Origin of the sequence: Flavobacterium soyangense (assembly GCF_015277675.1) — a bacterium.
GTDB classification, from domain to species: domain Bacteria; phylum Bacteroidota; class Bacteroidia; order Flavobacteriales; family Flavobacteriaceae; genus Flavobacterium; species Flavobacterium soyangense.
This window is the reverse complement of record NZ_JADHEC010000007.1, coordinates 1-57,671: the sequence shown is the minus strand read 5'-3', so window position 1 is coordinate 57,671 and position 57,671 is coordinate 1. Positions and strand designations below refer to the sequence as shown.

The following is a 57,671-nucleotide window of genomic DNA, read 5'->3' as shown; positions in this document are numbered from 1 at the left end:
CTTCTACATCGACCACCTTGTGTTCAAGATCTTTATAAACCTGAAAGAAATGTTCGATTTCTTTTAATAAATGCGGATTAACATCTGATAAATTTTCTAAAGAATTCCAGATTGGATCTGATACTGGTACACAAATTATTTTTTCGTCTGGTCCTTTATCGTCAGCCATGTGAAAAACACCAATTGGTTTTACTTCCATTACACATCCTGGAAAAGTGGGTTCATTAATTAAAACTAAAACGTCCAATGGGTCACCGTCTAGAGCCAATGTTTCTGGTATAAATCCGTAATCAGCAGGATACATCATTGACGAGAATAACATTCTGTCAAAACGCATCCTTTTTATTTTGAAATCATATTCGTATTTATTTCTACTTCCTCTTGGTATTTCGATTAAAACATCGAAAGTTTTTTTTCTGTCTGCAGTCATTACTTTTTATATATTTTTTAATTACGCTTGCAAAAGTAAGCAAAGCATACATTTTTACAATAAAAATCAGGTATTATCTATTGGTTAAATGTTAATAATACAACACATTAATAAGTAATGGTTCTATTTCTTTTTTGCAAATAGTAATGCCACAAAAGAAAAGTGGCAACAGAGCGATACGGACTCCATTTTGAAACATAAATTTCCATTTCTTGCTTGTCATGAATATCAAGTAACTCTTTTATTGTATTTACTACCGCAATATCGCCAAGCGGAATTATATCTGGTGCCTGAAGTGAAAACATTAAATAAACATCTATGGTCCAATTGCCAATTCCCTTAATTTTGATTAATTCTTCGCGAACTTGTTGAGCAGATTTAGTTGCAAAACTTTCTATATCAATTTGATTATTGATTATCGAATGGGACAATGCTTTTATATAAGAAGTTTTTTGACAACTTACGCCAATATTCCTATACTCTTCATCTGAAAAAGCAAACAATGATTCCGGTTGAAAGTTTATTTCTTTGGCTTTTAGTTTTAAAAAAGTTGCTTTGGCAGAATCTATTGAAACCTGTTGTTCGAGAATTAATAACACCAAGGTTTCTAAACCCTGGGGTCTTTTTGGAATCATCGGCAAACCATATTTATCAATAATATGATTGAAAATATTGTCTTTTTCTAAAAGATATTTGACAGCTTCTTGCACGTATTAAAAATAAAAACCATAGGAGATTTTAGTGGCAAATTTATTGGCATTGGGGATATTTAAATAATTGCCTCTCCACGAAAAATCAACACGGAAAAATTTGAAGATATTTCCAATTCCTGTGCTATATTCCCAATACACTTTATCAGGAGCATTGTAAACTAATCCCGAAGCATTTATCGTTCTGTTTTCATTCGAAACTGTTCCGTAAACTGATTTTATACCAATGTTTTCACGCCAATTTAGTTTTCGCATAAAAGGAATTCTGGCAAAAAATCGTCCTTGAAAGTCGTGATTCCACTTTAAAGTCACATATTGGTCTGAAACAAATTCGTAATATTGAAGATTGCTAAAAGTATTTGAAATGTCAAAAAGAGATTGATTTCCAGGCACAACACTTATTAATCCTAACGGAACATATCCAAATGTTTTCCCCATTTCAACTGTAATATCTGAGCGTCCCAATGGTCCAATAATGATGGGTTGCTTATAATAAAGCTGTAGTTTTTTATACTCAAAATCACTTGAAAGCAATCCTTTGAATCCTTGACTGTAGGTCAGAAAAAGACTGGTAAAAGGACTGTCTGTATTATATCTTTCGACTGAGAAACCAATAGGTTTTCTGTTTGGAGTATATTCAACCTTGAGATTAAATTCAGATTGTTTTACTTGACTTTTTATGGTTGTCTGTGATAAATCTGTATAATAATCCAAGCTAAATTCAGGACTAGCCGATATTAAAGTTCTGTAAGTGACACCAGCTCCAAATGTTAGATTTTTTAATGGTTCAATTTCAACCTGAACATTACTCAAATTGACATTTGTCAGTTTATTGTTGCTGCCAAAAGTCAATAATCCTGAGGAAGCGTTACTGCGTCCCAATATATCATTTGTAGTGGTGAGAGACGCCCCAATTTGTTCAATATCCCTTCGATTTCCGGCTGCAATAATAACTCTATTTTTAGGCTCAACAATCCATTTTCCGGTTACTCCATATTTGACCTTATCATCTACTAATCCATAAGCAATATAAGTTTGTAATCGCCAAGGATCATTGGGGCCAAAATAAGTTCTTACTCCAGTTTTCAATCTCAATCCTTCGACTGAATTTTGTCCAATCAAAGAATAAATTGGTCCATAATCTAAATTACCGTGATGAATGTAACCACTGTCAAAAATCTGGACTAAATTATAGATGTTTTGGAATTTCTTAACGGTTTGAAGGGTGTCGAGCATTTTATAAATCCCTTTTTCGTCTTTGGTTAAATTTTCGAATCGGTTTTCCTGCCAATAATCTTCTGATTTATTATAGACTTCTTTGTCATAATAATTCACATCCTCTTTGTAAAATTTCTCTGGCTTTTCGTTGTTGAATTTATGGTCTCTAAAGAAAGTGGTTCTTTTTCCATAAACTCCTTTAGAATTTTCTTTTTTGTTTAGAGCAAAATCCGCCATCATATAATCTTTGGACAAAAGAAAGATAGAATCATTCAAAACTTCAAATTCCTGTTCGATATAGATATCTTTTACCCAGTTAATATTGGCACTTTTAGTAGCTGCCATATTAATGTTCTTAAGAGCAAATGTGGTATCGCTTACCCAAAAATCGCCTTTAAAAGTCAATTCGTTTTGACGCCTTGGATAAAAAACAATGTTATAACACCATTTTTTATCAATATAGGCACTATCCCTTAAAACATAATTATAGACATCAATTCCGGTAGTAGAAATAGGACTGGTGAAACTTTTATCAAAAAAGGTAATATGATTATTATACACATCAAAGTCAGTATATAAATCATTTACAAAAGCCAAAATTTGTTGGTTTCCGTTGAATCCAGAAGTTTTGTTAGCTTTTACTTTTTCTTTTACTTTCTTTAATTTATTGTCTCCATAAACATCTGACAAAGCTTCGTTTATAAAAATAGGTAAATAGGTTTTACCCGTTATTTTTGATGTATCTACGTGCTTGAAAATAAATTCCATCCCTTTGAAAAGCTTTTTTTTCATGTAAGCACTATCAATAGTGTTCATATCAAACTCAATCTTTTCATACTTCTCCATTTGGTATTGGGCGAATAAATGCAACCCGTTTTTTCGTCTATGCTCCCAAATTTTTCTAAGAATATCTAAAGCCGGATTGTTCTTTTTTGAAGTTTTACCTCTATAAATCACCACTTCTTTTAAAGATTCAATTTCTTTTAATAGAATTTTAAAATTATAGTTGACTGATTTTTCCAATTCAATTTCCTTATCTGAATATCCCACCGAAGTAATTACGAGTGTTGTGTAGGCTTTTGGAGATTCTAAATAAAAAACCCCATCTTCATTACATACAACACCTTCGCTTGAGTTTTTGAAAGCCACATTGGCAAAAGGTACAGGATGATTTAATTTATCCACAACTACGCCGCTAACTTTCGTTTGGGCAAAAATAGCGCTTGCAGAAGCAAATAAAAAGAATATATAAAAAAACGCTTTTTTTTTCATAATAAAAAAATTCATCAAATATTAAGATTCTGATGAAGTTTCAAATATAATTAATTGCTGATATTAGATTTTATAATGTCTCTAATATAAGGAAAAGTTTAACACCTATTTATACATGACTTTTTTTACTGCTTTGATAACATCGTCAGCATTTGGCAACCATTCTTTCAGTAAAACTGGTGAATATGGCGCAGGAGTATCTGCTGTTGTAATACGTTGAATCGGAGCATCAAGAAAATCGAAAGCACGTTCTTGAACAATATAAGCAATCTCCGATGAAACACTTGCAAAAGGCCAGGCTTCCTCAAGAATTACTAATCTATTCGTTTTTCGCACTGAAGTTAGAATCGTTTCGTGATCCATAGGACGGACTGTTCTTAAATCGACAATTTCACAAGAAATTCCTTCTTTTTCTAATTCTTCGGCAGCGATAAAAGCTTCTTTTATAATTTTTCCAAAAGATACTATCGTAACATCAGTTCCTGCTCTTTTTACATCCGCAAGACCAATAGGAATAGTATATTCTCCTTCTGGAACTTCGCCTTTATCACCATACATTTGTTCTGATTCCATAAAAATTACTGGATCATTATCACGAATAGCAGATTTTAGCAACCCTTTAGCATCATAAACTGTTGATGGAACCACCACTTTTAGACCCGGAGTATTAGCAAACCAATTCTCTAAAGCTTGTGAGTGTGTTGCTCCAAGTTGTCCCGCTGAAGCCGTTGGTCCACGAAAAACAATAGGAACATTAAATTGCCCACCGGTCATTTGACGCATTTTGGCAGCATTATTTATAATTTGGTCAATACCAACCAGACAAAAATTGAAAGTCATATATTCAACGATTGGTCTGCAACCATTCATTGCCGAACCTACTGCAATTCCGGTAAAACCAAGCTCAGCAATTGGCGTGTCGATAACTCTTTTTTCTCCAAATTCAGCAAGCATTCCTTTTGATGCTTTGTAAGCACCATTGTATTCAGCTACTTCCTCGCCCATCAAATATATAGACTCATCGCGACGCATTTCTTCACTCATTGCTTCGCAAATGGCTTCTCTAAATTGTATTGTTCTCATTTTTTTCATTATGTGTGTAATTTTCGAAAGGCAAAAATAAATATTTAATATCACTTTACACCTAATTTATGTTTAAAATAACAGGGGGGCATTCTTGCTATTCACTATATCCAAGCACAAAGCATCGAATGTCTTTTTAATAAGGATTACGAAATCGATATAACGTCTAAAATATTATGCACGCATAGTATATTATCCGAATTAATATTATAATTTTGTGCAGGAAATTTTGAAAATAAAATCTATAATTATGAAAATATTAGTTTGCATCAGTCACGTTCCTGATACTACTTCAAAAATTAATTTTACTAATAATGACTCACAATTTGATGCTAACGGAGTTCAGTTTGTGATTAATCCCAACGATGAATATGGCTTAACTCGTGCTGTTTGGTTTCAGGAGCAGCAAGGCGCAACGATAACTGTTGCCACTGTTGGCGGACCAGAAACAGAGCCTACTTTAAGAAAAGCATTGGCCATTGGCGCAAACGATGCGATTCGGGTAAACGCAACTCCAACTGACAGTTTTTTTGTTGCCAAACAGCTTGCCGAAGTGATAAAAAATGGCGCATACGACATCATAATTGCCGGAAAAGAATCATTGGATTATAACGGCGGCATGGTTCCCGGAATGATTGCAGGTATTCTTGGATATAATTTCCTGAATTCCTGTACCGATATAATTGTGGATGGCAATACTGTAAAAGCAATTCGCGAAATTGATGGCGGAAGAGAAACCGTTTCAACAACGTTGCCTTTAATCATTGGCGGACAAAAAGGATTGGTCGAAGAAAAAGATTTACGTATCCCGAATATGAGAGGAATTATGACCGCCAGAACAAAAACTTTGACTCTTGTTGAACCTGTAGATGCTTCTGTAAATACTAAAGCCGTGAAATTTGAAAAACCTGCACCAAAATCAACTGTGAAATTAGTATCTGCTGATAATTTGGACGAATTAATCAACTTATTACACAACGAAGCTAAAGTTATTTAATTACGAATTAAAAATTACGAATTACGAATTTTTGAAATCTTTAAATTTTTCAATAATTTAATCTTTAAATCACAGAATTATGTCAATATTAATATATGCAGAATCCGCAGAAGGAAAATTCAGAAAAGTAGCTTTCGAATTGGCTTCTTATGCAAAAAAAGTAGCTGAATCATTAGGAACAACTGTTACAGCAGTAACAATAAATACTACAGACGTTTCAGAATTATCAAAGTACGGAGTCGACAAAGTTTTGAAAGTAACTAACGACAAATTAGCTGGTTTTTCTGCCAAAGCGTATGCCGATGTTATCAAACAAGCAGCGCAAAAAGAAGGTGCAAAATTAATCCTGCTTTCGTCAACTACTGACAGTATTTATCTTTCGCCATTGGTTGCCGTTTCGCTGGAAGCCGGTTTCGCTTCAAATGTAGTGGGATTGCCGGTGAGTACTTCGCCTTTTCATGTTCGAAGAAATGCCTTTTCATCCAAAGCTTTTAATATCACCGAAATTTTGACCGATGTAAAAATTCTTGGTCTAGCCAAAAACTCATACGGCATTTTTGAAAATGCATCGGCTTTAACAACCGAAGATTTTAATCCTCCTATTGGAGAAAATGATTTTGGAATAAAAGTAGAATCTGTAGAAAAAGTTTCAGGAAAAGTTTCCATTGCTGATGCCGATATTGTAGTTTCAGGAGGTCGTGGACTAAAAGGTCCTGAAAACTGGGGAATACTTGAAAATTTAGCCGAAGTTCTTGGCGCTGCAACTGCTTGTTCAAAACCAGTTTCCGATTTAGATTGGAGACCTCATTCAGAACACGTTGGGCAAACCGGAAAACCTGTTGCGGCTAATTTATATATTGCCATTGGAATTTCGGGAGCGATTCAACACATTGCCGGAATTAACGCTTCAAAAGTAAAAGTGGTCATAAATTCAGATCCTGAAGCACCATTTTTTAAAGTTGCCGACTATGGAATTATTGGAGACGCTTTTGATATTGTTCCAAGATTAACTGAAAAACTGAAAGCTTTTAAAGCACAACATTAATAATTTTTTAATTCTAGTCCCAAAACTAGCTACCTACAATTAAGATATTCGTATCTTTGTTTTAGGTAGCTTTTTTGTTCAAATTTTTTTGATTAGAATTGCATTTTATTTTTCACTGAAAAAATTAATTAATAAAGCACCAGATGCTTTTCATATAAAGAAAATGAGCTTAGTCAAATTATCCATAAAAGGAATTTCATACAGTCAAACCCAAAATGGCGCTTATGCCCTGATTTTGAATGAGGTTGACGGGGAGAGAAAGTTACCTATTGTTATTGGTGCTTTCGAAGCTCAATCCATAGCAATTGCTTTGGAAAAAGAAATAAAACCACCTCGTCCTTTGACACATGATTTATTCAAAAATTTTGCCGATCGCTTTGACATTGTTGTAAAACAGGTGATTATTCACAAACTGGTTGATGGCGTTTTTTACTCCAGCATCATTTGCGAAAGAGATAAAATCGAAGAAATTATAGACGCCAGAACTTCTGATGCCATTGCATTAGCCTTGCGATTCAATGCACCTATTTTCACTTACAAAAACATTTTGGACAAAGCCGGAATCTTCCTGAAATCAAACCCATTGGATCCCAATAAAGATTCTCAGGAAATAGACGATGTCCTTTCTAATCCTGAAACTTTCAGACAAGGAGAAGAAAGTAATCAATCTGGCGAAACCTATTCAAAACATAGTTTGCAGGAATTAAACGAATTACTGGATCAGGCTGTAGAACACGAAGATTATGAAAAAGCCGCCAAAATTAGAGACGAAATTTCTAAAAGGGAATCGTAAAAATCGTTTAACTACTAATCGAACAAACAATGAAGCAGTACCTAGATTTAGTAAAACACGTTTTAGAAAGCGGAAATCAAAAAGGAGATCGAACAGGAACGGGAACAAAAAGTGTTTTTGGTTACCAAATGCGTTTCGATTTAAACGAAGGTTTTCCGATGGTGACAACCAAAAAATTACACCTAAAATCCATCATTTATGAATTGCTTTGGTTCCTGAAAGGCGACACTAATATTGAATATCTTCAGGAAAACGGAGTGAAAATCTGGGATGCCTGGGCTGATGAAAATGGTAATTTAGGGCCAGTTTACGGTCACCAATGGCGCAACTGGAATAGAGAAGAAATAGACCAAATCTCGGAACTTATCAAAGAACTAAAAACCAACCCAAACAGCAGAAGAATGCTAGTTTCGGCTTGGAACCCAAGTGTTTTGCCGGATAATTCAAAATCATTTTCGGAGAATGTGGCCAATAATAAAGCGGCTTTGCCTCCTTGTCATGCTTTTTTTCAATTTTATGTTTCTGACGGAAAATTATCTTGCCAATTATACCAGCGAAGCGCCGATGTTTTTCTTGGCGTTCCTTTTAATATAGCTTCTTACGCCTTGCTGACAATGATGATTGCACAAGTTTGCGGGTTTGAAGCAGGCGAATTTATTCACACTTTTGGCGATGCGCACATATACAACAACCATTTTGAGCAAGTCGAATTGCAATTGTCACGTGAACCAAAATCATTACCAAAAATGATTTTGAATCCAGCTATAAAAAACATTTTCGATTTTACTTTTGAAGATTTCACTCTCGAAGGTTACGAACCACATCCTTTGATAAAAGGAAGTGTGGCGGTGTAAAGTTTCTTAAAAAATAATAACTACATTTATCATCCCAATCCGGCTAAATTATTAGATGGATTGTGATGATTTTGTTAGATCAATACAAGTTAACAGCAAGTCGGCACACACGAACTCAAAATCAACTTTAGATGAATTCCGAGCAAATACGAAAAAGAATTTGGGCGATTGCAGATGGTGTTCACTATAAATAGAAAACTTAACAATCAAAACAGACAGAGCTGGTAAATTGCTAGTAATCGGTCTGACAAATACTTATTACTTAGAGAATGTTACCAAAGAAAAAACGCTGCTAGAATTACAAAATCTAAAAGAATATTTTATGTGCTTGAGGTCACAGTTTGAAGAGTTTCAAAACTTAATTTCTCTAAATAATTTAACGATAAAATATCATATAACAATTGCCGACGGAAAAAATGCAATTGAAATTTGTTCTGAAATTAATGGCGAATTGAATTGGTATCTGTAATTAATATCCTGATAGGCAGATTTACTTCGTCAGTTCACAATCGCTCGATCGCAATCTGTGATTGCTCCGCAAAGTCTCCGACTTTGAGAATGTGTTTATCAGTCTTTGACTGAAAAAAAATCAAATAACACAAAACTAAATCGGTTAAAAACCGAAAACTACCACCTCAAAGTCGAAGACTTTGCGGAGCGATAGAAACAACTACTAGTAACAAAAAATCCGTGCCGAAATAAATCGGAACGGATTTTAATTTTTAAGAAAAGAAGATTAAACAGTTAAAACACCGTTTTCTGCTCCTGCAAATTCATTCCATTTGAAAGAATCCGCTTCGCTTTCGTTTACGTAAGCACCATCAATTAGGTACTTGAATTCGTAAGATGAGTCTTTTGCTAAATCAAAAACACCTTTGAAAGTTCCGTTTTTTAATTTTGACAATTCGCCTTCTGCTGGATTCCAATTATTGAAATCTCCTACAACTGAAGCTGTATTTGCTTCTTTTGCTTCTACCGAAAATGTAACTTTACAAACCGGTTTTGTTTTTATAACTTGTTTCTTTATTGACATAACTATTTCATTTTTAGAATTATGGAGCAAAGAAAACAAATTCTAATGAACATTCAAAAACTGAAGTAAAGTTTTGGGAGATTAGCAAAAACCCTCTTAAATTTTAAACGTATTCTTATATTTCAATGGTAAAAAAATTTATATTCTAAACCAGCAAACGTTTTCTCTTTAAATAATCTTAGATAAAAAATAATAAAATTTCAAAATATATTTTATCTTTATAATCAAAATCTTGTTATATGGAAAAAGAACAACACGAACTATATGAATACGCCAGAAAAAGATTAAACCAAAAAAAAGCGCTTTATTTTCATTTTGTCTTGTTAATTTTAGGCAGCATATTTATGAGTATAGCAAATTATTTTTTAGTTTTTGGATATACTTCTAATTGGTCAATTTGGATAATAACATTTTGGCTTTTTTTGTTTCTTCTGCATTTTATAAAAGTATATATTACAGATCGTTTTATGAATAAAAATTGGGAAAGAGAACAAGTTGATCGCCTTGTTGGGCAACAACAAAGAAAAATTGACCAGTTGCAAACACATATAGAGGAAGAATCTTCTAAAAAACCACAATAAAAAATGATTATTATGATTGCGGCTGTTGCCGAAAACAGTGCCTTAGGGAAAGACAACAATTTACTTTGGCATTTGCCTAGCGATTTCAAAAGATTCAAGGAAATCACTTCTGGACATCACATTATTATGGGAAGAAAAACATTTGAAAGTTTCCCCAAACCGTTACCAAACAGAACTCATATTGTTATTTCACGTCAAAAAGACTACCTTCCGGAAGGCTGTATTGTCGTTGAGAATTTAGAAAAAGCCATTGCTATTTGTCCAAAAAACGAAGATTCATTTATTATAGGTGGTGGCCAAATTTACTTAGAATCCATTCCTTTAGCAGATGAGCTTGATATTACACGCGTGCATCACTCGTTTGAAGCTGATGTTTATTTCCCTGAGATAGATTCCGAAATATGGGAATTAACTTCCGAAATCTTTAATCCAAAAGATGACAAACATCTTTATGAATATACTTTTCAAAAATACACTCGAAAAAAATAAAATTTTTTATCCAATAATCTAGTTTACCTTTGCTTCAAATTTTAAAAAATGTCAAAAAACATAACACCTTATAAAGATTCTACTTTAAGTAAAAAAGAGCAGGTTGCTTCAATGTTTGATACCATTTCTGGGAATTATGATAACCTTAATCGGGTTATTTCGTTCGGAATTGATGTAAAATGGCGCAAAAAAGTCTTGCAAATTATAGCTAAATCTAATCCAAAAACAATTTTGGATATCGCAACCGGAACTGGTGATTTGGCAATTTTGATGGCACAAACTAATGCTGAAAAAATTATTGGATTGGATATTTCATCAGGAATGCTGGAAGTGGGGCAGCAAAAAATTCTGGATAAAAACTTGTCTAAAAGAATAGAAATGGTTTTGGCCGATTCAGAAAACATGCCTTTTGAAGACAACTATTTTGATGCTATCACAGTAGCTTTTGGAGTTAGAAATTTCGAAAATTTGGAAAAAGGATTGGCAGAAATTTTAAGGGTTTTGAAACCAAATGGCGTGTTTGTCATCCTTGAAACCTCGATTCCGGAAAAAACACCATACAAACAAGGCTATACTTTTTACAGCGAGAACATCTTGCCAATTATTGGAAAATTGTTTTCAAAAGACAATGTTGCCTATGGTTATCTATCAGAATCAGCGGCGGCTTTTCCTTATGGCGAGGCTTTGAACAATATTTTGAAAAAAATTGGGTTTATAGATGTAGTTGCTTTGCCACAAACATTTGGTGTGGCTACAATTTATTCAGCTTCCAAGAAATAATATGAGAAAAATTGTTGTTTTAATTTTATTAGTCATAGCCATAAAAGGTCATGCGCAAAATCCTAATAAATTATTTGGAAAAGATCCCCTTATTAATCTGGAAAATTTTCAAAAGCAACGATTGTATTTCGGCTTTTTTCTTGGTTTTAATTCCTATGATTTCAAAATAGATTATAAAACCGTTAGCCAAGACATTCAAGTTGACAAAACAACCGGTTTCAATGTAGGGCTTATCGCTGATTTGAAACTTCAAGAATACATTCGCTTACGATTTGAGCCTGGATTATATTACACGCAGAGGAATTTACACTATCCCGCAAGCTATTTCCAGACAACACCCACGCCTTCAGACATGTTCAGGGAAGTAAACAGCACTAACCTTCATTTTCCGATATTACTTAAGTTTTTATCACTAAGAACCGGAAATATTAGGCCTTATTTATTGGGTGGAGTTTCGGCAACATTAAATTTGTCAAGCAATTCGAAATCTATTGATGATAACTACGAACAGCGCTTCAGAGTGCACCCTTGGACTACGAATTATGAGATTGGTTTTGGCATTGATATTTTTTCGGAATATTTTATATTTTCTCCCTCCATAAGAGGTGTTTTTGGATTTAATGACGAATTAATTCGCGATAATGACCCTAATAGTCCTTGGACTGGCAATATTGAATCGATAAAAACCAGGGCTGTTTTTATCAATTTTGCTTTCCATTAATAAGCGGCTAATTGTTTCTACTAAACTCACTCAAAATAATTGCTGCAGCTGTAGCCACATTTAAACTTTCGGCTTTTTGAATAGTACCAAAACGTGGAATTGTAAGTCTGTTTTTAATTAATTTTTCAAGTTCTGATGAAATTCCATTGGCTTCATTTCCCATAATAATAATTCCTTCTTGGGGCAGCTCCGTCTTATAAATATTGTTTCCATCCATAAAAGTACCAAAAACAGGCAATTTGGTTTGGCTGACAAAAGTTTCCAAATCGATATAATTCACGTTGACTCTGGCAATGGAACCCATTGTAGCCTGAACCACTTTTGGATTGTAAATATCCACCGTTTCTTTGGAACAAATTAATTGTCCAATGCCAAACCAATCACACAATCGCAAAATTGTTCCTAAATTTCCCGGATCTCGAATGGAATCAAGCGCAAGAATTAACCCGTATTCAATGATTTTTTTTTCAACTGGAATCTTAAATACTGCTAAACAAGTGTTTGGTGTTGACAATGCGCTGATTTTTTTTAAATCACTTTCATCGACAAGCACTTTTTTGTCATTCGAAACTTGTTCAAAATCATTTTGGATCGTGTACAAATTAACCAACTCAAAATTGGATTCCAGTAATTCCTGAATTACTTTTATGCCTTCGGCAAAAAACATTTGATGGGCAAATCGCTGTTTTTTTTGCTGTAAACTCGTTATAAGTTTTATTTGGTTTTTACTAAGCATAAAATAATGTACTTTTGAATTAAATATTTAAGAACACTTGAAAAAGATTAGCACAAAAATAGCAACATTTATTCTAATTGGAATAATTATCTCAGCTTGTGATGCTGTGAAAAGAGTTCCAGAAGGCAAACGACTCCTTACTAAAAATGAAATTTTAGTAAATAATAAAACCACAAAGGACGATGAAGTTATTAATCAGTTGTATCAAAAACCCAACTCCACGCTCTTGGGTTATCGATTGCGATTGAATTTATTTAATCTTGCTAATCCAAATCCTGACTCTTCTTATCAGGCCAAATTTACGAATCATCCCGGAAAATATGAGCGAATGTCAAAATTGCTTTCTGCAAAACAAGTGGATCGATTGGGACAATCTTTCTGGTATCACGGAATTCACGATTTTTTGAAGAAAACTGGTGAACCTCCTGTAATTGTTGACACTGCGAGAACTCATAAATCAGTTTTGAGATTAAAATACTATTATTTCAATAATGGCTTTTTTAATGTGAAAGCAAATTACAAATTAGATAGTTTAAGTAAAAAAAAGGCCAGAATAAAATATACGATTACTACTGGGAATCCTTATTTATTAGACTCCTTAACAACTACAATTCATACTCCCGTTTTGGACTCAATGTATAAAACAAGAATATCGAATACCTTTATAAAATCCGGGAAGCAGTATCAAACTAAAGATTTCGACAGTGAAAAGGACCGAATTAATACTTATTTCAGAAACAATGGTGTGTATAATTTTCAGCCTAATTATGTGACTTTTGATTTAGACACCCTTAACAGCAATAAAAAAGTAAATGTAAATTTAATTATAAACGATTATTCCTATCAGGATAATGATACCACTAGAACAAAGCCTTTTAAAATATTTAAAATTAGCGATGTAAACATTTATACTGATTATTCAGCAGCCAATAATAGTTTAAAAATTACTGACAGCACATCGTATAATAATTTCAATTTATACAGCCATTCCAAATTAAAATACAAACCAAAGGCAATAACTGATGCGGTTTTTATCACAAAAGGAAATTTGTTTGCTGATTCAAAAACGGTATTGACAACACGATATTTGAATAATCTTAAAATATTCAATTACCCCACTATTTTATATGAATTAGATAAAAGAGATACCACAGCTCAATCGTTAATTGCAAAAGTCTATTTATCCCCTCGAAAAAAATACAGCTTGGGAACTACACTTGATGTAACCCATTCGAATATTCAAAACATCGGAATTGCGGGAAGTATTTCACAAACAATCAGAAATGTATTTAATGGAGCGGAAACATTAGAAATTGCAGGACGCGGAAATATTGGTTCATCAAAAGATTTGGCAAATCCTCAAAGTAAATTTTTTAATGTCTCTGAATATGGTGTAGATGTGAAACTGAATATTCCCAGAATATGGTTTCCTTTGGCTACTGAAAAAATCATTCCTAAAAGCATGATACCTTCGACACTCTTATCAAGCGGTTTAGCGACACAAAAAAATATTGGTTTGGATAAAAAGAATCTAACTGGTTCTTTAGCATATAATTGGACCCCAAAAAGAAATAATACAGCTCGTTTTGATCTTCTTAATGTTCAATACGTTAGAAATTTAAATCCTGAAAATTATTTCAACATATATCGATCCTCCTATACCGCTTTAAATGATATAGGCAAAGCATATAACACCGATCATCCCGAGTATGCAAATAATCACCCTGATTATGTTGATCGAGATACTGACAATTTGATAATAGAAAAAGGAACGGCAGGGTTTACAAACGATGTTTTGTCAGGAACCACTACTCTCACACCAGCAGATGCTGAGTATAAAACCGTGAGCAGCGTTGAAGAACGAAGGGTTCGACTTACAGAAAATGACTTTATTCTTGCCACAAGTTATTCGTTTACAAGAACAACTAAAACAGACTTACAAGACAACACTTTTTATCTTTTCAGAACAAAAATAGAATCGGCAGGATCTATTTTATCATTAGTGTCAAATGCCGCAAGTCTGCCCAAAAACCATAATGGTAATTATGAAATTTTCAATTTAGAATATTCTGAATACATAAAAACAGAATTCGATTACATTAAACATTGGGATTTAACCAAAGAAAAAGTCTTAGCATTCAGAAGCTTTTTTGGAATTGCCATTCCTTACGGAAATTCAAATAACATTCCTTTTTCAAGGAGTTATTTTGCCGGAGGTTCAAATGACAACAGAGCCTGGCAACCCTATCGTTTAGGACCAGGAAGTACTGGAGCGGTGAATGATTATAACGAGGCAAATTTGAAAATTGCATTAAGTGCCGAATTCAGATTTAAAATTTTGGGAAGCATGAAAGGTGCTTTATTTGCTGACGCAGGCAATATCTGGAACGTATTTGATAATATTACGGATGAAAGAGCGACTTTTAACGGTTTAAAAGATTTAAAAGAAATAGCTTTAGGCACTGGATTTGGGTTAAGATATGACCTGAGTTTTTTCGTGGTTCGATTTGATTTGGGTTTTAAAACCTTCAATCCCGCCAATGAAATCAACAAACGATGGTTTAATGAATACAATTTTGCTAACTCGGTTTTTAATTTTGGAATAAATTATCCATTCTAATGCTAATTAATTCTTATTTTTGCAATCTGAAAAACAACTTTTAACAACAACTAAAAAAATTACGATGGCACACAATATCAAACCGGGCGTAGCTACAGGAGACCAAGTACAAGAAATTTTCAACTATGCAAAAGAAAAAGGATTTGCAATTCCTGCAGTAAATGTAATTGGTTCAAACACAATAAATGGAGTTCTTGAAACTGCAGCAAAACTAAATGCGCCAGTTATTATACAATTTTCGAATGGTGGAGCACAGTTTAATGCTGGAAAAGGACTTTCTAATGCAGGTGAAAAATCAGCTATTGCTGGAGCTATTGCTGGAGCAAAACACATTCATACATTAGCTGAAGCTTATGGAGCAACAGTAATTTTACATACTGATCACTGTGCAAAAAAATTGTTGCCTTGGATTGACGGTTTATTGGATGCTTCTGAAAAACATTTTTCTGAAACAGGAAAACCATTGTTCTCTTCTCATATGATTGATTTGTCTGAAGAACCAATCGAAGAAAATATCAAAATTTGTAGCGGTTATTTAGCTAGAATGAGCAAAATGGGAATGACATTGGAAATCGAACTTGGAATTACGGGTGGTGAAGAAGATGGCGTTGACAACTCTGACGTTGATAGCTCAAAATTATATACACAACCTTCTGAAGTATCTTATGCTTACGAAGAATTATTAAAAGTAAGTCCACGTTTTACAATTGCGGCTTCTTTTGGAAATGTACATGGTGTTTACAAACCAGGAAACGTAAAATTGACTCCAAAAATTTTGAAAAATTCTCAAGATTACGTTCAAGACAAATTCAAAACAGGACACAATCCAGTTGATTTCGTTTTCCACGGAGGTTCAGGTTCTACATTAGAAGAAATCAGAGAAGGAATTAGTTACGGTGTTGTAAAAATGAATATTGACACAGACTTGCAATTTGCATTTACTGAAGGTATTCGTGACTTTATGGTAAACAATATTGATTATTTAAAAACTCAAATTGGAAATCCAACTGGTGCTGATGCTCCTAACAAAAAATATTACGATCCAAGAAAATGGTTGCGTGAAGGTGAAGTTACATTCAACACAAGACTAGAGCAAGCATTTGCTGACTTGAATAACGTGAATACTCTATAAATTATGAATTATGAGTTATGAATTATGAGTTTTTCTTGTAATTCACGACTCATAACTTTTAACTCATAACTCTACTAATATGGCTTGGTTTAAAAGAACAACAAAAGGGATTACTACCGCTACCGAAGACAAAATGGATATTCCAAAAGGACTTTGGTACAAATCGCCTACTGGAAAAGTTATTGATGCCGATGAATTAGCTCGCAACTTATATGTAAGTCCGGAAGATGATTTTCACGTAAGAATTGGAAGCAAAGAATATTTCGAAATATTGTTTGACAACAATGAATTTACAGAATTAGATGCAAAAATGACTTCAAAAGACAGCTTGCATTTTGTGGATACCAAAAAATATTCAGATCGTTTGAAAGACACTATTGCCAAAACCAAATTGAACGATGCGGTTAGAACAGGAGTTGGAAAATCAAAAGGAAAAGATTTAGTGGTTTGCTGTATGGATTTTGCCTTTATTGGTGGTTCCATAGGTGGTGTTGTGGGCGAAAAAGTTGTACGCGGAATAGACTATTCTATCAAAAACAATATTCCATTTGTAATGATTTCGAAATCAGGCGGCGCCAGAATGATGGAAGCAGCTTATTCGTTGATGCAATTAGCAAAAACCTCTGCAAAACTAGCACAATTAGCCGATGCAAAAATTCCTTATATTTCTTTATGTACGGATCCAACTACTGGCGGAACAACAGCTTCTTATGCAATGCTTGGTGACATCAACATATCTGAACCTGGAGCATTAATAGGTTTTGCCGGACCAAGAGTTGTAAAAGACACGACTGGAAAAGATTTGCCAGAAGGTTTTCAAACTGCCGAATTTGTTCTTGAACACGGTTTTCTAGATTTTATAACCCCAAGAAAAGATTTAAAAGATTCTATCAATTTGTATATCGATTTGATACAGAATATCAATATTAGATAAATGAAAATCCCGAGCAATCGGGATTTTTTTTGCTTAATCCAGAAAATATTAACTCTAAAAACTGTAATTCCCGCTAAATTACATTCCCGTTCTAATTGCTTCCACAGGATCTAGTTTTGATGCAGCAATTGCGGGTAGAATTCCCGAAATTAAACCAATTATCGCGGCAAGCCCAGTTCCTAAAAGAATATTGCCCATCCCCAAAACGAATTCAAAATCCAATGCTTTAGTCAAAACCATAGTAATAATCCAAACCATAAACAAACCTATAATTCCACCTATCACAGATAGAATAATGGCTTCAAATAGGAATTGGAATAATATAAATCTATTTTTCGCTCCTAATGATTTTTGAATTCCTATGAGATTTGTTCTTTCTTTTACTGAAACAAACATAATATTCGCAATCCCAAAACCTCCCACCAGTAAGGAGAATCCACTTATTACCCAGCCTACCAGATTCATTTTTGAAATAATTCCATCAATTAAATCGGTGAATCCTGAGAAAACATTTATAAAAAAATTATCGATTTCACCTGCTTTCAAACCTCTAAGAGCTCTCAACTTTTGAGTAATTTCAGCTTTATAAGCTTCCATATCAACTCCTTTCTGAGGTTTAAAAATAATCACATTTACCAGTGATTTATTATTGTCGCCATACCTTTGTCTGACAAAATTTACAGGAAGGAAAGCTGAAGTATCATTGTTGTTTCCAAAAGACAATCCGCCACCTTTCTTTTTTAAAACCCCAATAACAGTAAAACGTTGACCGTATAAACGTAACTTTTTTCCAATAGGTTCAGAATCTTCAAAGAGTGATTTTGCAATTTCATATCCAATAACCACAACCGGAGCAGCAGAATTAGCTTCGGATTCATTGTAAAATCTTCCTTCATCAAATTCTAATCCCTGTATTTCTATAAACTCGTGAGAAACCGGAACGATATTTACATCTGTAACCGTATTTGATTCGTATTTAATGGATTCTCTTTTGGTAAATATTTGGTACCCTAATTGATCAGTATTGGTCATTGCTCCTTTCAAATAGAGGTATTCATCATATTTTACATTTGGGAATTGTTCCCTTTTCCATTCCGGAATTTCCGATGGTCCAAAAGACATTTTCATTAAATAAATGGTGTTTTTATCTAAAGAGCTTAAGTCTTTTGTGATTTTCCTATCCAATGAATCAACAGCGGCAAGCACTGCAATAATAGAAAATATCCCAATGGTAACACCAAGTAAAGATAAAAGTGTTCGCAATTTATTGTTTCTCAAAGCATTCATTGCAAAACGGAAACTCTCAGATAATAGTCGGAAATAAACTAGCATAAACGGTGTTTTGTGTTATTGTAAAATTCCAAAAATTTTATTCATAAACCTAATGAAAATTCACTACTCCATTTGTAGTTACTTTTAAAATATTGTTACACAAATACATTTGAATTTTAACATCAAAAAAACTACTTTTGCACGACAAAATTCTAACTACACAATGAACACAACAAAAACAATCAAATCTGCATTAATTTCTGTCTTTTCAAAAGAGGGTCTGGAACCAATAATACGAAAATTACACGAGCAAAATGTAATCTTTTACTCTACTGGCGGCACCGAGGAATTTATCAAAAACCTTGGCATTCCTGTGATTCCGGTTGAGGATGTTACTTCATATCCATCTATCCTTGGCGGAAGAGTGAAAACCTTGCATCCAAAAGTTTTTGGAGGCATCTTAAATCGTCAGGACAATGAAACTGATGTTCAGCAAATGCAGGAATACGACATTCCGCAAATTGATTTGGTTATTGTCGACTTGTATCCTTTTGAAAAAACGGTTGCTTCCGGGGCTAGCGAAGAAGATATTATCGAAAAAATTGACATTGGAGGTATTTCGTTGATTCGTGCTGCCGCAAAAAACTTCAAAGACACCGTAATTGTTCCTTCTGTTGCCGAATATAGTTTGCTTTTGGATTTGATAACCACTCAAAATGGCACAACAACATTAGAAAACAGAAAATTGTTTGCTACAAAAGCATTCCACGTTTCTTCTCATTACGATACGGCAATTTTTAATTATTTCAATACGGACGAAACTATTTTCAAAGTAAGTATCGACCACGGTCAAATCTTGAGATATGGAGAAAATCCACACCAAAAAGGATTTTTCTTTGGCGATTTTGATGGAATGTTCAAAAAAGTTCACGGAAAAGAATTGTCATATAATAATTTATTAGATGTTGATGCAGCCGTAAATTTAATTAATGAGTTTAAAAATGACGGGCCGACATTTGCAATTTTAAAACACAATAATGCGTGTGGACTAGCAACAAGAACAACTATTAGTGAAGCCTATAATGCAGCATTAGCTTGCGACCCAACCTCCGCATTTGGTGGAGTTTTGATTGCAAACACAAAAATTGATGTAGCCACTGCAACTGAAATCAACAAATTATTTTGTGAAGTGGTTATCGCTCCAAGCTATGATGAAGCAGCCATCATCATCTTACAAGAAAAGAAAAACAGAATAATATTGGTTCAAAATGAAGTTGAATTACCTCAAAAACAAGTGCGAACTTGCCTAAATGGGATTTTGGTACAAGAAAGAAACAACATCACAGATACTAAAGCAGACTTAAAGACCGTTACAATTACAGCTCCTACAGAACAGGAAATAAATGATCTAATTTTTGCGTCTAAAGTGTGTAAAAACACAAAATCAAACACAATTGTATTTGCGAAAAACGGGACTTTGATTGCCTCAGGAACCGGTCAAACATCAAGAGTTGATGCTTTGCTACAAGCTATTGAAAAAGCAAAAACTTTTGGGTTCAGCCTAAAAGGAGCCTCTATGGCGAGTGATGCTTTTTTCCCTTTTCCGGATTGTGTTGAAATTGCGAAGAACGCTGGAATAACAGCGGTAATTCAACCTGGAGGATCGATAAAAGACGAATTAAGCATTAAATATTGCAATGAAAATAAAGTTGCAATGGTATTTACAGGAACACGTCATTTCAAACATTAATTTGTTTAGCTTTGTACATTATTTTTTTATAAATTTTTATACCCTATTAAACTTATGGGATTTTTTGATTTCATGACCGAGGATATTGCGATAGACCTTGGTACCGCAAACACTTTAATCATTCACAATGATAAAGTCGTAATTGACAGCCCTTCGATAGTTGCTCGCGACAGAGTATCTGGAAAAATCATTGCTGTTGGCAAAGAGGCCAGCATGATGCAAGGTAAAACCCATGAAAACATTAAAACGATAAGACCTTTGAAAGATGGTGTAATTGCAGATTTTGATGCTTCCGAAAAAATGATAAGCATGCTTATAAAAAGCATTCCAGCTTTGAAAAAAAGAATGTTTACGCCAGCCTTAAGAATGGTCGTTTGTATTCCTTCCGGAATTACTGAAGTGGAAATGAGAGCGGTTAAAGAATCTTGTGAAAGAGTAAACGGTAAAGAAGTTTATTTAATACATGAACCTATGGCAGCAGCTATTGGTATAGGTATTGACATTATGCAACCAAAAGGGAACATGATTGTAGATATAGGTGGTGGAACAACAGAAATTGCAGTTATCGCTTTGGGCGGAATTGTTTGTGATAAATCGGTTAAAATAGCCGGTGACGTTTTTACCAATGATATTGTGTATTATATGCGTACGCAACACAACCTTTTTGTTGGAGAAAGTACTGCTGAAAAAATAAAAATTCAAGTTGGAGCGGCAATCGAAGATTTAGAAACTCCTCCAGAAGATATGTCAGTTCAAGGTAGAGATTTACTGACCGGAAAACCAAAACAAGTATCGGTTTCTTACCGAGAAATTGCAAAAGCATTAGACAAATCAATTCAACGAGTTGAAGATGCCGTAATGGAAACCTTATCTCAAACACCACCAGAATTAGCTGCGGATATTTACAATACAGGAATTTATCTTGCCGGTGGAGGATCAATGTTGAGAGGGCTTGACAAAAGAATTTCACAAAAAACAGATTTACCAGTTTATATTGCTGAAGATCCTTTAAGAGCAGTTGTTAGAGGAACAGGAATGGCACTTAAAAATCTTAGCCGATTCAAAAGTGTTTTGATTAAATAAAATGTTTGGTTTAGAGTGATTCGTTTAAATTTACAACATACATTATACAGGTAGAAAATGCAGCAAATATTTAATTTTATTTATAAAAACAGTAATAGATTGCTGTTTTTGCTGCTTTTGGGTATTTCGTTATTCCTATCAATTCAATCCCATTCCTATCATCGAAGTAAAATCATAAGTTCTGCCAATTTTTTGAGTGGCGGAGTTTATGAAAGAATAAATAATGTTAGTGAATATTTAAATTTGAGAACCCAAAACGATGCTCTTGCACAAGAAAATGCTAAGTTAAGAAGTCTGCTTTTCAATGCAAAAGACACTACTGCTACTCCAAAATTAGATAGTATAAAAGGACTAAAACCTGATGATATTATAGTTTCAAAAGTAATTCACAATACATTTAACACTCACGAAAATTATATAACCTTAAATACTGGAAGTCTTCAAGGTGTAAAACCAGATATGGGAGTAATTAATAGTTTGGGAATTGTAGGGATTATTGACAACACTTCGAGCAATTATTCGACGGTAATCAGTATTTTAAATGTCAAATCTCAAATAAATGCAAAACTAAAAAAATCAAATCATTTTGGTTCTTTGACTTGGAATGGAAAGAGCACAGGTTTTGTACAATTGACAGATGTTCCTAGATTAGCCTCAATCAGAAAAGGAGATACAATAGTGACTGGAGGACAATCGGTTATATTTCCAGAAAACATCAATATTGGAACCATTGACAAAATAGAAATAGACAATCAAACGCATTACTATACTATACAAGTAAAATTATTTAATGATATGACTAATTTAGGTCACGTTTATATCATCAAAAGTAAAAATCGGGAAGAAATTATCAATTTAGAAAAAAAGGAAAAAAAAGATGAATAACGCTTTATTCGTAAATATTTTTCGTTTCATTCTGCTATTGGCAGTTCAAATTATTATTTTCAATAACATGAACTTTTTGGGCTATATCAGTCCATATCCCTATATTCTTTTTATAATATTATATCCCGTAAACGGCAATAAATCAGGTTTATTAGTAGCCAGTTTTTTCCTTGGACTTATTATGGATATGTTCAGTAATTCTGGCGGAATTCATACTACAGCCTGTGTCATTTTAGCGTATTACAGACCTTATTTATTTAAATTTTCTTTTGGTCTTAGCTATGAATACCAAACCGTTAAATTGAATGATGAAGTGACTCCCGAAAGGTTTTCGTTTATATTATTATCTGTATTAATTCATCATTTTATTTTGTTTACTTTAGAAGCCTTTAAATTCAGCTTTATCTTAGACATTTTAATTCGAACCATATTAAGCACCGTTTTTACCATTATTATCTGCATCATTATAATTTATCTTATTAAGCCGAATAGACGATGAGAAAAGTGTTGCTTCCTACCTTAATAATTATTGCAGCGTCTTTACTGGTAATACGCCTTTTTTATTTGCAAATTATTGATGATTCTTTCAAATTAAAATCAGATAATAACGCCATAAAAATAAAATATGACTATCCAGAAAGAGGTTATATTTATGACAGAAACGGAAAATTATTGGTCGCAAACCAGCCTTCATATGATATTATGGTAATTCCAAGGGACATAAAAGATTTGGACACCTTGGAGTTTTGCCAATTATTGGATATTACAAAAGATGATTTTTTAAAAAAAATAGCCAAAGCCAAAGTTTATAGTCCACGATTGCCTTCGGTTTTTTTAGCGCAATTGAATAAAAGCGAGTTTGCGGCATTTCAGGAAAAAATTCGAAAATTCGAAGGCTTCTATTTTCAGAAACGTTCCCTTCGGGATTATCAGGTTAATTTTGGAGCCAATGTTTTTGGTTTTATTACTCAAGCCAGCGAAAAATTAGTTGCAAAAAATCCCTATTATAACAGTGGTGATTTAATCGGAAAACAAGGTGTTGAAGAAAGTTATGAAGAGATTTTGCGCGGAATAAAAGGCGTGAAATATTTTCAAAAAGACAAATACAACCGTGAAATTGGCTCGTTCAAAGAAGGAAAATACGACACTATCGCCGTTCAGGGGGAAGACATCAATTTGACTATTGATGCAGAACTTCAAAAATATGGTGAGGAATTAATGATCAATAAAAGAGGCGGAATTGTTGCTATTGAACCAAAAACTGGTGAGATATTGGCTCTTGTAACTGCCCCTTCTTATGACCCATCAATTTTAGTAGGGCGTCAACGTTCTAAAAATTATACATTATTATACCGAGATTCCATTGCAAACCCACTCTATGACAGAGCATTATTGGCAGAATATCCTCCAGGTTCCCCATTTAAAATTCTAACCGGTTTAATTGGTCTCCAAGAAGGAGTAATTAATGAACAGACTACTTATGTTTGTAATCATGGATTTAGTTATGCTCCTGGACGATTTATGAAATGCCATGATTCTGGTCCTCGTCAATTACACACTGGAATATATAATTCTTGTAATACTTATTTTGGTAATGTCTATTTACGAATTATAGGAAAATATTCAAATACACCATATGCAGTAGATGTTTGGAGTGATCACGTCAAAAGTTTTGGACTGGGACAATTTATGGGCTACGATTTGCCTACGGGGAAAAAGGGAAAGATACCCAATTCAAAAACCTACAAAAAAATGTATCCAGGTTGGGGTTATAGCGGTAAAACTATTATTTCAAATGCTATAGGTCAAGGTGAAATTGTAATGACTCCTATTCAGCTGGCTAACATGATGGCAACTGTTGCTAACCAGGGATATTATTACACGCCTCATATCATTAAGAAAATTAAAGGTGAAACCATTGATAAAAAATTTACAACAAAACACGTAACCACAATTGATAAAAAGTATTTTGCGCCAATGATTAGTGGTTTGTTTGATGTTTACAATCTTGGAACTGCCAGTGCACTTCGAGTAGAAGGAATTGATATTTGTGGAAAAACAGGAACGGCTGAAAATTATGCAAAAATTGGCGGAGTGAGAACAAAACTCGAGGATCACTCAATTTTTGTTGCATTTGCCCCAAAAGACAACCCGAAAATTGCCATAGCCATTATGGTTGAAAACGGAGGTTTTGGAGCAACAATTGCAGGTCCAATAGCCAGTTTGATGATCGAAAAATATCTTAGAGGAAAAATAACGAGAACTGACTTAGAAAAAAGAACATTAGAAAGAAGTCTACAAGACAGATATGCAAAGTTAGGTGGACAATCAGAAGCCGTTAAGCTAGAAATGAGAATGAGAGATTCTATTTTGAAAAGCAAAACGATAGTTCCAAAAATAAAAACAGATACAACTAAATAACAATAAGCGATTCATTTCAAATGAAAAATCAAAGTTTAACCAACAACATCGACTGGATATGTATCGCTATCTATATAGTTTTAGTGCTAATGGGTTGGTTGAACATATATTCCTCATCTTTATCATCAATGGAAGGAACCGCTGACAAACAGCTCATATTCATAATCTTAACCATTCCGTTAATTTTCATAGTCCTATATGTTGAAGGAAAATTTTATGAAAAATATGCCAGTATAATTTTCGGAATTTCCTTATTATCATTGGTTGGTTTATTCGCTTTTGGCAAAACCATAGCCGGTCAACGCTGCTGGTATGGCATTGGAAGTTTTACGCTTCAACCGTCAGAATTTGCTAAAGCTGCAACAGCATTGGCATTAGCCAAATATTTAAGTGATTCCCAAATCAATTTAAAAGATGTCAATCGACAAATTCAGGCATTAGCTATTGTTTTTTTACCTGTAATGTTAATTTTACCTCAGCCCGATCCGGGAAGTGCATTGATTTACAGTATTTTTATCATTGTTTTATACCGTGAAGGATTACCTGCATGGTATGTTTGGACTGGATTTATCACTATACTTTTATTTGTATTAACGCTTTTGCTACAACCCCAATATGTGATACTTCTTGCCTTGGCTGTAATCGTATTTATTCATATCAAGTCGAGATTAGGCGATAGAAATTTGGTTTTAAGCAGTATTCTTTTTGTTTTGATTTCTGGATTTGTCTTGTCTGTAAATTATGTTTTTACACACATATTTAAACAACATCACCGAGATCGTTTTAATATTTTACTAGGCAAATCAGTCGATATGAAAGGCATTGGATACAATACCAATCAATCCGAAATTGCTATTGGTTCTGGAGGCTGGTTTGGAAAGGGATTTCTTGAAGGTACACAAACTAAAGGAGGATTTGTACCGGAGCAACACACCGATTATATTTTTACAACCGTGGGAGAAGAATGGGGTTTCCTAGGTTCACTAGTTGTAATTGCTTTGTTTGTGGGCTTATTTCTAAGAGTAATATATCTAGCCGAAAGACAAAAAACAAAGTTCAGCCGAGTATATGGTTACTGTGTAGCAGGCATTTTATTCATCCATTTCTTTGTGAATATTGCTATGGTTTTAGGGATTTTCCCTACGATCGGTGTACCATTACCTTTCTTTTCTTATGGAGGTTCCGGACTTTGGGGCTTCACCATTTTGCTTTTTATTTTTATAAAAATGGATGCCAATAAAGTAAATGAGTGGTAGGCAATTTTTAAACTTTTCCGCCCACCCTGTTTGTGGTTACAACCTCGCTATCCTTGTTGGACATTTACCGGAAATCCCAACCATCGGAATTCAACTTAAGTTTCTGTATTCAATTGGTGTCTGTCCTGTTTTTTGTTTAAAGAGTTTACTGAAATATTGAGGGTAATCAAAACCCAATGAATAAGCAACTTCGCTTACTGAATTGTCAGAGTTGAGCAATATGTTTTTAGCTTCTTCAATTAGATAATAATGAATATGATCTTGTGCATTCATTCCAGTTTCTTTTTTGAGTAAGTCACTTAAATAACTGGCTGATAAATGTACCTTTTCTGCCAAATACTTTACTGTGGGTAAACCTGTCTTTTTTAATTTATCTAACTTGAAATAATTTTTTAATAAATTCTCAACTTGTGAAACTGTATTTGAGTTACTGTTTCTACGAGTAATAAATTGTCGCCCGTAATAGCGTGAACAATAGTTTAATAAAAGTTCAATGTTCGTTACAATTAAGTTCTGGCTGTGATTGTCAATGTTTTCTTGTAATTCGGTTTCGATTTTTTGCACACAGTCGTACAAGGTTTGTTTTTCCTTGTCGGACAAATGTAGGGCTTCGGAATTTTCATAAGAAAAATAAGTGTATTCATTCATTTTGTTGCCTAACGAAGTGCCGCGAAGTAGGTCAGGATGAAAGAACAACCCCCAACCCATCATATTTTCCTTCTTTTCGATTTCGTTATCCATTGTCAGTACCTGCTTTGGTGCTATACAAATTAAGTTGCCTTCTTGAAAATCGTATGATTGTCGACCATAACGCAATTTATTAACACAATAATTTTTAAACATTATTGAGTAGAAGTCTGTACTTATCCGTGTGCCCTCTTCTATATATTCATCCGTTTCACTAAAATCTAATACCGTAACCAAGGGATGATTGGTTTTACTTTTTACAAAGTTGTTTATATCGGAGATGTTATGTAATTGAATAATTGGTTTCATATTAAATTTGGCTCATTACAATTTTATCAAATAGTTTATCCCCTAGGTATATTCTCATCCACACCATTGGTTTTGCCCATAAACCAACCCTATATCTTGTTTTAGGTTTTCTTTCATTTACAATTTTGGAAATCGTTTTAGAAATCACTTTTGTTTTTGAACCTTGTCCTTTGTCATACAATTTTTTTGTAGCAGTAACAAGTTTGTTCGTAAGTGAAGAATAAGCTCCCTTAGATGAAAATTTATTAATGTTTTTTAGCATAACATCACCAAACTCAGTCACAATTATTCCAGGCTCTAAAACAACTACATTGATATTAAAAGGTTGAAGTTCTAATCTTAAACAATCGCTAAATCCTTCTACTGCGTGTTTACTGGCATGATACCAAGCACCCATAGGAGTGTACATTTTTCCACCCATCGAAGAAGTGTTAATGATTGTACCAGCATTTGCTTTACGCATATATGGAACAACTTTTTGTGTGATGGCAGCTAATCCGAACACATTCACTTCAAATTGTTGTCTGGCTTCATCAACAGGTACGTCTTCAACAGCACCAAACAGTCCATAACCTGCATTATTCCACAGTACATCAATTTTTCCTTCTTGCTTAATGATTGTGTCCACCACATTTTGAATGTCGCTTTCTTTGGTAACATCCATTTGAATTGGATGCCCACCTGTTTTTATTAGGTCTTGCATCTGATCAATGCGTCTTGCAACAGTATAAACCGTATGTCCTTGCTCAATAAGTGCTTTTGCAGTTTCTTTACCCATTCCTGAACTTGCACCTGTTATCAAAATTACTTTTTTGCTCATTTTTTTGTGATATTTAAATTATGGTGCAAATGTCGATCTAATGAGTAGTTGTTTGTTAATATTAATTCAAGGTTGTTGTATACTTTTTACGGTTTGTTGGTTTTTTTACAGCCTGACGTTTTGCCTCTTGGCGAGGTTGCAAACTTCGTAACCGTTAATTTTCCACTAAGATAATATTTCTTGCGAAACGCAAACGTGAACTTACCACAAAATTCGCAATCTTGCCAAACGGCTCTTATAGGTTGCACTTATTTTATTTTATTAAACATGTAGCGGCTGATTTTCCATGTGCTGTTTTCTTTTTCAAAAACAAATAATTCTCTGTTTTCTTCCGGGATAGTTTCTCCATTGGCATGAATTAATGTAGTGCCTTTTGAGCTTGTTACTGCAAAGACCATATTTCCTTCTACTTGAATTTCTTCAATGAAGAATTCAATATTCAGTTGAATTTGAGAAAATACGAAGTCGTATGCTTTTTTTATTTGCTCTGTGCCAATTGCAGAAGGTGCACCAGTTGGCATAAAAACTCCATCTTTTGCATAGAGAGATGTTGCTTTTTCTGCGTTAGAAGTGTTTAATGTTCCTTTGTAGTTTATCAATAAACTTTCGATTTCCTGTTTTGCCAATTTTTCCATTGTTTGTGTATTTGTGTTATTAATTGTTTCTATTTTTTTGTTTTGAGTGAATGATATCATTGCTGCATTGATTAATGCTAAAAAGATTATTTTTTTCATGTCTTAATTAGTTTGATTTAATAAGCGTTAATGATTGTGCCCTTATATTCTTGCAGTGCCTGTAGTGGGGTTAGTGGCAATTGCTTTACCAATATTGCCTAAACCAATGATGGCTACTTTTGTCTTTGTTAATACTGTGTTCATCGTTTTATGTTTTAAAATTGTTTGTCGATATTGACAAAACAAAGGTGCGATGAACAAACTACCTATATCTATAATGTAGTTTAAGAAATACTCTTAATGTAGATTAAGATTTTGCTATTTTTTTTCGAATAGTACTAAGGAACTCAGGGGTTACGCCAAGATAAGAGGCTATTTGCACATTAGAGATGCGATTAAATAAATTAGGATGTTTTTCAAGAAAATCTATATACCGCTCTTCGGCTGTTGCACTAATATTTTGTAAAACTCTTCTCTGAAGACCTACCATGGAATTTTCTGTGAGTACTCTAAAAATTTGATAGAATTTAGGATAATTTGTGAAAAGCTTCAGTTGATCTTCTTTCTTGACTTGAAGAATAATTGAGTTTTCAATAGCTTCAATATTTAGTTTACTTGGGGTATTACTGTGAAAGCTTCCAATATCACCTATCCACCAATTTTCGATTGCAAATTGTAGGTTGTGTTCTTTCCCGTTAGGGTCAACCAAATACATTCTGAAACAACCTTCAAGAACATAGGTGTTCTGTTTACAAATTTCTCCTTGCTGAAGTATAAATTGTCTTTTTTTTACTTTTCTTTCTTTAAAGATTTCTTCAACAAAAGCAATTTCCTTTTCATCCAAAGGAAGAATGCGATTAAAATATTCTATTAGAGCTAGTGTCTTCATTTTAATTTTCTGTCAACCTATTTTAGGACAGCGCATTAATTAGGGTTGCCTATGACGAGTGACCGCTAAGCGAGGTGCGGATTGCAGTCCAAATATAGCGAAAAAACCATACAACTAGGAACAGGCTTCATCCTTGGGTTTCTAATCCCCAGACGACGGACAAGAACCGCACTCCCCCAAAAGATTTTTTGTATTGCGATGCCTCCGTGGGGAGGTCAGAGAACCAAAAATCACCTCTAAAATAGGTTTTGTACCATTCCCCTTAGCCGCTGTGGCTCTCCGAAGCCTCATTGTAGCCTCATTGTAGCCTCCAATTTGGGATTTAGGTTTGCTTATGTTGAAACAAAGTGAGATGAATTAATATCTTACCCTGTTTTTTTACTAAACAATAACACCAGTTATGAATAGGCAATGTTATTTTGTTTGCTAACTGGCAGAATCCGGAACTCATGAAAAAAGAAATCGATTTGTTTTTCATTATCGGAAAGAAAGAGGAGCCGACAACAATACAAAAAACTAAAGCCAACCCAAAACAAAAACGCTCCCGCAAATTCAAGAAGAATTTTCGGGAGCGTAATGGTATTATTGAAGAGAAAAGTGTTTTTCCTTACGACTTAACTAATTTCTCTTTTTTAATGATCACAGGATTCGGCTTTTTCACAACCAGTTTAGATTGCAAATCGTCCAGGACATTTAAAGCTTCCTCTACATAAATATCTTTGGTTAAACTTTCGTGCCATCTTTCTCTTTTTTCTTTAAGAGAAGCATCTGTTTTCATAGCTTCAACTTCTTGAGGCAATGAAGTAAACTTTACGTGGTAATCATAATCCGCAATTGGCTTGAATTTTTTATTAGTTTCCTCAATTGCTTTTTGACTCTTTTTAAAATCCTCTATTTTTAAACTATATAAATTTTCTTTGCTCCTTTCATCAATCCACTTTGCATTTTCTTCGATTAATTTAAATTGCGGATTTTGTGAAATTCTATTTTTACTGTCAACAATTGCTTTATTAAATTTAGAATTGTTCGTCCAAACATTATATTGTGCAGGATCTATTTTATCCCAAGGCATAGCGTTATCTACATCACGTTCACCCATTTTCAAATAGGCATATCTGTCTGGCATAATGACATCACTACTTACTCCTTCAAGTTGGGTTGAACCTCCATTTATTCTATAAAATTTTTGGGTGGTTGTTTTTAAAGCTCCAAAATCCCCTTCAGTGCTGCTTCTAACAAATGAATTCAAATCAATCACATTTTGAACAGTTCCTTTACCATAAGTTTGTTTACTGCCAATGATAATTCCTCTTTTATAATCCTGAATGGCAGCCGCCAAAATCTCAGAAGCCGAAGCAGAGAAACTATTCACCATAATCACTAATGGACCGTCCCATTCTATTTTTTTATCACGATCATACAAAACTTCTTTTTTTCTTCCTGCTGATTTTATTTGTACGATTGGACCTTGCTCAATAAACAATCCGGCAATATCCACCACTGTCGAAAGTGAACCTCCACCATCATCACGAACATCAAGAACAATTCCGTTTACCCCTGCTTTTTTCAAAGATTCCACTTCAGCTGCAACATCTTTTCCTGCATCTCTTCCGTCTTTGTTTTCGAAATCAATGTAAAATTTAGGCAAATATATTACTCCATATTTTACCCCATTTCTTTCAACAACACTTGATTTTACATACGTTTCCTCAATTTCAACAATATCTCGTATGATTGAAATTGTTTTAATTGAGCCATCCACTTTCTTAACTGTCAGGCGTACTTCAGACCCTTTTGGGCCTTTAATTTTTTTGACAACATCATCGAGACGCATCCCAACAATATCAACAGGCTCATCACTTCCTTGAGCAACTTTCATCACTATATCGCCTGCTTCAAGTTTTTTTCCTCTCCAAGCCGGACCACCAGAAATAAGATCTGTGATTTCGGTGAGGTCATTTTTCTTTTGAAGACGTGCGCCAATTCCCTCGAATTTCCCACTAATGCTCACATCAAAACGCTCTTTTTCTTCAGGTGGGAAATAATTAGTATGTGGGTCAAAACGGGATGTAATGGAATTAACATATACAGAAAACCAATCGTCTCGGGTTAAATCCTTCATGAAACCAAAGTATTCGTCCAATGATTTCATAGAACTTTCACGAGTGATTTTTTCTAATTCTTCAAAAGTTTTTGGCTTGCCGTCCGAAGATTTATCTGTTTTGTCTTTTTCTGAATCATTAGAATTATCAATAATTCCGTCAGGATTTAAAACATCCGAAGTGCTTTTATTGTCTTTATCAACTATTCCTTTTTCTTTATTTTCTTGAATTTTCTGACGATCTGTAAGCGACGAAAGCGTAGATAACTTGATTTGTTTGCGCCATCTTTCCTTTAATTCGGCTACAGTTTTGGCATAAGGAGCTTTTTCATAATCGGTATTGAAAGTTTCATTAACCGAATAATCAAATGGAGCACTCAATATATCTTTATACAAATTTTTACCTTCATCCATCCTTTTCATCAAACGATTGTAGGTAAGTTCAAAGAAAGTCAAATCTTTATTCAGCAATTCATCATCGAGTAGTGTTTCGTATTTTGAAAACTCATCAATATCTGATTGCAGAAAAAACCTTTTGGATGGATCCAATGCTTCAATATAGTCTTTATAAATGCCTTTAGAGAAGGTATCGTCAATAGTGGCGGGATTATAATGCCCTTTTTCGATTACAAAGGTCAATAACTCCAGCAGCATTTTATCCTTTTCAGGATCAACGCTTTTAGTGGAATTAATTTTGAATGCAAATAGCGATACCGAAAGCAAAACTACCGCAATAATTATTTTATAATTTCTTTTCATAAAGTCAATAATTGTATCCATAAATATTTAAAATCCAAATTACGGAAAAAACTATGCCAACAAATGCTAAGGCTCGCATAAATTTTTGTTAAAGATATAAAATTGTTTATTTTGTTTTGGGTTTAGTCTTCTAACTAGATTAATTTTGTTTCTTTGTTTACTGGAAATTATCCCATTATTATTTAAAATTCAACAAAACTAATTTGAAAACATCTTCCATAAAACAAGACAAACCTTTAATTTTGGTTACCAATGATGATGGAATTTCGGCTCCCGGAATTCGTGCCCTGATTGCCGTTATGGCAGAAATAGGTACTGTTGTGATTGTTGCTCCTGATAGTCCTCAAAGCGCCACGGGTCATTCCATTACTATAAATGACACCTTATATATCAACAAGATTTCTAAGGAAAATGATATCATTCAGGAATACAGCACTTCAGGAACTCCCGTTGATTGTGTGAAACTTGCCGTAAACGAAATCCTGAAAAGAAAACCGGATTTGTGTGTGTCGGGGATTAATCATGGTTCTAATTCTTCGATAAATGTCATCTATTCAGGAACGATGAGTGCCGCTGTCGAAGCCGGAATCGAAGGAATTCCTGCAATTGGTTTTTCTCTTTTGGATTATAGTTGGAATGCCGATTTTGAACCCATAAAATCATTTATTAGAACTATTGCTTTGGAAGTTTTGGAAAATGGACTTCCCGAAAGCGTGATTCTAAACGTTAATTTTCCAAAACTGGCGAAAAAAGAAATAAAGGGAATAAAAATCTGTCGTCAAGCAAAAGCACTTTGGATAGAAAAATTCGACAAGCGTCAAACACCACAAGGAAGAGATTATTACTGGCTCGCCGGCGAATTTGTTAACCAGGACAATGGCGAAGACACTGATGAATGGGCTCTTGCCAATGGTTATGTTTCAGTTGTTCCGGTGCAATTTGATTTGACCGCACATCACGCCATACAACAACTTAACACCTGGAAATGGAATGAAATCGCCAATAACAACTAGTTTGCGATAGCAAACACCAATAAATTAAAAGCAATACCATATATGACCGCTGACAAATAAAAATTTGCTTATATGAATAAAATAGATTTACTGATTGGATTTGCAATAGGAATTTTAGCCAGCCTCATAGGGTGTTATCTCTTTATTACTTTTTTTACTGCCTATGATTTTATGGCCGGAATTGAAAGTATGAAATCAGAGGGGAAATTGGGTAAATTAATTACCTTAGGCTCCATTCTTGATTTGATTGTTTTTGGTATTTTACTAAAATTAAATAAAGAACTTATGGCTCGCGGGGTGGTTCTCGCAGTTATTATTATTGCCATTGTTACTTTATTTGCCTAAATTTGATTAAACAGCAAAAATGAAATACTACATTATAGCAGGAGAAGCTTCGGGAGATTTACACGGCTCTAATTTGATGAAGGCTTTGTTCAAAGAAGATTCCAATGCTGATATTCGGTTTTGGGGAGGTGATTTGATGCAGGAAGTTGGCGGAACTTTGGTAAAACATTACAAGGAATTGGCTTTTATGGGTTTTGTGGAAGTGCTGTTTCATTTGAAAACTATTTTGAACAACATTGCTATTTGCAAAAAGGACATTACCGATTTTCAGCCCGATGTGATTGTGTTTATTGATTATCCGGGTTTCAATCTGCGTATTGCCAAATGGGCTAAAGAAGCTGGTTTCAAGACGCATTATTATATTTCACCCCAAATTTGGGCTTGGAAAGAAAGCCGAATTGCAGATATCAAAAGAGATATAGACAAGATGTATGTTATTCTCCCTTTCGAAAAGGATTTTTACGAAAAAAAACATCAGTTTTCGGTTGAATTTGTTGGCCATCCGCTGATTGATGCCATTCACAACCAACCCCTAATTGATGATGCTATTTTTAGAACTGAAAATCAACTGAACGAAAAACCTATTATTGCAATTTTGCCCGGTAGCAGAAAACAAGAAATCACCAAAATGCTTTCGCTAATGTTAAGTGTGGTCAATGATTTTCCAGAATATCAATTCGTGATTGCCGGTGCTCCCAGTCAGGAATTTTCTTTTTATGAGGGTTTTATTACCAATGAAAACATCAAATTTGTATCAAACCAAACCTATCCTTTGTTGCAGAATGCCACTGCTGCACTCGTTACTTCGGGAACGGCAACACTTGAAACGGCACTTTTTAAAATTCCAGAAGTGGTGTGTTACAAAGGCAGTTGGGCTTCGTACCAAATCGCGAAACGCATCATTACGTTAAAATATATTTCGCTGGTCAACCTAATTATGGACGAAGAAGTCGTCACTGAATTGATACAGGAAAACTGCAATACAAAACGCATTCGAGAAGAATTAAAAAAAATACTAGAACCGCATTATCGTGAAAAACTTTTACATAAATATGATGTTTTGGAAGCAAATTTGGGAGGAATTGGAGCCAGCGAGAAAACTGCAAAATTAATTGTGGGGGATATGTGATAATTCTTAATAAACAATTTTCTTGGTTACTGTTTTTCCATTTTTCAAACTCACTTTTACAAGCAAAGTTTGCTGGATTGAAACCAAATTTAGTATCGTGAGTTCGTTGCCGTTGACATTCTCTTTTTTGTAAATTTGTCTTCCTAAAAGGTCATAAATTAAGACTTTATTAATTGCTTCAACGACTGAATTTACTTTTATCTGTTTGTTTTTATTAGAAACTAGAATCTGGTTTTTGAGTGTTTCAAAATCTGTATTTCTTAAGGTTTTATTGGTATAACGTAATACAAAACGGTCATTGAATGTCCCACTCTCGGTGGTGAAAGCGTAAGGTGAATTTTTCAGGTCATAAATTACATTTAAGACCTTGTCTTCCAGATATATGTTTTTATCTTTTACAAAAAACCCATCAACCTCATCAATTTCAATTTTATAGCTTCCGGCATTAGTAATTACATATCCAAGTGGAACTAAATCAGTATCTTCAAACGGCAAAGCACGACCTTGAATAACTAAATTTTTATCTTTTATAATGGAATAAATATTGATTTCATTGTCTGTATAAGATTCTCCATCATACAATTTATCAATATCATTTGTTGCACCGGTAACATACCCCACTAATGTTTGCCTAAAGGCGTTCTGATTATCAGAAAAATTCAACCAAATTCTATTTTTTTCTAATAATACTGTATTGTTTGCCTTTGTTGTTTTAAAAAATTGTGAATTATCTCCTGTAGTTCTTAACCTCATATTGTTTTTGAAGGTAACATTAAAGTCCGAATGAATGTCTGCAAAAAATCCTTGTCCAGCGGCAATCTTCCCAGTAGGTTTTAAATTTTCAGTTCCAGTAACATCTGTTGTGGCTTTTGTGCCTGTTCCTCCTGTAACATTCCAACTTGAATAATCTGCGACATTATATTGCGTTCCTGAAAATGGTGTGGAAGATGTCCAAAAATATAATGTTCCGTCTAATCCATCATTAGTGGGATCTGTTACAAATTTAGCAGCATCTATTGCACTTGAATACGGATTGGCCAATAATATCGTATTTCCTGTAACATCAGAAGTTCCATCATAACTATCTGCTGGGACTTTAACAATCCCATTATTAGGAACTCCAGTAAAATCAAAGTTGTTAATTCCATCGACTGCACTTCTTGTTATAAAACCTCTCCCAGGAACAGTTGTTATTATATCAACCCATTTACCATCAATAGTTCCATCTAAATTCCACATATAACTTCGATCATAAGCCGAAGGTATTTGTGACAATACACTTCCTTGAACAGGTGAGCCCCAATAAACATAGTCTTTAGCAATCATCGAACGCGATGTTCTAGTCATTTTAATATTGCCCGTATTTGTGTTTGTCGTTGCATTATCAACATCGGTTATTTGAACTAAATTTCCACCATTTTTAATCAGAATATTTGTTCCGCTTGTGTTTTTTATTGCGTTAGTAACTGTCAATAACTTATTGCTGTCAATTTGAAGTGTTGATGAAGTAATTGTTAATTCATTTCCAACAAGTATTTCGCTCGAACTGGATATTGTTTTTGTCCCAGATCCAGAAATACCAACATTGTAATAGGAGGCAAATGGGGTAATGTTTTGATCTGCTCCCGCATATTCAACTTTCGAACCTGTTTCGAGTGTAATTGTTGGTCCACCATTTGTGACCGTATCAATTCCTGTATTTGTGCTACCGGTAAAACCAGCTGTAGTATTTAGTTTGAATGTAGCTCCATTCTTTACAGTAAATTTTCCGCCAGCTTGGAATTTAATTCCCCTCACCGTCCCAGAATTAGAAACATTTGTACCACTTACAATAATATTAGCATAAGTTATTGTTGGCGCACTCAATCTAATATTAGTAGCAGATCCTCCAGTGAATTCGAAAGTTGTATTTGGACCTAAAGAATATGGGCCGCCAGATTCGGGTTTTGAAGCTGTTGTTCCACCAAGCATATATTTTGATGTCCCTGTCATTGTTATTTTAGTGTCTGCCCCCCCAAAAGAATGATTATCTGCATCAAAAATAGCAGAATCTTGAATCGTTACCGTTCCTGAAATATTTGATATTGGACCTGACAATGTTTTTGTGCCAGATTTTGAGAACGTTATGTTATTATAGTTTGGCGTACCGTTCAGAATTTGATTACCAAATGCATTCAATTCAATTGTACCGCCAGTTAAGCTATAAGTGCCCGATAGTTGCGGAGAAACAGTAGGATTTAAAACACTCGTTATATAAGTTCCATTAGTATTCATCGATAAATTTCCCGAACCATAAATATTAGCTGCAGAAGTCTCAATGAAAACCCCCTTAATAATTGAAAGTAGTCCCCCAGAGTTTGACAATCCAGTACTTTGGGTCAGATATACTATATCTGTAGCGTTTGTTTTGTTTATTACAATTTGCTTAGCAGCTGAGCCAGAAGTCATTGCTGTTCCCGTGTTTTGAGGTGTTTCACTACCAACATAATGATAATATCCAGATTGAGAATAAGTTCTTACTCCTGTACACTGGATGTTTCCTGTGTTATTTCCACTAGCATTAACTCCGTCTAGAGAAGTAATTCTCAATGTTCCTGTACTGGCCAAAGTAAATCCACCGGAACCAAAAATGTTGAATCCATTAAATTCTAAAATTCCTCCACCAGAAACAGTAAGCATACCTTCAACATTCAAACTCGAACTTAGTGTTACAATTGCCGGAGAAGTAACTTCAAAACCTGTTAAAGTATTGGCTATACCATTATTAACAGTAGCATTACCCGGAAAAGTAACGGAGACACCAGCAAATTTAATAGTGCCTTTATTGTCAATAGTTCCTCCCGTAGATGAATATGTTCCCGTTATGGTTAGAGTTACTCCAGTGTCAATTTGAAGTGTTCCGCCGTTTAAGGCTATGTTTCCAAGGGTTTGATTAGAACTTATTTTTAGTTTTGTACCAGCATTAATTGTAGTAGTTCCAGTATATGTTTTTGATACACCCGTATAAATCACAGTGGCTGTATTGTTAATTGTTAGTCCAGGTGTTCCTGAAATGTCTCCCGAAAATGTTACTTGTTGTGCTCCATAAATATTTATCGGATTATCACTATTGTTTCTAACAGTATTATTAAAACGTAAATACCCATTAACTGGATTAATTTCCATGAAATTTCCGAAAGAGTTTATGAAAATATTCACATTAAAAATATGTGTTGTAAATGCTACACTATTTTCAATTTTACAATTACCGTTATTGTTTTGGAAATAAATACCTCTTGAAGCATTCGTATTTATTATTCTATCAGGAGTTCCGTTTATGAACAATATTTGGTTTACACCATAATCATTAATGCTATTTAAATTCATTGTTGGAAATATGCCATTATCAAATTTGATTATATTAAAACTTGCACTACAATCTGGTCTTTGTCTAGCCCCCATTCCTGAAATAGTCCACAACCAATTTCCTCCAGCAGCAGAAGTACAGCCACTTCCCCAATCCCATTCCCCATTTGTAGATGAACTATTCCAATAAATTATGTCTTGAGCATTCGCACTTAATGAAAATATGATCATTGTTAAAAACAAAAACTGTTGAATCTCTTTTGGCAAAAAAATCTTCATAAGCGATATTTTTTTATATTTTGAACTTTAATTTATTCTTACTTCAATTCATAAATACGCTGTATTCCAAACAATATTGAGACGAAAATAGGTCATAATAACCACTAAAAATCAACTAATTTCAAAGTTATAAGCCCTTAAAATACCCGTCAATTTGCCTCAAAAAAGACCCGTTTTTTAATGCCATTTTGTAATAATATCTTTATAAAATAGAAATAAATCTTGACAAACACCAAAAATGGCTTTTCTAAAATATATTATGATAAAAAAAGAAATAAAAATAAAAAAGTCCTATTTTCTTACAAATATATTTATTTAAAATCAATTAACTGTAATTAATTTCCCATATAATTTATTTATAAGCAAGTATTGTTTTAAGAAAATTCCCTCATTAATAAATTTTAAAACCATTGTGTGTAAAAAAAGTTGTACATTTCGCAAGATGAAAGTATTGCAATTCCCTTTAGCGAGAATAACAATTGGGTTTATGCTAGGCATTCTACTTGCCCATTATTTTCAACCCCATCCGCTACATGTATTTATCTTGCTTTTCATCGCCTTTAGCTCTTTTACCATTGCTTATTTTGTATCGAAAAACAAGGTGAAAAACCCCATTTATTTTGGGTGGGCTACCTATTTTCTGGCTTTTGGTATTGGCATTACCTCCCAAATAATCCATACCAATTCATTTCAGAAAAGCAATTACATTCATGGAGTAGCCATCAATGAGAAACCACATATAGTGGAGGTTACTGTTCGGGAAAAATTGCGAAGCTCAAATTATAATGACCGCTATATTGTCCTAGTAAACCAAATTGATGATTCAATAAAAACGGGGAGAATTCTCCTAAATATACGAAAAGACAGTATAAATCATTCTTTTGAAATTGGAACCCATTTGCAAATAAATGAGACTCTATACGAAAACGGTCCAGCAAAAAATCCCAACCAATTTGATTATGGAAAATATCTCGAAGGCAAACAAATCTATGCCCAGATTTATGCTGATGCCTCAGATATTAAAATAGGCACGCTTATCGTTAAAGATGTCTGGTATTATACTTCGAGATTACGGACGAAAATTATTCGGAACTTAGAGAAAAGTCATTTCAGCACTGCCGAACTGAACGTAGCCGATGCCTTAATTTTAGGGCAGCAACAGGACATTTCGCCAGAGATTATCAAGGATTATCAATTTGCAGGCGCTGTGCATATTTTATCCGTTTCGGGATTGCATATTGGGTTTATTTTATTGTTTGTCACGTTTATTTTAAAACCATTTCCCAACACCAGACGCGGTTCTTTTATTAAGTTGATTATCATTCTTGCATCCTTGTCTTCCTTTGGATTGATTGCCGGATTGGCACCGTCAGTTCTTAGGTCGGTTACGATGTTTTCATTTGTCGCCATTGGAATGTATCTTCGAAGAAGCACTAATATTTTTCATACTTTACTGGTTTCTATCTTGCTCATTTTACTGTTTGAGCCTACCTTTTTGTTTGATGTGGGTTTCGAATTGAGTTATGTTGCCTTGTTTTTTATTCTTTGGTTACAGCCTTTATTAGCTCAACTTTGGACACCAAAAAACGTGTTGTTAAAATATTTTTGGGACATTCTCACGGTTTCTTTTGCGGCACAAATTGGTGCTTTTCCGTTAAGTATATACTATTTTCATCAGTTTCCTGGCTTGTTTTTTGTGACTAATCTGGTCATTATTCCGTTTTTGAGCGTTATAATGGGACTGGGGGTTTTGGTAATGGTTTTAGCGGCTTTCGATTATGTTCCCATTTTTCTTGAGAAATCATTGGAGTGGAGCATTTCTATTTTGAATAAAATCATTAATTCGATTGCCTCTTTGGAGCAGTTTATCATTCAGGGGATTCCGTTTAACTGGCAGTTATTATTCAGTACGTATTTGTTGATTATTGCAACGATTATTTGGTTCAAAAAACCTAGTTTCAACAGACTGGCTTTGGCATTGATTACTTTAATTTTTTTCCAAATCACGTATTTCGCAACTCATTGGAACAATCAAAACCAAAGCGAATTGGTCATTTTTAACTCGAAGAAAAACACATTGATTGCAGAACGAAACGGTGAAAATGTCACTTTATATGCAAATGACAATCTTTTAAAAAAAGCCTCACAAAACAAAACTCTTGCTTCTTATTCTATGGGAAATTTTAGTCATTTGACCTCTAAAAAAAGTTTGCAAAATCTGATTTATTTTAATGGAAAAAAGATTTTTGTTATGGATAGTTTAGGCGTTTATCCAAAAGAGATTCGTCCAGATATTGTCATTTTTACGCAATCACCAAAGATAAATTTTGAACGTTATTTACAAAACATAAAACCTAAAATGGTTGTGGTTGATGCTTCTAATTATAGAAATATTCAAAAACTATGGAAAGCGACTTGTATCAAAAAGAAAATCCCTTTTCACGCTACTGTTGAAAAGGGATTTTACACATTGAATTAATTATTTTGCTTTCAAAATTCCATCGGCGACAGCCAGCCAGGCAGCTGGACCACCAGAAACATAACCCGTACTGCCGATGCCAGTAAAATTTGGTTTCCCATCTTTTATCTTTGCCGTAGCAAAATATATAGTGGGAAATCCCTGAATTCCGAATGCTTGCTGCATCCCATTATTCTGAGTTTTAATTTCATCCGATTGCGGGGTTCTTCTTGGGAAATCCAATTCGACCAAGACTACATTGTCTTTAGCCCATTTTGCAAATTCAGGTGTTTTTAATACTTCTTTTTGCAAACGAATACACCAACCACACCAATCACTTCCAGTGAAAAACAACAACAATGGCTTATTGGTACTATTGGAAACGGAAATTGCTTTGTTAACATCGGTTTCCCATTTAAGTTCTTGCGCTTGAACGGCAAAAGTGCCTAATACAAATGCTATTAGTAAAATTGCTTTTTTCATAACTATTTAATTTTTTACAAATTTAAACAAAAATAACGCTAAAAATTGTCGGCTAATTTACATCTTGCATTAATTTTTTTATCAAGGGTGAAATTAGTATCAAAATCAGCCCTGCAATCAACGCATAGATTGCCAATAGTTTATAACCATCGGCATAAATAACCAGTTTTTCAAGATTTGTAGAATTCTCTGAAGCTCCAGCAATATTAGCACCCAACAATCCGGCAAAGTATTGTCCGTATGCACTGGCCAGAAACCACATTCCCATCATTACGGCTTGTAATTTCGCCGGAGAAAGTTTGGTCATAATTGACATTCCTATTGGAGACAAACACAATTCCCCAAAAGTGATTACAAACCAACCGAAAGTAAATAAATCCAGCGAGGTAATTCCATTGGCGTCAGCAAAGAATTTAGTGTAATAAAATACCCAGAAACCACCCGCCAGAAACAAAAATCCAAGACCAAATTTTACCACAGTGTTGGGTTCAATTTTTCTTTTACTCATCCAAAGCCAAACCAATCCTACCAAGGCTGCAAAAGCAATTACAAAAAGGGAATTGGCTGAATTGTTTACGCCACTCGGGTCAAGCTTAATGCCGAGGACTGTGTTTTCCAGATTGCTAGCCGCAAAAAGACTTAACGAACCGCCATTTTGCTCATAAAAGGCCCAAAAAACAATAGAAAATAAGATGAAAACCAAGGCTGCGATAAGTTTTTTGTTTTCTTTGAGGGAGAAATTTTTCATTTCATAAAGCAAATACAACAAGGAACAAGGTCCAATGATGTACATAAATATATCCGTATATTCTGAATTAGAAACCAACAATATAACTGCAGGAATTACTACAATTGAACCAATATACGTTAGATATTCATAGGTTTTCCTTTTTGAATTGTCTAAATCCAGCAATGGAGAAATCCCAATTTCACCAAGCGATTTCTGGGTTTGAACAAATGTCAGCAAACTTATAATCATAACAATTGAAGCAAATCCAAAGGCAACATTCCATCTTAAATGAACAGGAACTATGGAAGAAAGCATATTCCCGTTGGCAACGGCAATACACAAATAGCCCCCGATTAATGCACCAAGATTTACTCCGGCATAAAATAAAGAAAAGCCTGCGTCTCTACGATTATCGTCATCTTTGTATAATTTTCCGACCATTGTGGAAATATTGGGTTTGAAAAAACCTGTCCCAATAATGGTAAAACCGATTCCAATAAAGAAGAACTGCTTGGGGTCAATTGCTAGAATAACACTACCTACTATCATCAGGATTCCACCCCAAAAAAGGGATTTTCGGTAGCCCAGAATTTTGTCTGCAAACAAACCTCCAACAAACGTAAAGGCGTATACAAAAGCTTGTGTTGCTCCATATTGCAAGTTGGCAACCTCATCGTTCATCATCAACTGATTCACCATAAAAATAACCAACATTCCGCGCATTCCATAGAAACTGAAACGTTCCCACATTTCACTAAAAAACAAGTACCACAATTGCTTGGGGTACTTGCCTTTAAAGTTTTGTATTTGTTCGATCGTTAAGTTTTGTTCCATATTATCGAATGCCGTGCATCATTTTTTTCAAGAAAGGTGTTAATGAAAATAAAATTACCGCTGCAAGTCCCGTCAATATTACAAATACCATAAAGAATTCGAATAAATTGTGGATTTCAAATCCTGCAAAAATGGGATTATGATCACTAATTTGATTGGTCGCCAAAAGTTTTAATTGGTCAGCAGTTGGAATGATTTTTTTATCTAATATTGCCTGCAAGTCAATTCCCAGCTCTTTTGCTTTGTTAAATTTGTCTCCTGTTGATGGCAAGATAGATCCTAAAGTTCCCGCCAAAGCGTAACCAGAAGCATTCGACAAGAAAAACACACCATATAACAATGAGGAAAAACGCTTTGGCGAAAGCTTTCCTACCAATGACAAACCTATTGGCGACAAGCACAACTCAGCACAAGTTTGTATTAAGTATAACAAGATTAACCATTTTATGGCGAGTAAACCATTATTTCCCAAATCCTTAACATTATAAGCAATAATGAAATAACTCATTGCAATTAAAGCCAAGCCAACTGCTTGTTTTACTGGAGAAATAGGTTCTTTTCCCTTTGATCGTAGTCTATCCCACAACATACTAAATGGAACTGCAAAAATTACAACAAATAATCCATTGAAAATCTGAACCATCGAAGCAGGCATTTGCCAGCCAAACATAAAAGTTCTATCCGTTTGATTATCGGCTATAAACGTAAGAGAAGAACCCGCTTGTTCGAATGCTGCCCAAAAGAAAATGATGAAAAAGGACACAATATAAATTACGATTATCCGGTCTCTCTCGACTTTTGTCAAAGAGCTATCCGACAAGATTAGTCCCGCCAATGTAATGCCGCTTGCATAAATGATTGGATAAATAATTGTTTTTACAACATTGGTGCCATCCACCGAAAAATGGAAAGCAAAATACAATCCGATAAAACTTATTACTGCCACAACCAATGATTTTGGGGTAAATACAGCATTTTGGGATTCCCCTACTTCAAAATCAGAAGCCGTATTTTTAGAAGGCAATCCACCTAATGGTCTCCCTTCTGGAGTAACAACGTATTTGTTTTTTAGAAAGTAAAAGACCAAAGTCCCAAGAAGCATTGCTATTGAAGCCGCCAAAAACCCCCATTTAAAAGCGTAAATATCTCTAACTCCTCCGTGGTCTTTCACGTCTCCAAGAATTGGACAAATAAATTGCCCTAAAAAAGCCCCTAAATTAATTCCCATATAGAAAATGGTAAAGGCTGTATCTAGTTTGCTTTTTTCTTGTGCAGGATACAAACTTCCTACCATACTAGAAATATTTGGCTTGAAAAATCCGTTTCCAAAAACGATAATTCCCAAGGCAGAATACATTATGGTCGTGGCCAAATTCAGATTGCTCGGAAAAACGCTTGCGCTTGCAAATAATAACATTTGCCCGATGGCCATCATACCACCACCAATTAAAATACAATTTCTATTTCCAAAAAAACGGTCGGCAATGAACCCTCCCAACATTGGGGTCAAATAACACAATCCCAGAAAGCCTCCATAAATTAAGGATGCATCTTCCTCTTTCATCAATAAAGAATTCACGAGGAAAAGAGTCAACAGGGCCCGCATTCCATAAAAATTGAAACGTTCCCACATTTCTGTTCCAAATAACACCCAAAGTCCTTTTGGATGTGCTGCTTTTACTTGAGTTTCCGACATATTATTTATTTTGGTTAATGGTTTATGTTATAAATTATTTTTGATAAAATTAGTCATTTTATTGTACAATTGAATTCTTGTTTTTCCGCCATAAATTCCGTGATTTTTATCAGGATATATTTGGGAATCAAATTGTTTGTTCGCCTGAATCAAGGCTTCCATCATTTGCATCGAATTTTGCACATGAACATTATCATCTCCTGAACCATGAATTAACAAAAATTTTCCTTTTAACTTATCAACAAAATTTATGGGTGAATTATCGTCATAACCTTTTGGGTTTTCTTGTGGGGTCTGCATATATCTTTCGGTATATATAGTGTCATAAAAACGCCAGTTGGTTACTGGCGCAACGGCAATAGCCATTTTGAAAACATCATTTCCTTTCAAAATACAGTTACTTGACATAAAACCACCATAAGACCAACCCCAAATTCCGATTCGAGATTTATCTACATAAGGATAATTTCCTAGTACTTTGGCGGCATCAATCTGATCTTCGACTTCATATTTTCCTAGTTCTTTATAGGTTACTTTTTTAAAGGCTGCCCCTTTATAACCCGTTCCACGACCGTCAACACAGGCCACAATATAGCCTTGCTGGGCGAGCATCATAAACCAATACTCATTAGAACTTCCCCATTGATTAACAACTTGTTGTGACCCTGGCCCAGAATATTGAATCATAAAAACGGGATATTTTTTATTTGGATCGAAATCCTTTGGTTTCATTATCCAAGCGTTTAATTCATTGCCTTTTTCCGTTTTCATCACAAAAAATTCTTTTTGTGGCAAATTATACCCCTTTAATTTTTCAGCTAAAACATTGTTATTTACTATTTCCTGAACTTGTTTTCCATCTTTTGAATTGTTTAAAGTATAAGAAGTTGGAATAGTGGCATTTGAATAAGTATTGATAAAATAATTAAAATCTGGACTGAAAGTAGCCTCATTATGTCCAACTTGATGTGACAATTTCACTTTCTTTTTCCCATCTAATCTTATTTTATAAACGTCTCTTACTGTAGAACCGTTTTCTGTTGATTGATAAAAAACAGTATTCGTTTTCTCGTCCAAACCATAATATTCGGTTACTTCCCAATTGCCTTTGGTTACCTGGTTTATTAGTTTTCCAAATTTGTCATAGTGAAAAATATGATTAAAGCCGTCTTTCTCGGAAGTCCAAATAAAACTGTTGTCTTTTAGAAAAGTCAAGTTATCCGTGTCCACAAAATCGATATACGATTTGTCTTTTTCATTCAAAACCACCTTTGTGGCAGCAGTTGTTCCGTCAACCAACAACAAATCCAGATTATCCTGATGGCGATTCAATATTTTTGCAGACAAAACATTGGCATCATTTGTCCATTCAATTCTTGGAATGTAAAAATCATTGTACTGGCTTAAATTTACTTCTTTTGTAGCTTTTGTATCGACATTGTACAAATGCAGGGAAACTATGGAGTTCTTTTCACCTGCTTTGGGATATTTGAACGTTTCTATTGTTGGATACAGATTTTTTTCAAAAATCGACATTGAAAATTCAGGAACCTGAGTTTCGTCAAATCGAATATAGCCTATTTTTTTACTGTCCTTGCTCCAATCAAAAGCTCTCACAAATGAAAATTCTTCTTCATAAACCCAATCCGTGATCCCATTGATTATGGCATTTTTCTTCCCATCGGTCGTGATTTGACTGTTTGTATTTGAAGTTATATCATAAACAAAAAGGTTGTTTTCCTTGACATAAGCAATCTTTTTTCCGTCGGGCGAAAAAGTGGGTTCTTGTACTTGTTCCAAAACTTTGGTCAATTCTTTCGAAACCATATCGAAAAGAAAATAATCGGCATTAAAGGAGTGGCGGTAGATCTGATTCGTGTTATTGGCAATCAAAATCTTTTTTTCGTCTGAACTGAAAGTATAACTATCAATTCCTCCCAATAATTTAGACTGATTTTTAGTATCTATTAAAGTCGTCACTTTTTTCAGGGTTGCAAAATCGAATAAATCAATTTGCATACTTGCGGAACCTTCGTCAACATTCAAGACGGTATATTGATTGGTGTTTTTCATTGACCGCAGTTCGTCCATTCTTTTAGCAGTAAATTCGCCGTTATAAATGGCTTCGATGGTAATTTTTTGTTGTCCGAAAACATTCGTAAACAACAATAAAAGAAAGAGGGTAATTTTAGTTGAATTCATATGAAGATAATAATTGTTTTTTTAAAGGAATATGTAATTCGCATATATCTTGACGGCGTTTGATCCGCATTTCTGCTATACTCATTTCATGAAATTTTATTAAATATAAAAGAGGTCAATTTTAGTGAAAATTTTACAATTATTTCACATTTAAACTGTTAAATGTTAAAAATAATATTAAACTTACATTTTTATTGAACAACCTAACATTAGCAAACAAAACAGCTAAATCTGTATCTTTGCAAAACATCATCCCATAATCAATTGAGAATGAATAACGCTGTTGCCGGATTTTCTAAATTATCCAAAGAAGAAAAAATAAACTGGATTGCCAAAGAATACTTTTCTAATCCTAAAGAGGCTATTTCAATACTTAAAAAATATTGGAATTCCGATAGAAAAATACAGAAATTACACGATGAATTCATCGAAAACACGATAAGCAATTTTTATATTCCGCTTGGTGTTGCACCTAATTTTCTGATTAACGGAAAATATAGCAGTATTCCGATGGCGATTGAGGAAAGTTCCGTTGTTGCCGCTGCGTCAAAAGCAGCCAAATTCTGGTCCACTCGCGGCGGGTTTAAAGCCAATGTTATCAATACCGAGAAGATAGGACAAGTACATTTTATTTTCAAAGGAGACGAATCGAAACTCGCTTTATTTTTTGCCCAAACCAAAACTCATTTTTTTGCCAATACCGAAAGCATTACAAAAAATATGCAAAAACGTGGTGGTGGAATTCAGGATATTGTTCTAAAAGATAAAACCAATTTATTGCCCAATTATTTTCAATTGCATGCTACTTTTGAAACTAAAGATTCAATGGGCGCTAATTTCATCAATTCATGTTTGGAGCAATTTTCAAAAACACTAAAAGAAGAAGCATTAGCTTATAGCTTATTTTCAGAAGAAGAAAAAAACATTGAAGTCGTGATGAGCATTCTCTCGAATTATGTTCCCAATTGCATTGTTCGTGCCGAAGTTTCTTGCCATGTTGATGACTTGGTCGAAAAACACATTCCGAATCCCAAAGCATTTACCGAGCGCTTCATTCAGTCTGTCAAAATCGCCGAAGTGGAACCTTTTCGAGCTGTAACCCACAACAAAGGAATTATGAACGGAATTGATGCCGTTGTGCTTGCGACCGGCAATGATTTTCGTGCGGTTGAAGCCGGCATTCACGCTTATGCTTCCCGAAACGGAAGTTATTCGAGTTTGTCACACGCCAAAATCGAAAATGACATCTTTACTTTTTGGTTGGAAGTTCCTTTGGCCTTAGGAACTGTTGGCGGTTTAACTTCCTTGCATCCTTTGGTAAAACTATCCTTGGAAATGCTGGAAAATCCATCGGCGAAGGAGTTGATGCAATTTGTGGCAGTTGCCGGTTTGGCACAAAATTTTGCCGCTTTGCGTTCATTAACCACAACAGGAATTCAGGATGGCCATATGAAAATGCACTTGAACAATATTCTGAATCAATTTGAAGCCAACGATGATGAACGGGTTTTGATTCGGAAACATTTCAAGCATCACGTGGTTTCGCATAGTGCTGTTGTTGAATATATAGAAACTTTAAGAAGGCTGGTTTAGAAATTGGCGACAGATTAACGCAGATTTTATTTAAAATTAATTTAGTCGTTCAAAAAAAATTGTGGCTTTGCGCCTTCGTAACAAGACTTATGAAAAAAGAATTTTACAGTAACGGAAAACTACTAATCACAGGAGAATATCTAGTTCTTGACGGTGCCAATGGTTTTGCTTTACCAACCAAATTTGGTCAAAACCTGATTGTTGAAAAAGGAAAAAACCAAGAAATAAAATGGAGCAGTTTTGATGCCGATGGCAGCATTTGGTTTGAAGACACTTTTTCGTTTGCGGATATTTCGAATAAAATAATCACCAAAAAATTAGCTGTAAGAAACACGTTGATAGAAATCCTGCACGAAGGGTATTTATTAAATTCTGATTTTCTCAATCAAGCCGAAGGTTATTCTGTTACGACTCAACTTACTTTTTCCAGAAATTGGGGTTTAGGAACCTCATCAACCTTGATTAACAATATTGCGCAATGGTTACAGATTGACGCCTTTGTTTTACTTAACAATAGTTTTGGTGGCAGCGGATACGATATTGCCTGTGCTCAAAATGACAGCCCTATTTTGTATCATTTGGACAATGACAAACCAATAATCGAAAAAGTAAATTTCAAGCCTGAATTCACCAAAAACCTCTATTTTGTTTATCTGGACAAAAAGCAAAACAGCAAAGCTTCCATAGCCGTTTATTATAAGAATAAAAACAAAGATTTAGCGCAAGACATTGCCAAAAACAATAAAATAACTTCAGCAATATTGAATGCAAAAACCCTAGCTGAATTTTCCTTTGCATTAGAAAAACATGAAGCCGAAATGAGTTCCATCCTAGAAATGCAAACCGCGAAAGAGTCCTTGTTTCCTGATTTTGATGGGGTAATAAAAAGTCTTGGTGCTTGGGGAGGAGATTTTGTAATGGTCGTTTCAAAAGAAAATCCCAAAGAATATTTTAAAGAAAAAGGTTTTAGGATCATCATTCCTTTTCACGAAATGATTCTATAAAATAAAAAATCCCGATTGCTCGGGATTTTTTATATTTAATACGACTTGAATTTAGTAATTAAAGTCTTTTCTGTTGTCTTTAATTTTAGCGATATCTTTTAAAGCAGGAATCACTCTGTTGAAATCTCCAGCGCTTTGTGCTTTTAATTTAGCTACAAAAGCAGTATGGACTTTCAAGACTGGTGCTTTCGCAACACTTATATTTTTTACCACATAAACTCCAGTGTTTCCTTCGATTGGAGCAGAAAGTTGGTTGGCAGCCAATGCAAATGCATTTCCTACCACTTTAGGCTCCTGACCCACACCACCTGTTAAAACAGGATTTTCCATTGTTACGCCAGCTGCTTGCTGAACTGGAGCTCCGATGGCTTTTGAAATGGTCTCTAATGAACTTCCCGTCATTTTAGCTTTAATCAATTCTGCTTTTTTCTTGTTTTTAAGAATTGGCTCAATATAAGATCTTACCATATCAACAGGCATCAACCCTTCTTTGTTTACATTGGTCACTTTTGCAATAACGTGACCTAAATTAGCCACTTCAAATCTTTTTACAGCACCAAGATCTGTACCGCTTTCGAATGCCCATCTTACGATATTTCTTTGGTTACCCAATGGCCCAAAGGCTTCGTCCATTACTTTTACAGTTACCGGAGTGGCGATTGTAAGTTTCATTGCTGCAGCCGCTTTATCAAAATCTTTTTCAGTTGCATCAATTTCAAATTTGGTCGCTTCTGTAAATACTTTGTCTGAAGTTGCTTCTGAAGCTTCAATTTTTTGGGCTATAGTTGCTAAGCGAATTCCGTCTTGTTTATCGGTTACTTTAATGATATGAAAACCAAAGGGTGTTTCTACCAATCCAATTTTTCCGACAGGATTGCTGAAAACAAAATCGTTAAAAGGTTTCACCATTTGGTTTGGACCAAAATAACCTAAATCACCACCTTGTTGAGCTGATTGATCGTCAGAATTGGTGAAAGCTAACATCAAGAAACTATCCGGATTTGCATTTACCTGAGCTAAAATAGCTTCTGCTTTTGCTTTTGCCTGTTCTTTGGTTCTTTTTTCTTTTTGATTTGGAACCTGAGTGCCTTCATAGCTAATTAGGATGTGACTTGCTTTTGCATTCACTCCTACTTTTCTACCCAATGATTTAGAAAGGCAATAGTATTTTCCGAAAACATAAGGACCATAAATTTCGCCCGGAGCTAAGTTGTATAATTTATCAGCATCAGCAGCCGGCAAATCTTTTTTAGCAACATAAGTCGAATCGTAAGGAACATCTGAATTTGAATTTACAAATTCGATAGTATTTGTTGCTGCTTTGAATCCAGGTAAAGTGTCATTTTTCTTTGTAGTTGCGTTATAAACTACACTTCCTGACAACAATCCATTTATTTTAGCTTTCACTTCGGCTTCATCTTCCGGAGAAGCTTTGTCTTCAATCAAAACATATTTTAATTCACGAGATTCGTCTGCTTTGTATTTTTTCTCATTCTTTTTCATAAAAGTGACAATCTCATCATCAGAAACTTTTACTTCGCTGTCTTTTATGGTAGAATATAATCCGGCAACATAAGCAAAGTTCACTTTGTTCGTTTCCATTTCATATTTCAATTTTCCTTCGCTATCCGTCGTATAAGTACCGGCTTTTATCAAAGTTGCATAGATTTGATATTTTGCGTTAAGCTCAGCATCTTTTTCTCTGTCTTTTAAATATTGAGCCTGTTCCGGATTCGATTTGAAATATTCTCTGAATTTTGCTTCATCAAAAACTCCGGCTGAATTCAAAAATATTGGGTTTTTTCCAATGTTTTGATCCGATTTCAAGACTTCCATAATGTGTTTTGGGCCAACTCTCAATCCTAGTTTTTCAAATTCAGAAGTTAGCAAAGCTATAGAAACCTCTTGGTCCCAAACTCTGTTTGCCGCAGCTGTTGAAGTAACTCCTTGTTGACTTTTCTCTAGATTACTTACTTTTACTCTAAATTCTTCAAAAGAAATATCTTTTCCATTGATGCTTCCCACATCTTTTGAACTTTTACCAAAATTTCCTTTCTTAAAAAGATCTCCTGCTATAAAAGCAAATAATGCTAGTGCAATAACTACTATCATTAAAGCGGAACGTTGTCTAATTTTTGCTAAAACTGCCATTTTTATGTGATTGATTTTTATATTCAGTTTGCGAAAATACAATTATCTAATTAATAATTATACTAGTCGCCTTATAAATTGCAAGAAATTTTGATTTCCCAAAAAAAATCAATCTTTTATTGTCATTTTGACCAATTCAATTTTCTTGTTTGTGGCTTCTTCGATTATAAAATGATAGATTCCAATGGTGATTACATCGCCTTTTTGTGGGATTTCTTTAGTAGAATCTACAATGAAACCGCCCAAAGTTCCGTAAGAATCACTTTCGGGAATGTTGAGTTTGTAGGTTTGGTTCAAATACTCTACATCCAATCGTGCAGAAAAAACATAAATTCCGTCTCCTAGTTCTTTTTCGGTCAATTCTTCGTCTGAATCATGTTCGTCTTCAATTTCGCCAAAAAGCTCTTCGACAATATCTTCAATAGTTATTAACCCTGAAGTTCCACCGTATTCATCCAGCACCACTGCCACACTTTTGCGCTTTTTGGTAAGCAAATCCATTGCGTCTTTTATGTAAATTGTTTCGGGAACAAATTCCACGGGAATTACAATTGATTTGATATTCTTGGGTTTCTTGAACAAATCAAAGGAATGCACGTAACCAATGATATCATCGAGTGAATTTTGATAGACCACAATCTTAGAATAACCGGTTTCAATAAACAAATTTTTTAATTCAGTTACCGAATCAAATAAATCAATTGCAACGATTTCTGTTCTTGGGCTCATGATGTCTCTGGCTTTCACTCCTGAAAAGTCCAACGCATTTTGAAACATTTGTATTTCAGAATCCATTTCTTGGTTATCTTCCACCGTGCTCATTTGTTCTGTAATATAATTTCCAAGTTCTGCTTTACTAAAATAGAGCGGCACTTGATCGCCTTCGGTTTTGAAAAATTTTATTAGAACAAAATCAGAAACCCAGATAAAAAAAGTGGAAATAAAATAGAATAATAAATAAAAAGCATAAGCCGGAAGCGCAAAAAACTTTATTAATGAATTGGCATAAATTTGAAAGAAAACCTTAGGCAAAAACTCGGCGGTTACTAAAACAATTAGGGTTGATATCAGCGTTTGAATCAACAAACTTAATAATTCCGAAAAATGAAAGCCCAATAATTCTATCCAGCGCATCAATAAATCGCCCATAAAAAAACCATAAACCACCAAGGCTATATTGTTTCCAATGAGCATGGCTGCGATAAATTTTGAAGGCTTTTCGGTAAGTTTTGTAAGGATGTTAGAGATGAAACTATCCTGTTTTTTCTCTATTTCGAGGTAAATTTTATTGGAGGAAATAAAGGCTATTTCCATTCCAGAGAAAAAGGCACATAGTATTAGACACAATATTATAATACTAATTTCCATAATTAGGGTTTATTTCGATCTTCGAGTTTCTTTGCAAATCTTTTTCTGAAGAAAAACATGAATATGGCCAAAGCTCCTATAAAAAGACTAATTTTTGGCGTTGCTGCCGGATCATTCCATTTAGCAATCCCATCATATATAAATGCAGCTCCAAGAATAAGATAAAGGTATGGTGTGTATTTTAAGTATTGCATAATTTGAATGTAAATTTATTCATTTGATTCGAGTTCGCCGGCTATTCTTTGTGAATTAATAATTTTGAAATCTTTACTGAAATCGATCCCCTGTCCGCTTGAAACTCCTTTTGGGTCTGTAAATTTAAAGCTTTTTTCGGTAAAAAACCATTCGTTTTTTTGATCGAAATACAATTGTTGGGTTTCGAGTATTTGCCCATCCTGCGAAGTGATTTTCACATTTCCTTTCAAATCAATAAGATTTGTCAGTTTGTAAGAAGTGGCATAATCAGATTTCACATAAGTTTTTTTGCCATTTTTGTCATATAAAGTAACATCAATGCCTTTTGGAAATTCCGTAAACGGAAAATCAACACTGGCATATTCCAACATTTTTGGACTCATTAAAACGACTTGTATGCGACCTGAATCCGTATATTTTAAGTTGATATTTTCGGCTTCACCACTTGGCACAAACTCAGTAAAATTACTTTTTTGAACTTCTTTAAAATTACTTTCACACCCAAAAAACAGTGTCACGGCAAAAACCGTGACAACTTGAAGAATTGGGTATTTTTTTAGTAAAGTCATTTGTTGAACTTGACAACGTTAAGGTATAATTACAAAAAATTATTTTTGAATATTAATAGAATTTACTTTTCACAAACCATTTATCATTCAGCGAAATACCTATATTTATTTTGAAATAATTTTCCTGAACCAAATTATTTGATGTGGTTCCTTTTTTTCCCAATTCGAAACCTAAATTTACATTAGACAAAGAACCTTTTATTGGCAATCCCAATCCAAAGGTCACCCCGACGTCGTTTATAGAAGTTGAATTCACCACTAATCCTGTTTTTTCATATTTAACCCCACCTCTATAAGTGATTCTTTTAAAATAGTTTACAAAAGGATTTGGGTTAGGCGTGAAGTATCCCCCAAAACTATATTTTTGATATTTTTCATACGAAACGTTGTCTAAGGTATTATAGCTATTGTATAATTTCCCAGCGCCCTGAAAGGAAATTTCAGATCCAAAAAACCATCTTTTTGAATCTCCAATTCCGGCTCCAAAAGTCCATTTTTGCGGTAAATTCAAATCGGTTTTAGTAACAACGGGTTCTAATGCATCAACTCCCTGTACTTCGTAGTTTGAATCAAAATTCACTGTGCCGATAGTTCTGGTATTATCAGATACCAAAATACTTTTTGGTGTATAATATAAACTACTGAAAATCGTCGTTTTTTTATTGATTTTGTACTGATACATTGTTCCAATGTTAAAGTTCACACCCGACAAATCAGTAACATTCAATTCACGAGATCCTATTGGGACATAAGGGAAAAACTCCAAACTATTAGTTTGAATTTTTCCAAAATTATAATAGACATTTGCCCCAACGCTTAAATTAGGAAGTATTCTATATCCTGCACCAAAGAAAACTCTATTCAAACCACCCGAACCATTAAAACGTTTGTTGTTTTGGGAACCATCAGTAGAAATATTTTCAATCCTATAACCCACTGAAGAGTAGGGCAATATTCCAAAAGCAGCACCAAATTTTCCTAAAGGTATACCTAATGATAAATAATCAAATGTGCTTCTTTGTTCAGATGCTGATGAAGTACTAGATTTTTGTTTTGTATGACTATTACTTCCGGCGGTCGTAAATGCAGTCCATTTTAAATTTGCATAACCAGCAGGGTTTTGTAAATTAATGTGGATACTATCCGGAGCTACTGATAATCCGGCCATAGAGCGACTTTCAACCGATCCATTAAATCTGGACTCTCCAATTCCATAAAAAGAATAAGGCGATGAAGTACCCTCTTGGGAAAAAGAAACTAATGACAAAAATAAACAAGCACTTATTAAAATTTTATTAATCATTTTTAATTTTATATTGAAATGTTTGGTTCAAACTTTCGAGAAGGAAATTTGAATTGGCAAATATGGTATTTTTTAATCGTTTAGCCAAAAATTCTGTGTCTCCACCCGTTAAAATTATTATAAAGTTTGAAAATTGTGCCTTATATTGATTAATAAAACCGTCTATTTCACAAACTAAGCCATTTACTACACCAGAATGAATGGATTCAGAAGTTGATTTTGCTGTAAAATGTTTGGGATTTTCCAAAGTCAGCAAGGGTAGTTTTGCAGTATAATTATGCAAAGCTTCGTATCTTAATCGCAATCCCGGAGAAATTGCTCCGCCAAGATAATTATCATTTTCATCGATAAAATCATAGGTCACACAAGTTCCGGCATCAATCACCAACCTATTCTGACTGGGAAACTGAAGTGTTGCGCCAGCAGCAAGGACCATTCGGTCAATTCCTAAGGTTTGCGGCGTTTCATAACAATTAACAAACGGAAATGAGTCTTTATGTGAAACAAAATGAATATTTACGGAGCTTTCAAAGCTTATAAAAGCTTGTTTTTCGACATCTGAAACGGATGACACGACTAAATGAGAGATTTTTTTGTACTTATTTAAAATATTTTGAATGCTTTTTTCGAGCTCTGTTTTCATAAAAACAAAGACCTCTAAAAGGATAGTTCCCTCAAATACAGCGGCTTTAATTCTGGTATTCCCAACATCGACAGCTAGAATCATAATTTTAATTTAACGCTGCGAAGTTACGAATAGATTTTTTTTAATAATTGTTTTGTATAAATTAAAAATCATTCTATATTTGCACCCGCAATAGCAAGGTACCTTAGCTCAGATGGTAGAGCAATGGACTGAAAATCCATGTGTCCCTGGTTCGATCCCTGGAGGTACCACTTTAAAAAACCCTAATCACTTATCAATTAAGTAGTTAGGGATTTTTTATTTCAAATTTGTACGATTACTGTACGGTAAAATCCTTTTGTACTGTAGTGATTGTTTAAAACCTGTCTACAATTGAATACAATCCTTTACGATTAATTTTAGCTGATAAATTCCATTCTTGATACAAAGGTAACATTTCACAATAAACATCGTTATAAGGCTTTGCAAAGCCTTGTTTTATCATAATTTCGTTTAATATCCTACCATCTTTTAGAACTAAATAACCCAAATACCTTCCGTATTTGTCCAAAGTATTATTTTCCTCTTGTATTAAAGTACATATTTCATCTAAATTGACATTAGTTTTTAAAAATTCTAATGATTGATAACCTAATTTTATTAATAATGATGCTGGCATTTGAAGTTCATTTTCATCGTTTTTTACTTTTTTACAATAATTCATTTCAGGCGCATCAATTCCGTATAATCTAATTTCAAATTCCTTTTTTGTTATAAAATCTTCAACGATCAAACCGTCACCATCAGTAAATTTTTTAGTTTTCAGAAGAATATTTTTTGTTATTGTCATAATTACTTTAAATCGCCTTGTATTGCTTTATTTATGTTGTTGCTTGTCAATTGTTTAGAGTGTAAATTTACAATAAAATTGTATAATTACTAAAACAAACAACAAATGGCAAGACAGAAAGGACATATTAAATATGTCGGGACGTTAGGTGAAGTTCGTCACTTCAAAATTAAAGGTAACGAAGGTTACTTTGCAGGTCTAAAAGGTGGGCCAACAGCGGAACAAGTAAAAACTGCCCCAGGTTTCATTCGTACTCGTGAGAATATGAGTGAGTTTACAGCTTGTGCAAATGCTGGAAAGTCTGTTAGAATTGGTTTATCATCATTGATGAAACAAATGTCAGATAGTCAATTGACTGGGCGACTTACAGCAATTATGAAAAAAATCAATATTGAGGATGGTTCAGAAGCTAGAGGGCAAAGAGCAGTTTTAGTATCACAACAACCACAGTATTTAAAAGGTTTGGATTTCAATCGTAACATTTCATTTAATGGAGTATTTAATGCGCCATCAACATTAACTGGTACAGTTGATAGAAACGAAAGTACATTTAGTATTCCAGAATTTAATCCTATCACCAATATGAATATTCCTTCTGGAGCTTCACATTTCAGGATTATCAATGCATTATCTGTTGTTTCGGATACTATATATAATCCTACTACTGGATCTTATGAGCCTGCTGAACCTTCTTTAAATGAAGTGTCAAATATCGCTTACTCGGATTATACTTCCGTAAATGAAGTAACATCATTAATCGAAGTAACTGCTTCTTTGCCTGGTGCTCCAACATTAACAGCCAATGTTGCAGTTTTGGGTAGTATTGGAATAGAATTTTATCAGATTGTTGGTTCCAATTATTACTTATTCAATGCCGGAAATGCATTAAAAATCCAAGAAGTTTTCTAAAAACACCATCAGTTTACAATATTGCAAAGTCAACCCTTTCGAAATGAGGGCGCTGAAAAACATCGCTTATTTTGATTAGCGTCGTTTTTTAGACGATAAAAAACGCTTGTAACAGGATTTTAAACATCCGTTATAAGCTTTTTTCTTTATATAACTTTTTTTATTGTAGGTTGTATCAGTCGATTTTTGACTTGTATAGGTTCATTTTGTATAATGCGCTTGTAAATTGCATTTCCTATATTAATTTCAGTATTCT

Annotated in this window: 48 protein-coding genes and 1 tRNA gene (1 of these 49 running past the window's edge); 25 read left to right on the top strand and 24 right to left on the bottom strand. The window is 34.2% G+C overall.

Features of this window, described 5'->3' with window-relative positions:
- The 4 genes from IR213_RS04900 to IR213_RS04885 all read right to left on the bottom strand — a co-directional run.
- Nucleotides 1–430: the 5' portion of an inorganic diphosphatase gene (locus tag IR213_RS04900; protein ID WP_194311196.1), read on the bottom strand. It extends 101 nt beyond the left edge of the window; the window shows 430 of its 531 coding nt (coding positions 1–430); it begins with the start codon at nucleotides 428–430; the stop codon falls past the left edge of the window.
- 107 nt (nucleotides 431–537) lie between these two features.
- Nucleotides 538–1,140 (bottom strand): DNA-3-methyladenine glycosylase family protein, encoded by a 603-nt coding sequence (locus tag IR213_RS04895; protein WP_194311195.1) that lies wholly within the window; start codon nucleotides 1,138–1,140, stop codon nucleotides 538–540.
- 3 nt (nucleotides 1,141–1,143) lie between these two features.
- Complete coding sequence (locus tag IR213_RS04890; protein ID WP_194311194.1) at nucleotides 1,144–3,630, bottom strand: DUF5686 and carboxypeptidase-like regulatory domain-containing protein; 2,487 nt, start codon at nucleotides 3,628–3,630, stop codon at nucleotides 1,144–1,146.
- Between the two features lie 105 nt (nucleotides 3,631–3,735).
- Nucleotides 3,736–4,713, bottom strand: coding sequence for a pyruvate dehydrogenase complex E1 component subunit beta (locus IR213_RS04885; RefSeq protein WP_194311193.1), 978 nt, complete (start codon nucleotides 4,711–4,713; stop codon nucleotides 3,736–3,738).
- A 250-nt stretch (nucleotides 4,714–4,963) separates the two neighbouring features.
- Here IR213_RS04885 and IR213_RS04880 point away from each other — a divergent pair, with 250 nt between their 5' ends.
- From IR213_RS04880 to IR213_RS04865, 4 genes are all read left to right on the top strand, one after another.
- The gene (locus IR213_RS04880) at nucleotides 4,964–5,710 is read left to right on the top strand and encodes an electron transfer flavoprotein subunit beta/FixA family protein (RefSeq protein ID WP_194311192.1); all 747 of its coding nucleotides are present in this window, start codon (nucleotides 4,964–4,966) and stop codon (nucleotides 5,708–5,710) included.
- Nucleotides 5,711–5,789: 79 nt separating this feature from the next.
- The gene (locus tag IR213_RS04875) at nucleotides 5,790–6,755 is read left to right on the top strand and encodes an electron transfer flavoprotein subunit alpha/FixB family protein (protein WP_194311191.1); all 966 of its coding nucleotides are present in this window, start codon (nucleotides 5,790–5,792) and stop codon (nucleotides 6,753–6,755) included.
- Between the two features lie 163 nt (nucleotides 6,756–6,918).
- Complete coding sequence (locus IR213_RS04870) at nucleotides 6,919–7,548, top strand: bifunctional nuclease family protein (protein ID WP_194311190.1); 630 nt, start codon at nucleotides 6,919–6,921, stop codon at nucleotides 7,546–7,548.
- A 29-nt stretch (nucleotides 7,549–7,577) separates the two neighbouring features.
- The gene (locus IR213_RS04865) at nucleotides 7,578–8,402 is read left to right on the top strand and encodes a thymidylate synthase (RefSeq protein ID WP_194311189.1); all 825 of its coding nucleotides are present in this window, start codon (nucleotides 7,578–7,580) and stop codon (nucleotides 8,400–8,402) included.
- Nucleotides 8,403–9,138: 736 nt separating this feature from the next.
- On the opposite strand, the gene IR213_RS04860 is transcribed toward IR213_RS04865, so the two are convergent.
- Entirely contained in the window at nucleotides 9,139–9,435 is a 297-nt protein-coding gene (locus IR213_RS04860) for an isoamylase early set domain-containing protein (RefSeq protein WP_194311188.1), read from the bottom strand.
- A 239-nt stretch (nucleotides 9,436–9,674) separates the two neighbouring features.
- Between IR213_RS04860 and IR213_RS04855 the strand changes: the two genes are divergently transcribed.
- Genes IR213_RS04855 through porT form a run of 4 tightly spaced genes read left to right on the top strand, consistent with a single transcriptional unit; the run spans nucleotide 9,675 to nucleotide 12,006 of the window.
- Nucleotides 9,675–10,016, top strand: coding sequence for a 2TM domain-containing protein (locus tag IR213_RS04855; protein ID WP_194311187.1), 342 nt, complete (start codon nucleotides 9,675–9,677; stop codon nucleotides 10,014–10,016).
- Nucleotides 10,017–10,019: 3 nt separating this feature from the next.
- Nucleotides 10,020–10,505, top strand: a complete 486-nt coding sequence (locus tag IR213_RS04850; protein WP_194311186.1) for a dihydrofolate reductase — start codon at nucleotides 10,020–10,022, stop codon at nucleotides 10,503–10,505.
- A gap of 48 nt (nucleotides 10,506–10,553) precedes the next feature.
- A complete protein-coding gene (gene ubiE, locus IR213_RS04845; RefSeq protein ID WP_194311185.1) occupies nucleotides 10,554–11,285 on the top strand; it encodes a bifunctional demethylmenaquinone methyltransferase/2-methoxy-6-polyprenyl-1,4-benzoquinol methylase UbiE in 732 nt (243 codons plus the stop codon).
- Between the two features lies 1 nt (nucleotide 11,286).
- Nucleotides 11,287–12,006, top strand: a complete 720-nt coding sequence (gene porT, locus IR213_RS04840) for a type IX secretion/gliding motility protein PorT/SprT (protein WP_194311184.1) — start codon at nucleotides 11,287–11,289, stop codon at nucleotides 12,004–12,006.
- A 7-nt stretch (nucleotides 12,007–12,013) separates the two neighbouring features.
- Here porT and IR213_RS04835 read toward each other — a convergent pair whose 3' ends face one another.
- Entirely contained in the window at nucleotides 12,014–12,742 is a 729-nt protein-coding gene (locus tag IR213_RS04835) for an RNA methyltransferase (RefSeq protein ID WP_194311183.1), read from the bottom strand.
- Between the two features lie 37 nt (nucleotides 12,743–12,779).
- Here IR213_RS04835 and tamL point away from each other — a divergent pair, with 37 nt between their 5' ends.
- The 3 genes from tamL to accD all read left to right on the top strand — a co-directional run bounded on the left by tamL (nucleotide 12,780) and on the right by accD (nucleotide 17,428).
- The gene (tamL, locus tag IR213_RS04830; protein ID WP_194311182.1) at nucleotides 12,780–15,362 is read left to right on the top strand and encodes a translocation and assembly module lipoprotein TamL; all 2,583 of its coding nucleotides are present in this window, start codon (nucleotides 12,780–12,782) and stop codon (nucleotides 15,360–15,362) included.
- Nucleotides 15,363–15,426: 64 nt separating this feature from the next.
- Entirely contained in the window at nucleotides 15,427–16,494 is a 1,068-nt protein-coding gene (gene fbaA, locus IR213_RS04825) for a class II fructose-bisphosphate aldolase (RefSeq protein ID WP_194311181.1), read from the top strand.
- Between the two features lie 79 nt (nucleotides 16,495–16,573).
- Nucleotides 16,574–17,428 carry an acetyl-CoA carboxylase, carboxyltransferase subunit beta gene (gene accD / locus IR213_RS04820; RefSeq protein WP_194311180.1) on the top strand — a complete coding sequence of 285 codons (855 nt, stop codon included), beginning with the start codon at nucleotides 16,574–16,576 and terminating at the stop codon, nucleotides 17,426–17,428.
- Nucleotides 17,429–17,506: 78 nt separating this feature from the next.
- On the opposite strand, the gene IR213_RS04815 is transcribed toward accD, so the two are convergent.
- Nucleotides 17,507–18,760, bottom strand: coding sequence for an ABC transporter permease (locus IR213_RS04815; protein WP_194311179.1), 1,254 nt, complete (start codon nucleotides 18,758–18,760; stop codon nucleotides 17,507–17,509).
- A gap of 163 nt (nucleotides 18,761–18,923) precedes the next feature.
- On the opposite strand from IR213_RS04815, the gene purH reads away from it, so the two are divergent.
- The 6 genes from purH to rodA are packed head-to-tail and all read left to right on the top strand — an operon-like array spanning nucleotide 18,924 to nucleotide 26,095.
- Nucleotides 18,924–20,450, top strand: a complete 1,527-nt coding sequence (gene purH, locus IR213_RS04810; protein WP_194311178.1) for a bifunctional phosphoribosylaminoimidazolecarboxamide formyltransferase/IMP cyclohydrolase — start codon at nucleotides 18,924–18,926, stop codon at nucleotides 20,448–20,450.
- Nucleotides 20,451–20,504: 54 nt separating this feature from the next.
- Nucleotides 20,505–21,533, top strand: a complete 1,029-nt coding sequence (locus IR213_RS04805; RefSeq protein WP_194311177.1) for a rod shape-determining protein — start codon at nucleotides 20,505–20,507, stop codon at nucleotides 21,531–21,533.
- 57 nt (nucleotides 21,534–21,590) lie between these two features.
- Nucleotides 21,591–22,418, top strand: coding sequence for a rod shape-determining protein MreC (mreC, locus tag IR213_RS04800; protein ID WP_194311176.1), 828 nt, complete (start codon nucleotides 21,591–21,593; stop codon nucleotides 22,416–22,418).
- The gene (locus tag IR213_RS04795; RefSeq protein ID WP_194311175.1) at nucleotides 22,411–22,917 is read left to right on the top strand and encodes a rod shape-determining protein MreD; all 507 of its coding nucleotides are present in this window, start codon (nucleotides 22,411–22,413) and stop codon (nucleotides 22,915–22,917) included. Before mreC ends, IR213_RS04795 begins: the two co-directional genes overlap by 8 nt.
- On the top strand, nucleotides 22,914–24,839 hold the full coding sequence (gene mrdA / locus IR213_RS04790) for a penicillin-binding protein 2 (protein ID WP_194311174.1): 1,926 nt from the start codon (nucleotides 22,914–22,916) through the stop codon (nucleotides 24,837–24,839). Before IR213_RS04795 ends, mrdA begins: the two co-directional genes overlap by 4 nt.
- Before the next feature lie 20 nt (nucleotides 24,840–24,859).
- The gene (gene rodA / locus IR213_RS04785) at nucleotides 24,860–26,095 is read left to right on the top strand and encodes a rod shape-determining protein RodA (protein ID WP_194311173.1); all 1,236 of its coding nucleotides are present in this window, start codon (nucleotides 24,860–24,862) and stop codon (nucleotides 26,093–26,095) included.
- A gap of 90 nt (nucleotides 26,096–26,185) precedes the next feature.
- Here the strand turns inward: rodA and IR213_RS04780 are convergent, their stop codons facing one another.
- The 5 genes from IR213_RS04780 to IR213_RS04760 form a co-directional block, all read right to left on the bottom strand.
- Nucleotides 26,186–27,091 (bottom strand): helix-turn-helix domain-containing protein, encoded by a 906-nt coding sequence (locus IR213_RS04780; protein WP_194311172.1) that lies wholly within the window; start codon nucleotides 27,089–27,091, stop codon nucleotides 26,186–26,188.
- Nucleotide 27,092: 1 nt separating this feature from the next.
- The gene (locus tag IR213_RS04775; protein ID WP_194311171.1) at nucleotides 27,093–27,911 is read right to left on the bottom strand and encodes an oxidoreductase; all 819 of its coding nucleotides are present in this window, start codon (nucleotides 27,909–27,911) and stop codon (nucleotides 27,093–27,095) included.
- Nucleotides 27,912–28,159: 248 nt separating this feature from the next.
- The gene (locus IR213_RS04770) at nucleotides 28,160–28,645 is read right to left on the bottom strand and encodes a YybH family protein (protein WP_194311170.1); all 486 of its coding nucleotides are present in this window, start codon (nucleotides 28,643–28,645) and stop codon (nucleotides 28,160–28,162) included.
- A gap of 247 nt (nucleotides 28,646–28,892) precedes the next feature.
- Nucleotides 28,893–29,474, bottom strand: a complete 582-nt coding sequence (locus tag IR213_RS04765) for a Crp/Fnr family transcriptional regulator (protein WP_194311169.1) — start codon at nucleotides 29,472–29,474, stop codon at nucleotides 28,893–28,895.
- A gap of 607 nt (nucleotides 29,475–30,081) precedes the next feature.
- Nucleotides 30,082–32,355 carry a carboxy terminal-processing peptidase gene (locus tag IR213_RS04760; RefSeq protein WP_194311168.1) on the bottom strand — a complete coding sequence of 758 codons (2,274 nt, stop codon included), beginning with the start codon at nucleotides 32,353–32,355 and terminating at the stop codon, nucleotides 30,082–30,084.
- Nucleotides 32,356–32,552: 197 nt separating this feature from the next.
- On the opposite strand from IR213_RS04760, the gene surE reads away from it, so the two are divergent.
- From surE to lpxB, 3 genes are all read left to right on the top strand, one after another.
- Nucleotides 32,553–33,347: a 5'/3'-nucleotidase SurE gene (gene surE, locus IR213_RS04755; RefSeq protein WP_194311248.1), complete on the top strand. Its 795-nt coding sequence runs from the start codon at nucleotides 32,553–32,555 to the stop codon at nucleotides 33,345–33,347.
- Between the two features lie 72 nt (nucleotides 33,348–33,419).
- Nucleotides 33,420–33,692 (top strand): hypothetical protein, encoded by a 273-nt coding sequence (locus IR213_RS04750; RefSeq protein ID WP_194311167.1) that lies wholly within the window; start codon nucleotides 33,420–33,422, stop codon nucleotides 33,690–33,692.
- Between the two features lie 19 nt (nucleotides 33,693–33,711).
- Nucleotides 33,712–34,821 carry a lipid-A-disaccharide synthase gene (lpxB, locus tag IR213_RS04745; RefSeq protein ID WP_194311166.1) on the top strand — a complete coding sequence of 370 codons (1,110 nt, stop codon included), beginning with the start codon at nucleotides 33,712–33,714 and terminating at the stop codon, nucleotides 34,819–34,821.
- Nucleotides 34,822–34,827: 6 nt separating this feature from the next.
- Here the strand turns inward: lpxB and IR213_RS04740 are convergent, their stop codons facing one another.
- Entirely contained in the window at nucleotides 34,828–38,397 is a 3,570-nt protein-coding gene (locus tag IR213_RS04740) for a T9SS sorting signal type C domain-containing protein (protein WP_194311165.1), read from the bottom strand.
- A 490-nt stretch (nucleotides 38,398–38,887) separates the two neighbouring features.
- Here IR213_RS04740 and IR213_RS04735 point away from each other — a divergent pair, with 490 nt between their 5' ends.
- Nucleotides 38,888–40,924 carry a ComEC/Rec2 family competence protein gene (locus tag IR213_RS04735; RefSeq protein ID WP_194311164.1) on the top strand — a complete coding sequence of 679 codons (2,037 nt, stop codon included), beginning with the start codon at nucleotides 38,888–38,890 and terminating at the stop codon, nucleotides 40,922–40,924.
- On the opposite strand, the gene IR213_RS04730 is transcribed toward IR213_RS04735, so the two are convergent.
- Genes IR213_RS04730 through IR213_RS04715 form a run of 4 tightly spaced genes read right to left on the bottom strand, consistent with a single transcriptional unit; the run spans nucleotide 40,925 to nucleotide 46,848 of the window.
- The gene (locus tag IR213_RS04730) at nucleotides 40,925–41,386 is read right to left on the bottom strand and encodes a thioredoxin family protein (RefSeq protein ID WP_194311163.1); all 462 of its coding nucleotides are present in this window, start codon (nucleotides 41,384–41,386) and stop codon (nucleotides 40,925–40,927) included.
- 52 nt (nucleotides 41,387–41,438) lie between these two features.
- On the bottom strand, nucleotides 41,439–42,950 hold the full coding sequence (locus tag IR213_RS04725) for a peptide MFS transporter (RefSeq protein ID WP_194311162.1): 1,512 nt from the start codon (nucleotides 42,948–42,950) through the stop codon (nucleotides 41,439–41,441).
- A 1-nt stretch (nucleotide 42,951) separates the two neighbouring features.
- Nucleotides 42,952–44,646, bottom strand: coding sequence for a peptide MFS transporter (locus tag IR213_RS04720; RefSeq protein WP_194311161.1), 1,695 nt, complete (start codon nucleotides 44,644–44,646; stop codon nucleotides 42,952–42,954).
- A gap of 27 nt (nucleotides 44,647–44,673) precedes the next feature.
- Nucleotides 44,674–46,848 carry a S9 family peptidase gene (locus IR213_RS04715; protein WP_194311160.1) on the bottom strand — a complete coding sequence of 725 codons (2,175 nt, stop codon included), beginning with the start codon at nucleotides 46,846–46,848 and terminating at the stop codon, nucleotides 44,674–44,676.
- A gap of 231 nt (nucleotides 46,849–47,079) precedes the next feature.
- Here IR213_RS04715 and IR213_RS04710 point away from each other — a divergent pair, with 231 nt between their 5' ends.
- Together IR213_RS04710 and IR213_RS04705 are read left to right on the top strand one after the other, a co-directional pair.
- Entirely contained in the window at nucleotides 47,080–48,441 is a 1,362-nt protein-coding gene (locus tag IR213_RS04710; protein WP_228479093.1) for a hydroxymethylglutaryl-CoA reductase, degradative, read from the top strand.
- A gap of 89 nt (nucleotides 48,442–48,530) precedes the next feature.
- Entirely contained in the window at nucleotides 48,531–49,445 is a 915-nt protein-coding gene (locus IR213_RS04705; RefSeq protein ID WP_194311158.1) for a GYDIA family GHMP kinase, read from the top strand.
- A 51-nt stretch (nucleotides 49,446–49,496) separates the two neighbouring features.
- Here IR213_RS04705 and IR213_RS04700 read toward each other — a convergent pair whose 3' ends face one another.
- The 6 genes from IR213_RS04700 to IR213_RS04675 form a co-directional block, all read right to left on the bottom strand.
- Nucleotides 49,497–51,596 carry a peptidylprolyl isomerase gene (locus tag IR213_RS04700; protein WP_194311157.1) on the bottom strand — a complete coding sequence of 700 codons (2,100 nt, stop codon included), beginning with the start codon at nucleotides 51,594–51,596 and terminating at the stop codon, nucleotides 49,497–49,499.
- A 108-nt stretch (nucleotides 51,597–51,704) separates the two neighbouring features.
- Nucleotides 51,705–52,964: a hemolysin family protein gene (locus IR213_RS04695; RefSeq protein WP_194311156.1), complete on the bottom strand. Its 1,260-nt coding sequence runs from the start codon at nucleotides 52,962–52,964 to the stop codon at nucleotides 51,705–51,707.
- Nucleotides 52,965–52,966: 2 nt separating this feature from the next.
- Nucleotides 52,967–53,158 (bottom strand): hypothetical protein, encoded by a 192-nt coding sequence (locus IR213_RS04690; protein ID WP_194311155.1) that lies wholly within the window; start codon nucleotides 53,156–53,158, stop codon nucleotides 52,967–52,969.
- 15 nt (nucleotides 53,159–53,173) lie between these two features.
- Complete coding sequence (gene lptC / locus IR213_RS04685; protein ID WP_194311154.1) at nucleotides 53,174–53,728, bottom strand: LPS export ABC transporter periplasmic protein LptC; 555 nt, start codon at nucleotides 53,726–53,728, stop codon at nucleotides 53,174–53,176.
- A gap of 52 nt (nucleotides 53,729–53,780) precedes the next feature.
- Nucleotides 53,781–55,031 (bottom strand): hypothetical protein, encoded by a 1,251-nt coding sequence (locus IR213_RS04680; RefSeq protein WP_194311153.1) that lies wholly within the window; start codon nucleotides 55,029–55,031, stop codon nucleotides 53,781–53,783.
- The gene (locus IR213_RS04675) at nucleotides 55,024–55,758 is read right to left on the bottom strand and encodes a type III pantothenate kinase (protein WP_194311152.1); all 735 of its coding nucleotides are present in this window, start codon (nucleotides 55,756–55,758) and stop codon (nucleotides 55,024–55,026) included. The genes IR213_RS04680 and IR213_RS04675 overlap by 8 nt, the downstream gene beginning before the upstream one ends.
- A 97-nt stretch (nucleotides 55,759–55,855) precedes the next feature.
- On the opposite strand from IR213_RS04675, the gene IR213_RS04670 reads away from it, so the two are divergent.
- Nucleotides 55,856–55,928: transfer RNA gene (locus IR213_RS04670), tRNA-Phe, on the top strand.
- A gap of 104 nt (nucleotides 55,929–56,032) precedes the next feature.
- On the opposite strand, the gene IR213_RS04665 is transcribed toward IR213_RS04670, so the two are convergent.
- Nucleotides 56,033–56,506, bottom strand: coding sequence for a thermonuclease family protein (locus tag IR213_RS04665; protein ID WP_194311151.1), 474 nt, complete (start codon nucleotides 56,504–56,506; stop codon nucleotides 56,033–56,035).
- 105 nt (nucleotides 56,507–56,611) lie between these two features.
- On the opposite strand from IR213_RS04665, the gene IR213_RS04660 reads away from it, so the two are divergent.
- Nucleotides 56,612–57,415, top strand: a complete 804-nt coding sequence (locus IR213_RS04660) for a hypothetical protein (protein WP_194311150.1) — start codon at nucleotides 56,612–56,614, stop codon at nucleotides 57,413–57,415.
- The last annotated feature ends 256 nt before the right edge of the window (nucleotides 57,416–57,671 follow it).

Excerpts from the sequence above, each read along its gene's own strand:
- IR213_RS04890 (WP_194311194.1), bottom strand. The coding sequence starts at position 3,630 with ATGAAAAAAAAAGCGTTTTTTTATATATTCTTTTTATTTGCTTCTGCA.
- IR213_RS04885 (WP_194311193.1), bottom strand. The coding sequence starts at position 4,713 with ATGAGAACAATACAATTTAGAGAAGCCATTTGCGAAGCAATGAGTGAA.
- IR213_RS04880 (WP_194311192.1), top strand. The coding sequence starts at position 4,964 with ATGAAAATATTAGTTTGCATCAGTCACGTTCCTGATACTACTTCAAAA.
- IR213_RS04875 (WP_194311191.1), top strand. The coding sequence starts at position 5,790 with ATGTCAATATTAATATATGCAGAATCCGCAGAAGGAAAATTCAGAAAA.
- IR213_RS04870 (WP_194311190.1), top strand. The coding sequence starts at position 6,919 with ATGAGCTTAGTCAAATTATCCATAAAAGGAATTTCATACAGTCAAACC.
- IR213_RS04865 (WP_194311189.1), top strand. The coding sequence starts at position 7,578 with ATGAAGCAGTACCTAGATTTAGTAAAACACGTTTTAGAAAGCGGAAAT.
- IR213_RS04860 (WP_194311188.1), bottom strand. The coding sequence starts at position 9,435 with ATGTCAATAAAGAAACAAGTTATAAAAACAAAACCGGTTTGTAAAGTT.
- IR213_RS04855 (WP_194311187.1), top strand. The coding sequence starts at position 9,675 with ATGGAAAAAGAACAACACGAACTATATGAATACGCCAGAAAAAGATTA.
- IR213_RS04850 (WP_194311186.1), top strand. The coding sequence starts at position 10,020 with ATGATTATTATGATTGCGGCTGTTGCCGAAAACAGTGCCTTAGGGAAA.
- ubiE (WP_194311185.1), top strand. The coding sequence starts at position 10,554 with ATGTCAAAAAACATAACACCTTATAAAGATTCTACTTTAAGTAAAAAA.
- porT (WP_194311184.1), top strand. The coding sequence starts at position 11,287 with ATGAGAAAAATTGTTGTTTTAATTTTATTAGTCATAGCCATAAAAGGT.
- IR213_RS04835 (WP_194311183.1), bottom strand. The coding sequence starts at position 12,742 with ATGCTTAGTAAAAACCAAATAAAACTTATAACGAGTTTACAGCAAAAA.
- fbaA (WP_194311181.1), top strand. The coding sequence starts at position 15,427 with ATGGCACACAATATCAAACCGGGCGTAGCTACAGGAGACCAAGTACAA.
- accD (WP_194311180.1), top strand. The coding sequence starts at position 16,574 with ATGGCTTGGTTTAAAAGAACAACAAAAGGGATTACTACCGCTACCGAA.
- IR213_RS04815 (WP_194311179.1), bottom strand. The coding sequence starts at position 18,760 with ATGCTAGTTTATTTCCGACTATTATCTGAGAGTTTCCGTTTTGCAATG.
- purH (WP_194311178.1), top strand. The coding sequence starts at position 18,924 with ATGAACACAACAAAAACAATCAAATCTGCATTAATTTCTGTCTTTTCA.
- IR213_RS04805 (WP_194311177.1), top strand. The coding sequence starts at position 20,505 with ATGGGATTTTTTGATTTCATGACCGAGGATATTGCGATAGACCTTGGT.
- mreC (WP_194311176.1), top strand. The coding sequence starts at position 21,591 with ATGCAGCAAATATTTAATTTTATTTATAAAAACAGTAATAGATTGCTG.
- IR213_RS04795 (WP_194311175.1), top strand. The coding sequence starts at position 22,411 with ATGAATAACGCTTTATTCGTAAATATTTTTCGTTTCATTCTGCTATTG.
- mrdA (WP_194311174.1), top strand. The coding sequence starts at position 22,914 with ATGAGAAAAGTGTTGCTTCCTACCTTAATAATTATTGCAGCGTCTTTA.
- rodA (WP_194311173.1), top strand. The coding sequence starts at position 24,860 with ATGAAAAATCAAAGTTTAACCAACAACATCGACTGGATATGTATCGCT.
- IR213_RS04780 (WP_194311172.1), bottom strand. The coding sequence starts at position 27,091 with ATGAAACCAATTATTCAATTACATAACATCTCCGATATAAACAACTTT.
- IR213_RS04775 (WP_194311171.1), bottom strand. The coding sequence starts at position 27,911 with ATGAGCAAAAAAGTAATTTTGATAACAGGTGCAAGTTCAGGAATGGGT.
- IR213_RS04770 (WP_194311170.1), bottom strand. The coding sequence starts at position 28,645 with ATGAAAAAAATAATCTTTTTAGCATTAATCAATGCAGCAATGATATCA.
- IR213_RS04765 (WP_194311169.1), bottom strand. The coding sequence starts at position 29,474 with ATGAAGACACTAGCTCTAATAGAATATTTTAATCGCATTCTTCCTTTG.
- IR213_RS04760 (WP_194311168.1), bottom strand. The coding sequence starts at position 32,355 with ATGGATACAATTATTGACTTTATGAAAAGAAATTATAAAATAATTATT.
- IR213_RS04750 (WP_194311167.1), top strand. The coding sequence starts at position 33,420 with ATGAATAAAATAGATTTACTGATTGGATTTGCAATAGGAATTTTAGCC.
- lpxB (WP_194311166.1), top strand. The coding sequence starts at position 33,712 with ATGAAATACTACATTATAGCAGGAGAAGCTTCGGGAGATTTACACGGC.
- IR213_RS04740 (WP_194311165.1), bottom strand. The coding sequence starts at position 38,397 with ATGATCATATTTTCATTAAGTGCGAATGCTCAAGACATAATTTATTGG.
- IR213_RS04735 (WP_194311164.1), top strand. The coding sequence starts at position 38,888 with ATGAAAGTATTGCAATTCCCTTTAGCGAGAATAACAATTGGGTTTATG.
- IR213_RS04730 (WP_194311163.1), bottom strand. The coding sequence starts at position 41,386 with ATGAAAAAAGCAATTTTACTAATAGCATTTGTATTAGGCACTTTTGCC.
- IR213_RS04725 (WP_194311162.1), bottom strand. The coding sequence starts at position 42,950 with ATGGAACAAAACTTAACGATCGAACAAATACAAAACTTTAAAGGCAAG.
- IR213_RS04720 (WP_194311161.1), bottom strand. The coding sequence starts at position 44,646 with ATGTCGGAAACTCAAGTAAAAGCAGCACATCCAAAAGGACTTTGGGTG.
- IR213_RS04715 (WP_194311160.1), bottom strand. The coding sequence starts at position 46,848 with ATGAATTCAACTAAAATTACCCTCTTTCTTTTATTGTTGTTTACGAAT.
- IR213_RS04705 (WP_194311158.1), top strand. The coding sequence starts at position 48,531 with ATGAAAAAAGAATTTTACAGTAACGGAAAACTACTAATCACAGGAGAA.
- IR213_RS04700 (WP_194311157.1), bottom strand. The coding sequence starts at position 51,596 with ATGGCAGTTTTAGCAAAAATTAGACAACGTTCCGCTTTAATGATAGTA.
- IR213_RS04695 (WP_194311156.1), bottom strand. The coding sequence starts at position 52,964 with ATGGAAATTAGTATTATAATATTGTGTCTAATACTATGTGCCTTTTTC.
- IR213_RS04690 (WP_194311155.1), bottom strand. The coding sequence starts at position 53,158 with ATGCAATACTTAAAATACACACCATACCTTTATCTTATTCTTGGAGCT.
- lptC (WP_194311154.1), bottom strand. The coding sequence starts at position 53,728 with ATGACTTTACTAAAAAAATACCCAATTCTTCAAGTTGTCACGGTTTTT.
- IR213_RS04680 (WP_194311153.1), bottom strand. The coding sequence starts at position 55,031 with ATGATTAATAAAATTTTAATAAGTGCTTGTTTATTTTTGTCATTAGTT.
- IR213_RS04675 (WP_194311152.1), bottom strand. The coding sequence starts at position 55,758 with ATGATTCTAGCTGTCGATGTTGGGAATACCAGAATTAAAGCCGCTGTA.
- IR213_RS04665 (WP_194311151.1), bottom strand. The coding sequence starts at position 56,506 with ATGACAATAACAAAAAATATTCTTCTGAAAACTAAAAAATTTACTGAT.
- IR213_RS04660 (WP_194311150.1), top strand. The coding sequence starts at position 56,612 with ATGGCAAGACAGAAAGGACATATTAAATATGTCGGGACGTTAGGTGAA.